The following is a 57,671-nucleotide window of genomic DNA, read 5'->3' on the forward strand; positions in this document are numbered from 1 at the left end:
AAGACGGCGGTTAAAATCGCCGGATTCGTAGAAGACTCGGCGGTTAGAAACCGCGTCTACACAGACAAAACCCGCCTCCGCGGGTTGAAGAAAAGACGGTTAAAATCGCCGGATCTGATTAATTCTCTTCATTCCGCGGAGGCGGAATTTGTTTGTGTAGACGCGGTTTCAACCGCCGTCTTTTTCTTATATTATAATTTGACTCAAAGTCCTGTAGGTGCGATCGGCTCAATGTCTGGATCGCATCCACCAACTTGATTTGTGCGAATTACCCACAAAAAAGCTCCTTGTTTTAAGAGGATTTTGGCGATCGCATCTTGGGTACGCCTCGGCAGCATTGTTCGGTAACTCATAGCAGCTTTGAACGAATTCACGATGCCAGCAAAAAAGCTTTTTTTCAGTTCAGAATCAATACCCGCCAATCTCGCATTTTTGCGCCAATCTGGACGGACAACACCGAGGGGAATTAATACTTTTTCTAAACTCTCTCCTAAGGCTATTAACTGGTTAAATCTTTCGGTTTGTGCGGCGGTGGGATGTGTTTTCAGCCAGTCTTGAATCTGAGGATTTGACTCAATTTCCGCAGTAATTTTTTTAATTGTCGCGTAAATTGCCTGACTGGAATCTTGGACGCAAGAAGTTGCTGGCGTGACTAAACTGGCGCCGGTGCCGTCTCCGCTGCGGTAGCGCGCCATCATGATATCTAGTTGCTGGTTGAATTCGGCTAAAGGCGACAAGGTGATGCCGTCAAAGTCGTAGTCGCAACACACGCAGTCTAATTTACAGATGATATCGCACACCGGGCGATCGCCCAACCAGCCGCGCTGCAAGTCTCCCATGTAACTTTGCCATTTGCTGGAACCTGCTACAATTCCGTCTGGATTGTGGGCATAAACTTGTTTGTATTCTATGTCAAAACGCAGTTCGCGGGTAAAGCGATCGCGCACAACTTTTGCTACTCCAAAAGCAAAATGTCCGGTGACAATTCTCAGCGGTGCCGGTTCGCCGCCTTTGCCGCCGATACCGCCGAAACAGTGAATCACTATACCGATATCTCCTTCTTGCCAAGGGGAGATTGAATCGTTTTCTGTAGCATCATTTGGCATCAACAATACTCTTTTGGCTTGTCCTTTTTGCGCCCTAGTATTTAACCAGTTTTGGTCTTTTAAATAAGCGAGAGATTTTTGTAACCCGAAATGTGTTTCATCTGGGATTAATTGGGCAATTTTCCGGGGTTCGATAGCCTGAACAACAAAAATATTATCTTCATCTCTTTCGCCGTAAATGTACCAGCCCTCTGAATTTAATGGCGATTGTTCGATTTGGTGATTGGTAGACCTCGCTATCCCATTTTTGTCTGGCTGTACTTGGGGAATCCGAATGATTTCGGCGGCGCCGTCAAATTGTTGGGATGTTTGGCCCAAATGCCGGACAATAAATTTGTCGCTGTCGGGTTCTGGGCGCTGTAAAATTGAGACTAAGGCACAGAAACGTCCGATAATTTGTACTGGTTCGCGATCGATAATTAATTCTTGCGGGTCGCTGTTGCTATGGTTGATGGCAATCACCGGTCTCCGTAACATCACAGTCACGCTGTCTTCGCGTCTGCTACCTGCTAGAGTTTCTAAAGGGCCGACATTGCGCCAGCCGTTCAATCTATCTGGATGGATGTTGCCTGATTTTTGACTTTTTTGAGTTTGTTTGGTGAAGCTGATATCTTGACTGACGGCGTGGACAAAAAATTGTACTTGGCGATCTGTACTCCACTTCAAAAATGCTATTTTGCCAATGAAATTTTGATGTTTTTTGGGTGCATTGATCACTTCAAAAAAAACTGATCCATAAATCTGGCGCTGTTCGTTTGATGGCAAAATCAAGCGCCCTTGCCAAAGTGCGATCGGGTTGTAGAGATGGGCAACTGCTGCTGCATCTTCGCAGACGATTTCTGGCTCCGGCTCTTCTAAAGTATCGCTTTCTGGTTCCTCAAAAAACGCCGGATAATTGGAATCTTCTTCGACAAATTGCGGTTCTAAAAAAACGTTTTTACCTGCGGCAATATTGGCAGTTGAATCTCGGTTTTTTAGGGGTGATTTCAATTTCAGAAAATGGCGTTTTTCCTCCAGCTTGTCCTGCAACCAATTGACAAAAACCCGAACAAAAATAAAAGCTGTGAGACCGAAAATCACAGCCAAAGCTGTCATCCCCAGAGTCAAAAGAAATTGCTCTAAAGATTGACCGGAAAGTAAAATAATTTTGGGCCAAATCAAAGAATATGCCGCCATAAATATATCTAGAAACGAGTTTTAGGTTCGATCCAGTCTGTGCTGGCTTGAGTGCCGAAAACTAGGGGTTTGTCTTGGGTGACAGATACGGTTTGGCCAGTCATATCGACGGCACAAAGAGGCCAAGATCGATCGCCCAAATGACCGGCGCGGAACAGAACTTGTCCCGGGCAAACTTGACTCCAACCCAACAATACAGCATGGGTGTAAAGACTGCGAGCCGGAGCAACGGTATAAGTATAATTATCATTTTTATCCCAAATGACCGCGTAGTCGGACATATCGGAAGAGTTGAACAACGCTTCAAATTCGCGGGCGAGAACGCGGGAACCCTCTTGATTCCAAGAAACAGGTACTAAAATTGCGATCGTCCCGGACATATCTGTGTCATCGCTAGCATACATTCCGCTTTCGGCCAGGGGCGAAGCAGCCGCCACTGTTTGCAGTTCCCCAGTTTTGAGATTTTCCACAAACATGACGCTGCTAACCCGACACCGCGACAATTCCGGCTGTACTTGCAATTCAATTCGACTGTAAGCCGCGTATTGGCCGTTAGTTGAAACTAGGGAAGGACTCCGATAGTAGCGGATACCTGTGCCAGCATTTGAACTCACCTTAGCGTGAGTCTCATTAATCCATTCCCAAGGCACGGGATAGGGGCTATTTAAAGGGTCAGACATCATTTTTTTGCCAAAAGTTCTACAGTATTATCTAACAGATTTAGGCTTACAGGCAGGGGAATAGCAATCGGGTTTTTGTCGGAAATGCTGTGCCGCCAAACCCCAGATTTGTAGAAACCGGGTGAATTTTTCAGATTTGAGATTTGTCCTCCAATCTAAAATCTAAAATCCAAAATCTAAAATTGGATATATAGGATAGTATCGAAATTAATCTGGTATGTGTACCGAGAGGGAGGAACCATGACGCGATATTCTACGGAAAAACCTTCAATCCCCCCGACTCGCGTCTCTAAGTCGCGGGGAAAAGGTTTATTTTTACTGTCGCTAATCTTTAGACTGCTGTTGCTGGGAGTAGGCAGCGGTTTTGCGTGGGTTTTGGGGATGGCGATCGCCCAAATTTATCCCTCACGCGCCACGTCTATGCCGATCGCCGAGAGATTGCTGCGCGTAACTCAAAATTTGACCTCCAGCCCGAAACGCGCCCCAGCAACGCCAATTCCAGCGCTTCCTGCACCAACCGCTACACCAACTCCCCAGTCGAAAGTCAATCCCGCCCAGAGAGAGAAATTGCAGGGAGATTTAAGAAAGTTGCAGGGCGAGCTCAACGCGCTAATTGGGCGCACAGCGGCTTTAGAAAGTCAGTTGGGTAGCAGCCGCCCGACGGAAACTTTGGAAAAGCGGTTGCAGTTGATGTCGCAGGAATTGGCTGCAACCCCAACGGAGGCCACTCCTCCTCTGGCTTTACCCGCGCCGAGCCCTCTCGATGGTAACGCGCAGCCACAGAATACGAGAAATCCAGTGTTTGCAGGGGATGCGCTGATGGTAACTTTGCCCAGCGATGTTTTGTTTAATACTGGCAGCATTTCTCTGCGGGCGGGTACCAGTGCGATTTTGGACAATTTGGTGGCGGAGTTGCGGAGTTACGAGGGGGCGACGGTGCGGGTTGCAGGCCACACTGACGACGCTCTTGAAGAGGCGGAAAATCGCAATGTGTCGTTTGCGCGGGCTCAGGCTGTGGTGCAGTATTTGTCTGGTGTGCTCGGGCAGAAGTATCATTGGGTGGCGATCGGCTACGGGGAAAGTCGCCCTTCGGTGGATAATAGTTCTGAGATCAATCGGCAGCGCAACCGTCGCATTGAAGTGGCAATTAGTCCTTAGTCAGTTGTCAGTTGTCAGTTGTCAGTTGTCATTGGGCTTATAGATACTAGACTTAGGATTGATAGAGCAACCGCAGATTTAAGGCAGATTAACACAGATGAACGCAGATAATTTCAAGATAGTTTTTGGCTGTGGCAATCTTGTCTCGTATTTTGAAATAACCGTGCTAAATCTTAGGAAAAATCATGCAACATTATTTGTAGGGTAGGGTGTGTCGCCGCCAACCATCTTTAAAATTGACAAATAGTCGATCGGGCGACGCACCAGATAATTGTAGGGTGTGTCACCCTCAACCATCTCTCAAATTGACGAATAAACTCAGGGCGACGCACCGGATAAAATATTTGAGCAAATCAGCCTTTGACGAGTTTGGTGTTTGTGGAAATAATTTTAATGAGTCGTATCACGTGCGTCGCCCTGAGATTCTCGGTATTGAGTTAGGAATTTATCGCAGGCGACACACCCTACAACTACAAGCTGTCAACTGTCAACTGTCAACTGTCAACTGTCAACTGTTGAAGCCGAAGGTGTCAAAGGCGGTAAGTCAGAATTATTTTTAGCTTGATTTATTGTCTCTCGATATTCGCTCCTCAGCTTCGGTTTTAAATACAAATTCTCAATCAAAGCAGCTACTCCCGCAAACCAAGGCGGCACAATTACCGCGCCAATAATTCCTAATACTTGCACGCCTCCCAAGACAGACAGCAATTGATACAATGGATGCACCCCAACCGAGGAACCAACCAGCAAAGGATCTAGTACGTAAGTTTCCAAGTTTTGGATAAATACAAATAACAGCAATACCCACAACAACACCCATCCACCCTTAGCTAAGGCGACGATTAAGGCGGGTACTGCACCCAAAACCGGGCCAATGAAGGGAATCAGATTTGTCACACCTGCGATCGCACCCAAGCCCAAAGCAAACTCCGGCATCCCCAAAAAGCTCAAACCTGCGGTGATAAATATCCCTAAAATCCCCGAAACTAACACCCGCCCGCGAATGTAACTCCCCATTCTTTGCCCGATGGGCGTGGCTTGGGCGGCGAGTTTTGTGTCCCAAGGTTTCGGGAAAAACTGCACCAAACTTTTAATTAATGTGTCGCTGTCGGCTACCATGTAGCCGGAAATAAATAATGCTAAAACTAGGCTGAAGAAGCCGCCGAGAATGCCTCTTGTTAAACTGTACGATCGCAAAACCAGTTGTTGGCTCGATCGAATCAGCCAATTTGTCAGCGATTGAGTGTCCAGCAACTGATTCACCAAAGCAGGTGCATCATCGGTGAGGCGACTGGCTAAGCTAGTCGCTACCACTTCCAGACTTTCGGCGTAAACTGGTAACTGTCGCACCAGTAACTGTATTTGATCGATGACTGTCGGCCCGATTAACACTACCGTCCCGCTGAATCCGCCAATCAGAGTTAAATAAACCAGAATCACCGCCAGCCAGCGGGGAACGCGCATGGTTTCGGCCCAATTGACGATCGGGACGATCGACGCGGCGAGCACGACTGATATCATCAGAATTACTAGCAGACTCCGCAATTGCCACAGCAGCACTAGCAGCAAGGACGATGCTACAATGAGCAGCAAGTTAGGTATAGAAATTGTAATCCGCTGTTCAGACATGATTAAATAATAAAGGTCTGTAGTTGCGCTTATCTCCTCGCACAGGGCGGGTTTATTTATCTTCTGAGTTACCCCATATATTTTGGGTAAAACCCAGCCCTACTCATTTTATAATAAAAAGTAACATCGGCACAAAAAAATAATATGCAACCACAATATTCAACTCAAGATTTATCAGCCATTTCGTCTATCAAATCACCAACGCTGTTTTACGAATGGCAAAAATATCGCTGCGCTTATGATGTTTATCAACCAACTACTGCGACAGAAGATAGCATACCTTTGTTATTAATTCATCCCATAGGAGTTGGTTTGTCAAGAGTCTTTTGGCATAGATTTTGCGAAAGTTGGTACAAATCAGGTAACACAAATCCGATTTACAATCCCGACCTTTTGGGCTGCGGTGATTGCGAAATGCCCGCTGTGGCTTGCTATCCTGAGGATTGGGCGGCACAGTTGCAGTTTTTCTTGGAGACTGTAGTAAAAAAACCTGCGATCGTCCTCGTGCAAGGTGCTTTACTGTGTGTAGCCTTGGAATTAGCCAAAATTCAGCAGGAAAGCGGTTCTAATTTAATCCATTCCTTAGTTCTCGCCGGGCCTCCAGCCTGGGCGGTGATGAACAAACATTCGACAGATAGAGAGCAAAGAATCGTCTGGAATTTGTTAGACTCTCCCTTGGGAAACGCTTTTTATCGATACGCCAGACGCGCTAAATTTTTGCGCTCTTTTTCTGCAAAACAACTGTTTGGCGATGCTGCTAAAGTTGACAGCGAATGGTTGGATGCTTTGCAAGCTGGGGCGGCAAATCCTGACAGCCGTCATGCAGTTTTCTCATTTTTAGCGGGTTTTTGGCGGCAAGATTATAGTACCACGATTCAACAGTTTATGAATCCGGCACTCGTTATTATGGGAGAAAAAGCCTCAAGCATCAGTCAATCAGGTAAGGAAGAAAAACCAGAGGAAAGAATAGCGCAATATTTGGCTAACTTTCCCAACGCAGAGGGTTTATTAATGCCGGGGCGCAATGTTTTACCCTACGAATCTACGGCAGAATTTGTGAGTGCTGTTGCGGAGTTTGTGAATGGAAGTTTGCAACCGCAGATATCAGCAGATGAACACAGATGAACGCGGATGGAATTTCGTCTGCGTTAATCCGCGTTCATCTGCGGTTAAAAAACTCTGAATTTCAACTGCGATGCCAAATTGTTGTGCCATCTTTTTGATCGATCAGAGTAATGCCCCGATCCTTGAGTTCGTTGCGAATGCGATCGCCCTCAGCGAAATTTCTAGCTATCCGGGCATCCTTCCGCTGCTGAATCATCGCCTCAATTTCCGCATCACTCAAACCGCCAACCACCGCATCGCTGTCAGCTTCCGGCTGCACTTCCAACCCCAAAACCCCCGCCAAACTCACCAAAGTCAGCCAATGAAGCTGCAACAATTCCGGCGAAGTTTCAGTTTTGCCTTGATGCACCAAAACATTGCTTTCCTTACCCAATTCCTTCGCCAATTCAAACAAAACAGCCAAAGCAGCCGGAGTATTGAAATCATTATCCATAGCTGCTTGGAATTGCTGCACAGCTTTGGTATCTTGTCCAGTTTTCTCAACATCCCAATTTAGTTTATCGGCATATCGGAGTCCAAAAAGCAAGCCTTCGTTGATAGTATTCCAGCCATTTCTAGCAGAGGCGATCGCATCTTCAGTAAAATCTATCTGACTGCGATACTGCGCCATAAACACAAACAGCCTCACCGCCATCGGTTCCACCGCTTTTGACTTATTACTTTGATTCTTACTCCCCCCCTTAGCAAGGGCAGATTCATTTTCACTCTTACTCCCCCCCTTAGCAAGGGGGGGCTGGGGGGGGTCAGATTCACTCTTACTCCCCCCCTTAGCAAGGGGGGGCTGGGGGGGGTCAGATTCAAGTTCTCCCGACCAATTCCCCTCCAACAAATCGCGAATTGTAATAAAATTGTGCAAAGACTTCGACATCTTTCTGCCATTAACAGTCACAAAAGCATTGTGCATCCAATAATTAGCCAAAGACTTGCCAGTCGCAGCTTCAGATTGAGCAATTTCGTTTTCGTGATGCGGAAAAGTTAAATCGGAACCGCCGCAGTGAATATCAATAGTTTCGCCCAAGCAATCGCGCACCATCGCCGAACATTCAATGTGCCATCCGGGGCGACCTTTTCCCCAAGATGATTCCCAAAAAGGTTCACCGGGTTTAGCACTTTTCCACAGGGCGAAATCTGAGGAATCTTGCTTTTTTTGAGCTTCTATTTCGGCAGTTTCCAATCTGCCGCTAGCCCCGGCTGCCATTTCTTCCAACTTGCGGCCCGAAAGTTTTCCGTAGTTGTCAAACTTGCGAACGCTGTAGTAAACGTCGCCGCTGTTCGCATAGGCAAAGCCTTTGTTTTCTAACTCGTGAATCAGCCGTTTGATGCCGTCTATTGAGTGGGTGGCGCGGGGATATTCATCGGCCCTGAGAATATTTAGTTTGTCCATGTCGGCAAAATATTCGTCGATGAAGCGTTCGGCTACGGCTTCCATTGTGGAATTTGTCTCGCGGGCGCGATCGAGAATCTTGTCATCAATATCGGTAAAATTCTGTACGTAGCGCACCGAGTATCCCCGCCACATCAGATATCGGCGCACCATATCCCAGACGATGTAAGCGCGGGCGTGGCCGACGTGGCAGTAATCGTATACCGTAACGCCGCAGCAATACATCCGCACCTTTGAGGGTTCGATGGGATCGAAAGGTGATTCGCGGCGGGTCAAGCTGTTGTAAAGCGTTAGGGACATGGGATTTGAGATTTGGGATTGATGTATTGCTCTAATTTATTATAGTACCGCGTTTGATTCCGCTATTTTTTTTGCTATCAAAATTTGATTGACGAACTCCGTCGGCATGGTGTAGCATTGAATTGAATGCTAATTTAATGTTATTATTATGATCAACCTTTCAAGAGACATACATTCTCTCACCGATTTCAAACGTAATACGACTGAGTTTGTGCAGCGACTGAAGCAAACAAAAAATCCTTTAGTTTTAACTGTCAACGGGAAAGCAGAGTTAGTTGTTCAGGATGCTGAATCTTATCAGAAGCTTTTAGATGCAGTTGAGTTATTGGAGAGTTTAAAGGGAATTAAACTGGGTTTGGCACAAATGGATCGAGGGGAAGGGAAAAAAGCGGAGGATTTTTTTAATCAACTGTTTGACAAGTTAGACAGTTCCCCATGAATCAGATGAGGAAGGTAATAGCTGATGAAAGAAAATATTTGGATTAACTTTTTAGAAAAAAATAAATTAATGCGATCGCCTGATGAAGTGACAGCTTTTGAAAATGCTTTAGCCTCAGTTGCCGATCGTCCTCACAATGAAGATTTGCCAGATTTACATCTGATTTTAGACGATCGCTGCGAACAGCCAGAAGTCATGTTCGGTTTGATTCATTTTTTAGAATCTTTTGATGTGTCAGCACAGATTCAAGCATTTGTTACAGTTATACCGCAATTAATGCTCGTTGCTTCGGAATGGACGAGAATTCTCCACAACCGCATTTTGAATGATGATGATGCTTGTCGTTTGTATCGAGATATTTTGCATTCATTGAACTCCGAAGAACCTAGTTTTGTTCGTCAATTGCTGGAAGAAAGCGCTAGTTACAATTTAAGCAAGCGGGAACCAAAATTAGAGTTGGCTAGGTAAGAATGTTTAGGCAACAGCAAAATCTGTCAAAGGGCGATCGATCGTCTGGATGGTGAAAAGCCAGCACTATATCGCTTTGATGAACTTCTTCTTTTAACAGTTCGTTGGCGATTCCTTGTCTTTACAAAAGTATTGGAAAACCTGATTTTTAGGACAATAATTAATTATGGTCAGTCGGTGGCGATCGCCATTTTTTGAGTATCGTGTGAGATATGAGTTAGAATTGGGGTTGAAAAGCTCCACATTGCGATCGCCCCTAATCGCAGTCAACTGTGGGTTCCATCTACAATCCATAATCTAAAATCCGATGACTTCACTCCCACCCAACCGCGCCAAAACACTCAAGGAAGCTTACCGCGCTTGCGATGTCAAGCCTCTAGCGGGTGATGATATTGCCCGATATTATGTAGATTTGTCCGCAGTACGCAACACAGTGGCGATCGAAAATGTTAGCACGGATTTGGATCTTCAAGAACCGGGAGAATTTAACACAATTTTGTTTACGGGACATCGGGGATGCGGCAAAAGTACAGAGTTAAAACGCATTCAGTCGCGATGGGAAAATGAATATCGGGTCATTTATATAGAATTCGATCAGGAACTAGATGTTCTTGATGCTGAATATACCGATTTATATTTGCTAGTTATCAAAAAAGTAGCTGATGAGTTAACTGAATTAGGATTGAAGTTTGATCCAAAACTATTACATAGTTTTGAATTGTGGTTTAAAGAAGTCACTAAAGAAACAGAAGAAACTGTTCAATCTTCTGTTAGCATTGAAACTGAAGCAAGTGCAGGGGCAGAAATTCCCTTTATTTCTAAGCTGATGGCAAAATTGATCGGTCAAATCCGAGGTTCTAGTCAACACAAACAAGTTATTCGCGAAACTCTTCAGCGCAATCTATCCCGCTTGCAAACAGATATGAATCTGTTGTTAAAAGATGCTTTTGACAAGCTGATACGCAAATATCCAGGCCGTTACCAAAAAGGATTTTTACTGATTGTTGATAACTTAGACCGCATTACTCCAAGAGTTGCCAATCATTTGTTTTTTGATTATGCTCCTCAACTGCAAGAACTAGACTGTACAATTATCTATACAGTGCCGATTTCGGTAATTTATTCATATAAAAATGTCAGCAATTTATTTGATAGCAATCCCAACATCGTGCCAATGGTGAATATTTATGAATTTAACCGCAGTGAGTGCGATTTAAATTGCAATCAGGAAAGATTAGATGGAGTTGCCAGTTTGATCGAGAAACGAGTTGATGTTAGTGCGGTATTTGACGATCGAAAACAGTTGCTAGATTTGGCAAAAGCCAGTGGCGGTCATGTGCGACAATTGATGCAGATAACTCGATCGGCTTGTCGCACGGCCATTACTCGCAAACACAATAAAGTTTTGGCTGAAGATGTAACTTACGCTTTAAATCAACAGCAATTTGATTTTGAAAGGTCTACTCCTACACCAGAATATTATACAATACTAGCGCGAGTTTGCATCGACAAAGATATTGCTAAAGAAGAAATCGGACAAAATTTATTATTCAATCTTTCCGTCTTGGAATACAACGGCAATAGTCGGTGGAATTATGTCAACCCACTCGTAAAACAAAGTTATGCTTTCCAACAAGCCCTTAGATCAATTCAAGGAAATCCCTGAAATACACCAGCAAAGGATAATTGAATTCAATCAAGAATCTTTTGACCAATTGCTGACGTTTGTCGATATTGTTCCCGATGATGCCTTTGATTTGGGATTTATTGACTGTAATTTTGCGAAGGATACAGATGCGATTATTCAGGCTTTAATTAATCATCCCGATTGTCAAGAGATGCAGTTTGAGATTTGGGATTTTCCCGATCCTGATATGCGCTTTTTGATGGATGAAATTCTGAAGGTTTTGCCAGCAGTCAAGGTTCAACCAGACAAAAAGTTGATTTTCATTGTGCGGGGAGTGGAAAATGCGATCGGGATGACGGGGGAATATCCGCCAATGTTGGTAGATTTTAATTGGGTGCGAGATGCTTATCCGGTTATGGTACGGCATCCAATGATTTTTTGTTTGCCAGATTATGCGATTACGCGAGTTGCTAATTATGCGCCGGATTTCTGGGCCTGGAATTCGGGAACTTTTGTGTTCAAAACTCCGGCAAATACTAGGGATGATGCGATTTCTCAAACTCTGAATGCTAGCAAAGGAATTAGCAATTGTGAGTTACCGGAAAAGCAGGAACGGATTAATTTATTGAAACGGTTATTGATTGAATATACTCCGTCGAATGGGCGCGAGGAAACTCCAGGGGATTTGAAAACTCGGATCAGGGTTTTGAATGAGTTGGGGATTGCTTATCGCAGTCGGAGTGAATATAAAACAGCAAAATATCATCTAGAACAAGCGTTAGGTTTGGCGAAGGATGATGAAAATTTAGGCGATGTTAAGGCAAATTCCTTGCATGAATTAGCAATTATTGAGTGCAATGTAGGGGAAATTGAAAAGGCAATTACTTTAGAACAGCAAGCTATGAAAATCTTTGAACGCATCGGCGATTTTAAGATGAAAGCTGCTACTTTGCACCAACTAGGAATAATCTATGCCGATCGAGGAGATGTAGAAAAGGCGATCGCATTTTATCAACAATCTCTCGAACTTACGGAAAAAATTGGCAATGTTCAAGGGAAAGCTGCTACTTTGCACTGTCTAGCAATAATCTATGCCAATCAAGGGGATGTAGAAAAGGCGATCGCACTTTATGAACAATCACTCGAACTTAAGGAAAAAGTTGGCGATGTTCAAGGGAAAGCTGCTACTTTGCACTGTCTAGCAATAATCTATGCAAATCAAGGAGAAGTAGAAAAGGCGATCGCATTTTATCAACAATCTCTCGAACTTAAGGAAAAAATTGGCGATGTTCAAGGGAAAACTGCTACTTTCGCAATGCTTGGACAGTTGTTAGCAGCGCAGGGAGATTTTGACCAAGCTTTGAATTATTTACAGCAATCTTTGAAGATTTTACAGCATTTGCGATCGCCCGATGCGGAGATAGTGAAGGAAATTATTGCTGAGGTTGAGCAGATGGATGGAGATCGTAAGTTTGCGCGCGGGATTTAGAAACCGGGTTTCTCACGAATATCTCGTGAGGATGCGTAAAATCTCGTAGAAACCCGGTTTCTGGCCGCCCTCACCCACCAAACCCTCCAAACCCATCACCAGCCCCGTCCCAGAATATGTCATCAAACCCTGATATTTGTCCGAACATCGATCCCCTGACGCTCTAAAATATCAATATTCCCTGACATATTGATCCCCGAATCCCCGAAAATGCGTATAAGTACCCATGATTAAGGCAAAAGACCCCTTGACCAGACCGGGAGTTGTCTGCAACATTAAGTCATGACAAAGCGATCCCAAAGAAATGCTTTGATTGAGCAACTTTGGGAGTCAGATAGCGCGTGTGCTGCCGGCACAGCGTTGCTAGCAGCACCGATCGCACTCGCACAATCGATCTTGTCAATCAAGAATCGATAGATAAAGCTTTATTTAGATCGGACGGTGCGCGCAGAAGCCAATAAGTCAGAAACCCCGATCGCAATTGGGGACAAGACAAGCTAAAAACCAGCAAGGCTTCAAAGGTTGGAGAGATTCAGAAGCTCGATCGTAATTGTATTTAAAAGAGTTTCTAACTCAAAAAATCAACACATTAGTGTTGAATCGAAAAATCTAACCCGCCATCCAAATTAGTGGAGAACAAACTCATGGCAAAAGAACGCCCACCATTAGAAGAGATGACTTTGCGACAACTCCGCAGAGTTGCTAGCGAATGTGGAGTCTCTCGCTACAGCCGGATGCGGAAATCGCAACTTCTGGCATCAATTCAAGAAATTCAGCGCAACAAGTTTTCATACAGTCCATCTCGCAAACTAGAGGCACAAGAAGCAGTGGAAGCAGCAAAGTTTGAACTAGGTCAAGAAGATAGAACAGGCGGTTCTTTGGCGTCTGTAGATGAAGGTTTAGCAGATTTGCCCAACGGTTACGGTGAAAGCCGGGTTGTTTTGATGCCCCGCGATCCAGAATGGGCTTACACCTACTGGGATATCCCGAACGATCGCAAACAAGAAATGCGCCGCCAAGGCGGACAGCAACTCGCCCTGCGGATCTACGACGTTACAGATGTTAACCTCGACATCCAAAGCCCCCACAGCATTCAAGAATATCCCTGCGACGAACTGGCGCGGGAATGGTACGTGCCAATCCCCGTAAGCGATCGCGATTATGCGATCGACATTGGCTACCGCTGTGCAGACGGCCGTTGGTTGGTGTTGGCGCGATCGGCAGAAGTCCGAGTCCCGCCAATCTATCCCAGCGACTGGATTGAAGACCAATTCATCACCCTCGACTGGGAAGAAGACTTGCGCGGCCAAACCTTCGCCGAACTGGTTCCCCCGGCCAAGAAAATCGCACAAGCAACCAACGGCATCGCTTACAGCACCGGCAACGCCATCTACGAACAAATCTTCGGCATGGCAGAATCGGCAGAATCGATGCGCGTAGCAGGTTCGATGTTCGGTTCCATGCAGCACGTTGCAGGTTCGATCCAGCAATCCGCAATCCACGAACAAGCTTTGAGTTCCTACGTATTCCCCTCCGGTGTTGGAATGTGGGCTGGGGCAGGAATGTCTGCCCTCACTGCGTCAGGTGTGGGTATGTCCGGCCTCACTGCGTCAGGTGTGGGTATGTCCGGCCTCACTGCGTCAGGTGTGGGTATGTCCGGCCTCACTGCGTCAGGTGTGGGTATGTCTGGCCTCACCATGTCCGGTTTCGGTATGTCCTCCGGTGTCGGTATGTCGGGAGTTGGCTTTGCCGCCCCGATGCGCCCCCGCCAGTTCTGGTTAGTTGCTGATGCCGAACTGATCGTCTACGGCGCCACCGAACCCGATGCTACCGTCTACGTAGGCGGACAGCCAATCAAACTGAATGCTGACGGCACTTTCCGCTTCCAGATGTCTTTCCAAGACGGCTTGATCGACTATCCGATTTTTGCAGTAGCAGCAGACGGCGAACAAAACCGCGCTGTCCACATGAAATTCGAGCGCGAAACCCCTGAACGTCGCACCAACACTAAGGAAGATTCTGTTGTGGAATGGTTGGGCTAATCGTAAATGTCGATCGCGATCCCGGTAGGTGTTTGGGTTTGTGCCAATTTTTTAACCATCACAAGGCCTACCCGGAGCAAATGGCGATTTGTTAGGGTTAGTTTCAGACAACAACCCATAACACCCCCTATACACCGTTCTCCTATTTTGAGGAGCGGTGTTTTTTGTATTTAGAAGGAAGAGTTGACAGTTGACAGTTGACAGTTGACAGTTGACAGTTGACAGAGGGAATAAGGAATAAGAATTATTTCTTGGTAGGGTGCGTGAGGGCGAGAAATCTTTACATCCACACTTCGAGACTATTACTCACGCACCGCCCCAACGATTGAATCATATCAATGCTAGCGTCAACGATATTAGACAAGACTCTCAACATCTGCCTGTAGATAGATGTTGACTTAACTTGCGATCGAACTCGTGACCTCAAAATTTGTAATTTTCACTCAACAATTATTAAGTAAGCTAAAGTTTACTTAAATTTTCATTGCACAAACTCGGTAAATCCCGCGAAACGAAAGAAAGCGAGTTATGAGATCAGTAAGGCGATCGCACAGTCATATCTCAAAAGCCAATGCCCAAAATAAATTCCCCGCCCCAGCGAAGGCAAAAGCGCCCCCGTCTTTTCGCCTTATTCGCTGTCACATTAGCAGCCGTCTTGCTGTTATTTATTCTGCCCGCACTGACTCAGCAGCCAGTTGTGCTGACGATGTTAATGCAAGGCCAAGACATTGCCAACTGGAAACCGTTTGTCAAAGAATTTGAACAGAAAAACCGCGATATTCGCATCAACCTCGTAGAAGGGCCCTTTGACACAAACCTCGTCGAAAATCTTTACACATCTGCCTTTCTTTTAGGCGAGTCGCCCTACGACATCATCAACATGGATATCGTTTGGGTTCCCAAATTTGCCGCCGCAGGTTGGGTAAGGGATTTAACCGACAGAATTCCCCCCGAACAACTTGCAAAATTCATCCCCGGTAACGTTGAAGGCGGAAGGTATCGGGGCAAACTTTACCGAATTCCCCACGCTTCGGATGCCGGAATGCTTTATTACCGCAAAGACATTTTAAAACAAGCCGGAATTCCAGCACCGAAAAATTTTGAAGAGATGGTAAAAATCTCTCAAAACTTACAGCAACAAGGAAAAGCAACTTGGGGTTATCTGTGGCAAGGTAAACAATATGAGGGAGTATCTGCGATGTTTGTCGAAGTGCTCTCGGGTTTCGGCGGCTTCTGGGCTAATCCTCAAACTTTTGAAGTTGGGTTAGATAAACCCGAGGCCATTAAAGCAGTGGAATTTCTCAAAAATACGATCGCCTCCGGCATCTCTCCAGCGGGTGTTACTACCTACGGCGAAGAAGAAACCAGGCTGTTGTTTCAAAACGGGAAAGCGCTGTTTTTGCGAAACTGGCCCTATGTTTGGAAGCTAGCAAATGCCGAGGGATCTAAAGTGAGAGGCAAAATTGCGATCGAGCCAATGCTCAGCAGTATCGGTAAAACAGGCGGTTCCTGCTTGGGCGGCTGGGGCTGGGGAATATCCAAAACCTCAAAACATCCAGAACAAGCCTGGAAAGCAATTAAATACCTCACCAGCGAGGCAACCCAGCGCAAATTCATTTTAGAAACAGGTTTAATTCCCAGTTACAAATCCCTATTTACCGACAAAGAAATAGTCGCCAAATATCCCCACTACCCGCAACTTTTAAAAGTAGTGGAACGCCCAGCCTTGCGCCCGCCCATTGCACAATACGCTCAAGCTTCTGATATTTTGCAGCGCTATTTGAGTTCAGCTTTTACTGGGAGAATGACTGCGGAACAAGCAATGAAAGCGGCGGCTAGCGAAACTCGCAATTTATTAGTAAGTTTGAAACAACCAAAATAATAGAACCCGCCGAAGGTCATTCGGGGCTACAAAAACAATGTCCGCCTCCGCGGACTGAAGAATAGAATAGAACCTTAAAATATGCAATTAGACCAAATGCGACAGCGCGAACAAAGAACCGGATGGATATTAGTAGCACCAGCATTGATAATTCTGCTGCTAGTATTTGCTTACCCAATCTTGCGCGCGTTTTGGCTGAGTTTATTCACCCAAAACCTCGGTACTGAATTGAAACTGGTTTTTTCCGGCTTTGCTAACTACAGTCGAATGTTAGGCGACGGGCGTTTCTGGCAAACTTTAAGCAACACCACAGTCTTTACTTTTGCCTCTGTTGTGCTGGAATTAATTCTCGGCATGGGCATTGCCTTAGTCTTAAATCAATCTTTCACGGGGCGCGGCATTGTGCGGACAATTTCCCTGCTGCCTTGGGCGCTGCCGACGGCGCTGATGGGTGTAGCTTGGGCGTGGATTTTTAACGATCAATACGGCGTAATTAACGACATTTTACTGCGCTTGGGATTGATTCAAAAGAGCATTAGCTGGTTGGGAGATCCGACTTTGGCAATGATGGCAGTGATTACAGCCGATGTTTGGAAAACTACGCCGTTTGTCAGCTTGCTTTTGTTAGCGGGATTGCAATCGATTTCCGGTGATTTGTATGAAGCCCACGCCATTGACGGCGCCAGTAGTTGGCAGAGTTTCCGTCAAATTACCTTGCCGCTGCTGATGCCCCAAATTGTGATTGCTTTGCTGTTTCGATTTGCCCAAGCTTTCGGCATTTTTGACTTGATTCAGGTGATGACGGGAGGGGGGCCGGCTGGGGCGACTGAGACGGTTTCTATCTACATTTACAGCACGGTGATGAGGTATTTAGACTTTGGGTACGGGGCGGCTTTGGTGGTGTGTACTTTTTTGCTGTTAGTGGCCGCAGTTGCGATCGCCAGTTACCTATTATCGAGAGCCCGCGCCACTCAATTTTAGATTTGGGATTGGGGATTTTAGGTTGGTGGAGGTTAACGAATCAGATACGTTGAGGGAGAAATTAAAAGAAGACTATTCATTGCTTCAATCTTCTTCCTTCCAGGTAGAGGTAGCTGTCAACTGTCAACTGTCAACTGTCAACTGAATGAAACGTTCCTTTCATTGGTATAAACTATGTCGATCGCCCGCGAACAACCTACCACAAAACCCTTTAACATCCGGCAATTAATCTTGCCCCTATCAGCGATATTAATTGTCGCATATTTCCTCGCACCCATCATCTGGCAAGTGCTGACTTCCTTCAAAGTAAACGCCGATATCTCAGCAATTCCCAACGTCTACATTCCCACCCGAATTACCTTCGATCATTACCTGTCCTTATTCCAGCGCCGTCCGTTTGCACTTTACATTTTAAATAGCGCTTTTGTTTCCATTACTTCCACACTGCTGTGTTTAGCAGTAGGTGCTCCCGCAGCTTACGCATTAGCCAGATTGCGGCTGTGGGGCGAGAGAATTATTCTGGCAAGTGTGACAATTGTGACGCTATTTCCGGCGGTGTTGTTATTTTTAGGACTGTTGGAAATAGTCAAAGCTTTGGATTTAGGAAATAATTATTTAGCCTTAATTATTCCATACACAGCTATCAATCTGCCGCTAACAATTTTGGTAATGCGGAGTTTCTTTCAACAACTGCCAAAAGATTTAGAAGATGCTGCTAAAGTTGACGGATACAACACCTTTCAAATGCTCTGGCAAATCGTGCTGCCGATGACATTTCCCGCCTTAGTCACAACCGGAATTCTGACATTTATTTCAGCTTGGAACGAGTTTATTTTCGCACTGACATTTATGACTCGCGAATCTCTGAAAACAATTCCCGTCGCCACGGCTCAACTCAGCGGTGCATCAGTCTTTGAGATTCCCTACGGCCCGATCGCAGCAGCAACAGTTTTGGGAACCTTACCCTTGGTTTTGCTAGTTTTGGTGTTCCAACGGCGCATCGTTCAGGGTTTAACAGCCGGGGCTGTCAAGGGATAGTAAGGAGAGTTTTGAGTGGTGAATTTGTCAATAAAACAGTCAAATAGTTAAGGATCGCGAATTAAATAATTTACACAAGTTTGTGGAATGGGCGTCCCGCCCGTCCAGAAAGAACGGGCGGGACGCCCATTCCACAAGAACAATAAAGATTGTAAGTTATTTAATTATCATTCCTAAGTTGATTCCTAGTGACGAATAACCAATAACCAATAACCAATAACCAATAACCAATAACCAATAAAAAATCATGGCAAAACTGCAACTAAAAAACCTCAATAAAACCTACAGCCCCAAAGTTGTACCAGTAAAAGACATTAGCTTAGATGTCAGCGAGGGCGAATTTCTGACCTTGCTGGGGCCCTCCGGGTGTGGCAAATCTACCACGCTGCGGTTGATTGCAGGGTTGGAACAGCCGACTAGAGGCGAGATTAGAATTGGCGATCGCGATGTGACATATCTCAGACCGGGCGATCGGGATATTGCAATGGTTTTTCAAAGTTACGCGCTGTATCCGCACATGACAGTGTACGACAATATGGCATCCAGCCTCAAACTCCGAAAAATATCCGACAGCGAAATCGATCGCTTAGTGACAGAAGTTGCAGCATCCCTCGGATTGACCGAATTAGTCGATCGCAAACCAGGTAAACTATCAGGCGGACAGCGGCAGCGAGTAGCCCTCGGACGCGCCTTAGTGCGCCAACCAGCAGTATTTTTGCTCGACGAACCTTTAAGCAATCTCGACGCATTATTGCGAGAAAAAGTTAGGGCCGAACTCAAACAATTGTTTTCATCCCAAAAAGCCCCTGTAGTGTACGTTACCCACGACCAAACCGAAGCAATGACACTTTCTACAAAAGTCGCAGTTCTCAACAGCGGCAGCATCCAGCAATTAGACCCGCCACACTTGATTTATAACCGTCCGGCAAATCAGTTTGTAGCGGGTTTTGTAGGCAGCCCGCAAATGAATTTGCTAGTGCTTAAATGCCAGGGAAATTTTGCGATGTTGGGCGATTCTGGAGTTCCGCTACCAAATCTGCCGACAGTCCCACCAGAGATTGTCTTGGGAATTCGCCCGGAACACCTCAGCTTTGCAGATGTAGAGGCCAGGAAGAAGCCAGATCCAGAGGCAATTAAAGGTGAGGTTTATTTAGTAGAAAACTTGGGAATGCAAAATTTAGTTAGCGTCCGAGTTAAAGGTTTGGAGTCAGTAACGGTGCGCGCTTTGCTCCCAAATGACCGTCAGTGGAGTTCCGAAATTGTCGAGCTGGTTTTTCCGTCTCAGTTGCTGCACTGGTTTGATGTCAAAACTGGCGATCGCTTGAAATGAAAATTTGGCCTGTATAACACGATCGATTGAAAATAGTCTAACCCTGTGCTGAAAAATACTATTTCTGCTTTTAACTAAGTTATGACTGTAGTAAGAGGTATAAGTATTTGGCTGCTGTTAAGGTGATATTTGTGCTTGAAAAAGCTAGTTGACTGGTATCATTTGCGATCGATCGCCATCACAAAAAAGGTTTGTAGTGCGGACTTAAGTCCGCAGTATAGAGGTTTTCAGAAAGATGAGGTATGACTGACAGCTTATATAATAATAAACAAAGAGGGCTGAAGCCCAACTACGTCCGCGAATCTTTTTAAGAAAGGCTATACAAACTAATCTGCACATTTTATGTTAAATTATATCGCGAACGGTAGCATCGGTATTGTGCGATCGCTCGGGCGGTGCCTCAGTACCAATAGTCTCATAGTCGGTAGTTAAAGAGCGATCGCACTGGCGCACCCTACTACTTGTTTATTTATAGAAAATAATGACATGAAGAACAAACATCTTAACAGTCTTTGCTTGGCAGGCCTGCTGTTGCTCGTGCCGATTTGTCCGGGGACAATTGCCCGCGCTCAAATTTCCGAAACTTCCGATACTAACGCCAGTCCAAAAACCTTCCTCAAAGATGAACTGTATTTTGGCTTAACTAAACCCGGAGGCGAGACAATTTCTGAGTCAGAATGGCAGGAGTTTGTCAAGGAAGTTATTACCCCTCGTTTTCGGGAAGGGCTAACTGTATTAGACGGTTCCGGGCAGTTTCTCAACCAGGGCGGAATATTGATTCGAGAAAACTCTAAAATAGTTATTTTGATTTATGAAACTAGCCAGGAAAAAAATCGAGCTATTCAGGAAATTATCGAAAATTACAAGCGCAGGTTTCAGCAGGAGTCAGTGCTGCGGACGACCAGCGCAGTTAAGGTTTCTTTCTGATTAGCTCATCCAATCAGCGTTTTTATGATATTATTCCTAGTAATCAAGGTCATACCCTCAGAGATAAGTAGGGTGCATTCAACAGTTGACAGTTGACAGTTGACAGTTGACAGTTGAATTTTGACTGCTGACTGCTGACAGTTTAGGAGCGACCTCTACCCTTAAGTCAGAGAATTGGAATAATGAATAGTCTGATTTTAATTTCTCCCTCAAAGGGAGAGGCTTTCAACCAATTTTTTCTCGTAAAAATTATAATTTGTGGGTATCGATCGCACATTGCAAAAAGTCGCCAGAAAAACCAGCCCGGGAGAAAACAAAAATATGACGAACGATGGCAACCCAAAAGCCCAAGCGCCGGATAACGACGATGTACAAAAAAATTTGGACGGTATTGGGAAAGCTTTGATTGTGAGCGTGGCTTGGTCTTACGCAGAGGCATTGGAGCGAACAAAACGAGATCGAAAAGAACAGAAAGCTACGCCGGAATCTCAACCAGAATCTCAACCAGAATCTCAACCAGAATCTTAGACATCCGCCGCTGCGAAAACAGCGCAATTGCTTTCATCTACAGAAAAGCGATCGATCGCGCACCGGCGAACCATCACAATCATCGCGCTCGAACACATTGGAATCGACTTTTTCGGCAGATTCCCGAAATTGCAGCGGTTTTTATGCCATTTTACCTCAATATATTTTATTTTACCCAAAAGGGATTTACATTAAACAAACTACGGTTTTATAGCTACAGTGTACAGAACAAACAACCAATTTTGAGATCGGTCTCATGTCTAATTTAAAAATGATTGGCAAAGCGATCGCAGGTGGCATTTGCTTCGGCATCCTCGCCAGCAGCTTCAACGGCGCGCAAGGCCCAGCATCCGCAGCAGCACCAACAATTGCCGAAGCAGCAGCCCCCGCCGCTAGCAATATCGACAAGCAACTTCTAGGTCAATGGCAAGGTACAATCCCCTCCGGTCAGTCTTTCACCTTCGTCTTTGCCCCAGAAGGCAAATTGTTCATGATGGGTAAATGCCCCGACGGAGCCCCCTGCGCCAAAGAAACGAGGTATAAAGTTAATCTCGCTGCAAAACCGATGCACCTGGATGTCAGCCTCAACAAGACCGAAACCGTTGAGACTGTTTTTGAGTTGACTCCCGAAGGTCAAATGCGCCTTCAGGTGGAAGGCACCAATCCCGGACTGCCAAGACCGAATTCCTTAAACGACCAGGCAACCGTGTTTAAAAAGGTCTCCGAGACCACTGCACTGCCTGCTGGCACTCAAGTCATCGGTTATTGAGGAAAATTCTTCCCCCGCATTCGGCAGTTAAGTAGTTCTGGGTTTTGAGTTTTGGGTGTTGTTATAGGCAGTTTTCAATTCTATGAAATATAGTAGGGAAACGGCATTGCACATTGGTGTCAACAACCAGCTCAAACCCAGTCACAGATGGCTGTTTGACCATTAAACTTAGATCCCCCCTTAGCTTGCCCCCTACTCCCCCTTAAGAAGGGGGGGACAAGAAGTTACTCAAAGTCCCCCTTCTTAAGGGGGATTTAGGGGGATCTAGACTTGGCATAAAACCCATATTTCTCAAGGGTTTCAGCCTTAAGTTGACACGCCTTGGGCGAAGCGTAGCGGAGGGAGTGCAGTGTCCCTACCGTAGCATCTGTATTTTTTTTACTAAGCGTGAAAATCACCATCAGTTAAAGAATTTAAAATTTAAAACTGAAAATTTAAGAGTTTCCCGCTGCCTTCTGTCTTTAACAGGCCCTGCTACAATCCACTTAATCTCCTTTTAACTTTTGCCATAGACTTCCATGAGTGAAACCGTCCTAGAAGTTCGCAACCTGCGGGTTGAATTTCAATCTGCGGACGCAGACAATGCGTCCGCAACAGTCAAAGCTGTTGACGGCATTTCCTTTGAGGTGAAGCGAGGGCAAACTCTGGGAATTGTCGGAGAGTCGGGTTCGGGAAAATCGGTAACATCCCTCGCTGTTATGGGTTTGCTGTCAAGTTCGTTAACGAAAATCCAGGGCGAAATATGGTTTTCTCCGACAGCAGATGGCGTTACCAAGCAGCCTGTGAATCTGCTGGAAATGCCGGATAGGGAAAAACAAACCTACCGGGGAAGCCAGATTGCGACGATTTTTCAAGAGCCGATGAGTTCGCTAAATCCCGTTTTTACGATCGGCTTTCAACTCACAGAAGCCATTTGTCTCCACCAAAAGATATCCCAGACAGCAGCGCGGCGCAAAGCTGCTTCGCTATTGCAAGAGGTGAAGCTGCTACCGGGGGACGAGGAACTGCGGCAGCGCTGTTTGGCTTTGCGGCAAGAAGCAGGTGCCCAGGACGATCGCGATTTCATGCCACAAGTCAACGGCCAAAAACAAGCTATGCTCGATCGCTATCCCCACGAACTCTCCGGCGGTCAAATCCAGCGCGTGATGATTGCGATGGCCATTTCTTGCAATCCCACTTTATTAATTGCTGACGAACCGACAACGGCCTTAGACGTAACCGTGCAAGCAACAATCTTAGCTTTGCTGCGCGAGTTGCGGGACTCTAGAGGCATGGCAATGATTTTTATTACCCACGATTTAGGCGTCATTGCTGAAATTGCCGATACGGTGGCGGTGATGTACCGAGGTAAAATTGTTGAATGCGGTGCGATCGAGCAAATTTTCAGCAATCCCCAACATCCTTACACAAAAGGTCTCTTAGCTTGCCGCCCAACTCTCGAACGCCAAATGCGCCGCTTACCGACAGTTTCCGATTTTATGGAAGTCACCACAAATGCTAGCGGCGAATTGGTAATTGTCGAGAAAAATGTCGATTTAGACGGCGACAGCAGCGGCGGACTTTCCACTTTTCCCACCGGAAAACCCCCTCGGCTGCCGAATATTTCCGAGCCTTTGCTAGCTGTTAATAACTTGCGAGTCGGTTTTCCGGTGCAAGGAATGTTTGGCGAAACTAAACGCTTGTTTATGGCGGTAAACGATATTTCTTTTGAGGTTTACCCGGGCGAAACTTTGGGTTTAGTCGGCGAATCTGGCTGCGGTAAATCAACTTTAGCGAGAGCATTGCTGCAATTAATTCCGATATCCAGCGGCAAAGTGTTTTTTGAAGGTCAAGAAATTACCCCTCCTACCAAAAGTAGTTCCCGAGGGCAGTGGATGGCTAATTATCGGCTCAAAAAAGAGTACGATCGCCAATTGCGCCGGCTGCGGCGCGATTTGCAAATTATCTTTCAAGACCCTTATAGTTCTCTCGATCCGCGCCTGAGTGTTGGGGAAGCGGTGATGGAACCGATGGTGATTCACAGCTTTGGCAAAAACCCGAAAGAAAAGCGCGATCGCGCCGCTTATTTGTTGGATAGAGTGGGTTTAAATCCCGATTTTATGCGGCGCTACCCCCACGAATTTTCCGGGGGACAGCGGCAGCGAATTTGTATTGCTAGAGCTTTGGCTTTGAATCCTAAGTTTATTATTTGCGATGAATCGGTTTCTGCATTGGATGTATCGGTGCAGGCGCAAGTTTTAAATTTGCTCAAGGAGTTGCAAACAGAGTTTGGACTGACTTATATTTTTATTTCTCACGATTTGAGCGTGGTCAAGTTTATGAGCGATCGCGCGATCGTCATGAACAAAGGTAAAATCGAGGAAATTGGCACAGCCGAGCGCATTTACCGCCAACCGCAGCAAGCTTACACGCGGCAACTGATAGCTGCTATTCCGGCGGGGAATTTGGAGCGCATTCGGCAACAGCAATTAGGTCGCCAATCTGCTTTGTCTGCTGCGAATGCGCCCCTATCGCCTGGGGATGAATCGCAATAAATGTGATATTATCTAGCTAGCTAAATTAACCCCGGGCCTTTGGCAGCATCGGACTAAATTCCTCATCAAACCAATTTGATTGTGGTGGTTTGATGGGATACAATTCTAACCAAATCCCAGAATTAAGCCTACACATGGATTGTACCAAGGTTTGTAGTGCGGACTTCAGTCCGCTTTATACTGCGGACTGAAGTCCGCACTACAAACCGTTTTTGTGATGGTAATCAACCGGACACGATATTAATACCAGATTGATAATTGTAGCAAGAGTTTTGTGAACTTGTATTAATACAGTTAAAAAAATCAAAATCCAAATTAAACACTTAACACTGGATTCTGCCTTCGGTATGGAGAATGTCCGGTTATAGCAATTTGCAACACTCGCGAAGTACAACGGATCCATTCCCAATTCCCAATTACCCGGGAACATAGGAGTTTAACTAACAACTCCTACCAACATCTTTTTATTTTTTTTTCATAAATCAACAGTCGATCTTCATTTTAACTTCACAATTAATAGGTAGTATGAAATTTGGTTGAATTTGACGGAGAGTCCGGGTTTTTCAACCAGCAGTCAGAGAGTTCCCCGCAGTATTTTAGTACATCAAACCGGGTCATAACTTACGCAAAAAGTGGTTTGACACGATACTCTTACGCGGTAATGTGCTTCAGGCGCACTCTAGATAATTAAATTTTGCGTGCTGGACTAGCTAGATTAGGCCAAATGTCCAATGACCAACAGCAATATCTAGTCCATTATTAAAGATAAACCCTTTATGCCCTTACAAAAAATGATAAAAGCCGCACCGCAGCTAAAAAAATATTACTCGCTAATTCCGTAAATACACTTAATTTTATGGTTGTGTTGCATAAAATAAGGAAAAAATGCCAATGCTTGATTTCGCCAGCTAGAAAAAATTTACCCGAAAGAATTGGTTGAAAGCCCCAAGCCTGCTCGGGAGAAATTAAAATCAGACTATTCATTACTCCAATCCTCGGACTTAAGGGTAGAGGTAGCTCTCAAATAGTCAACTGTCAACTGTCAACTGTCAACTGTCAACTGTTGAAAGTATTTTAACATCTTTAGAGTTGTTTTTAAGTCTTAACTCATCAAAAATTAAACTTATTCAAAAAAATGAAAGATCTAGTTCATATAGAAGAATCACAAAACACTAAATTGTTTAAATTCCTGCAACTATTATTGATAAAATTAACGGCAGCAGTCACCAGCAGACAGAAGGCAGAATGCAGTATGCAGTATGAACAAACAATCAGCCTTGCGACGATCGCCTCAGGCAGTGTATTCTCAGTTGCGAGTGTGGTACTGCTTGTATTAAACGGGTTGCTGGTAACAGGCGGAGGCGATGGTTTGTGCAAGAGCCAACTCGCCCTGGGATGTTTGGCTGTAGCCAATATTGTCATGTTGGTGGTGTCCGCGCGATCGCACGCCTCTGCTGTCTGGGCCTATAACGATCGCCAATCCAGCAAGTTCAACCAGGGCGATCGATTTTTTAGCCTGTCGCCAGATATGCTCTGCGTAGTTGCTTTTGACGGTTATATTAAGCACATCAACCCAGCAGCCGAAAAAATCCTCGGCTATTCCCCAGCCGAAATGGTGGGCAAACTCTTCATTGAATTCGTCCATCCAGGCGATCGCGAAACTACTCTAAAACAAGCTGAAAGGATTGCTGCGGGGAATAATATCGTTGGGTTTGAAAACCGCTGGCTGTGTCGCGAGGGGTCTTACAAGTGGATAGCCTGGACTGCTAGCCCTTTCTGCGAAGAAGAATTGATCTATGCTGTCGCCCGCGACGTTACCGATCGCAAACTCGCCCAAGAGTCGCTCCAGCACAGCAATTCAATCTTGCGTTCCGTGATTGAAAGCACGCCGGATGTCATTTTTGTCAAGGATATTCAAGGCCGCTACGCGATCGGAAATTCTGCCCTAGCTAATTTTTTTGAAAAACCTATTGAGGCAATTATAGGCAAAGACGATACAGAATTATTTCCCGCTGAAATAGCCAAAAGAATGATAGATTCAGACATCGAAATTCTAGCATCAAGAATACATTTCAATCAGGAAGAAAATCTCCATATAAATGGACAAATGCAAACATTTCTGACAGCAAAATGCCCTTGGTACGACTCGGAAGGAAATGCGATCGGCATCATTGGTATATCACGCGACATCAGCGATCGGAAAGCAATAGAAGCAGCACTACAAGAAAGTAACATCCTCTTTGAAAACGTCATCGAAAGTACAGGCGACAGCATTTTTGTCAAAGATATTCAGGGCCGCTACCTATTGGTCAATTCTACGGTTGCGGGCATGATTGGCAAGCCAAAATCAGAAATTTTTGGCAAAAATGATGCCGAATTATTTCCGCTGGAGATTGCGAATATGCTGGCGGAAAATGACCGCCGGATCTGGCAATCTGGGATTGAGGAAAGCATCGAAGAATTAGTAAAAGATAGTGAGGGCAACATCCTGACATTTCTTTCTACCAAAAGCCCTTTGCGCGATCGCTCTGGAAACATCACGGGCGTGGTGGGAGTTGCTCGCGATATTAGCGATCGCAAACAGGTAGAAGCCGCCCTGCGGCGCAGCGAAGAGCGGTTGCAGCTAGCTCTTTGGGGTTCCGACAGCGGAATGTGGGATTGGAATATAGTTACTGACGAAATGTATTGCAACCACGAGTACAGTGCTTTGTTGGGCTACGAACCAGACGAACTACAAGCAAATGCGATCGGTTTGTCACAGCTAGTTTATCCCGACGATTTACTGGTATTGAACCAGAAATTAAATGCCTATTTGGAAAATCCAGAAAATGGCTATGCTGTTGAGCATAGAATGTTAGCTAAATCCGGCGAATTTAAATGGATTTTGGCGCGGGGGAAAGTCGTAGAAAGAGATGAAAATAATGCTCCGGTGAGAATGATTGGCACTATTTCTGATATTGGCGATCGCAAACAAGCCGAAAAAGCTCTCCAAGAAAGCGAGCAAAAATATCGGTGTTTAACTGAAGCCACCTCCCAAATTATTTGGGATACTACCGCCGCAGGCGAAGTTGTCGCCGAACAAACAGGATGGAGTGCATTTACGGGAGCGACTTACGACGAAATTAAAGGATGGGGGTGGCTCAATAACATCCATCCCGACGACAGAGAATATACTGCCAGGATGTGGTCTGAGGCACTTGCCGATCGCACCTTATTCGCAATAGAACACCGCTTGCTGCGGCACGACGGCGAGTACAGGTATATGACCGTGCGCGGTATACCCGTATTGAATGCAGATGGCAGCGTTCGCGAGTGGGTTGGCATCCACTCCGACATTACCCCAGCCCGCCGCGCCGAGGCAGAAATGTGGCAGCAAAAAGAATTTCTGAGCAGCATCTACGACAGTGTGAACTACAGTATTTTCGTACTAGATGTCGGCGCAGACGAAGAATTTCGCTACGCCGGCTGGAATCGAGCAGCAGAGTTACTCAGTAACATCAGCAAGGAGGAAGGATGCGGCAAAACTCCAGAAGAACTTTTCCCAGCATCTACGGCAGCGTTTTTCCGGCAGAAATTAAGAGAATGCCTGCTAAAAAATAGCTCTCTTTCTTACGAAGAATCTGTTAGTCTTGAGACTCAAGAAGTCTGCTTTATCACAACTCTGACTCCGCTGCGAGACGAATTTGGGAAAATTTGTCGCATTGTGGGAAGTGCTACCGACATTACAAAACGCAAACAAGCCGAAGCACAATTGCGCGAACAAGAAGAATTTTTAAACAGCATCTATAACGGATCGAATCAAGTTATTTTCGTGGTAGATGTCGCCGCCGGAGAGTTCCGCTATGCAGGCTGGAATGCAGCTACAGAAGCATCTACAGGCATTTTGAGTGCTGATGTCAAAGGCAAAACTCCCGAAGAAGTGTTTCCCCCAGCAGTAGCAGCAAATTTTCGGCAAAGATACCTCGATTGTTTGGCCGCAGACAGCTCGATTTCTTACGAAAATAGCGCCGAATTGGCAGGTGTAGAAAATTGGTTTATCGTAACTCTGACGCCCCTGCACGATACCTCTGGCAGCATCTACCGAATTATTGGTAATTCCACCGACATTACGGCTCGAAAACTTGCAGAAGCAGCGCTGCAAGCTAGTCAGCACTTTGTTGAGCGCATTGCCAATACCAGTCCGAATATTCTCTATGTTTACGACGAAATCGAGCAGCGAAATGTGTATGCCAACCGCGAAATCACCGACCTCCTGGGCTATACAGTGGCAGAAGTTCAAGAAATGGGCAGCAATCTGTTGCCGACAATTATCCACCCTGAAGATTTAGCTAAATTTCCCAGATATATCCAGCAAATAGAAAATGCTCCCGACGGCGAGGTGGTTGAGTACGAATATCGGGTACTCGACAGACAAAATAGTTGGCGCTGGTTAGTCAGTCGCGATATTGTATTTAGCAGAACAGAGTCGGGCAAAATCCAGCAGCGTCTCGGTGTTGCTGCCGACGTTACAGATCGCAAATTCGCAGAACAAGCTTTAGCAGAACAATTGAAACTTTCTTCATTCACAGCAGATGTGGGAATTGCTCTGACTGAAAACCGCACTTTACCTGCAACTTTGCAAAAATGTACCGATGCAGTTGTGCGCCATCTGGATGCTGCGTTTGCTCGGATTTGGACGCTCAATGAAGAGGGAAATGTCTTGGAATTGCAAGCAAGTGCGGGGATTTATACTCACATTGACGGCGCTCACAGCCGCATTGCGGTCGGCGAGTTCAAGATTGGTTTAATCGCCCGAGAGCGACAACCTCACCTCACTAATTCTGTGCAAGAAGATGCCCGAGTCAGCGACAAAGAATGGGCGAAACGAGAAGGAATGGTGGCTTTTGCTGGATATCCGTTGATTGTTGACAATCAGTTGGTGGGAGTAATCGCCATGTTTGCTCGCCAGGAGTTGACGGAATCTACACTGATTTCTTTTGCGTCAATTGCCGATTCGATCGCCCTGGGAATCAAGCGCAAACAAACAGAACTTGCTCTCGCCGCCCAAAAGCAAACTTTGAGGGGAATTATTGACAATGCTCCCATCTGGGTGTGGATGGCAAATGCTAGCGGGCGGATGTTATTAGCCAACAAAACTTTCTGCGAAGATGTAGCTATTCCCGAAGAGAAGTTCTTAGCAGCCTCTCACTATTCCGAAGTTTTTGGATTAGAAGCATCTGCTAACTGCATGGTATCAGATGCACAAGCCTGGAGCCAAGATCCTCCCTGTTATTCTGAAGAATTGCTCCAGTTGGTTGACGGTGAATACCACCAGTTGGAGATAATTAAAACTCAGGTCAAAGATGATTGCGGTAATGCGATCGGCTTAATCGGTTTGGGTTTGGACGTAACGAAACAAAAAGAAGCTCAAAGACAGTTGCAAGAGTCGGAAGCGAGATTCCGCAAATTAGCAGAGCAGGAAGCGCTGCTTAACCAACTAGCTAGCAATATTCGTGCCTCTCTGGATTTAGATACTATTTTGGCCACAACTGTGCAACAGATTCGCGAGTTGCTGCAACTCGAACGCTGTCTATTTATTTGGTATATGCCTAACGAAGAACCAGCAGTATGGAATGTGGAATACGAGGCAAAAAATGCTAATTTACCTTCATTATTGGGTGTATTTCCGGCTAACTTGACTGGTTCTAAAGCCGAGCGAATTGCCAATATTGAAATAATTCGGGTGGATGATTTTAAAAATGTTACCGATCCAGTAGAGCGGAATTTTTTCATGTGTATAGGATTACAGTCTATGCTGGACATTCCCATTCAGACATCTTCAGGTAAAATAGGGGTAATTTGCTGTAGCGCTTCTAGCAGCATCCGGTGTTGGAGCGATGAGGAAGTGGAACTGTTAGTGGCTGTGGGCAATCAATTGGCGATCGCCATTAATCAAGCCGAACTTTACGAAACATCTCGCCTCGTCGCCGCCGAAGCTTCATCAGCAGCCATGAAGCAAAAATTGCTCAACCAGTTAGGCAGTCAAATCCGCGCTTCTCTCGATTTAGATACTATATTAGCAACAACTGTGCACCAAATTCGCGACTTGCTGCAACTCGATCGCTGCTTGTTTATTTGGTATGTCTCGGATGTCGAGATACCCGCTTGGGATGTCGTCCACGAAGCTAAAAATGATGACTTGGTCTCGCTTGTGGGTTATTATCCTGCTAACCTAACGGGGACTCTGGTACAAAAAATAGCCAAATCGGAAATCTGCCAGATAGATGATGTTTCAATTTGGAGCGATCCCGTAGAAAGAGAGTTCTTTTTGCAGCTGGGTTACAAATCTATGTTGGATTTGCCAGTCAATAGTGCAGGGGGTTTAATTGGTGTTGTAGACTGCGTGGCTTGCCGCGAGACGCGCAGGTGGACACAAGACGAAGTGGATTTGCTATCGGCAATTGGCGATCAATTGTCGATCGCCATCAGCCAATCCGAACTCTACACCCAAAGCGTCGATTCAGCCCGAATGGCGCGAGAACAAACTGCCCAACTAGAAGCAACTCTGTGCGAACTTAAGCTTGCTCAAACCCAGCTCGTGCAAGCAGAAAAAATGTCGAGTCTCGGTCAGATGGTAGCAGGAATTGCCCACGAAATCAATAACCCAGTCAGCTTTATTTTTGGCAATCTTACCTACACAGAAGAATACACCACAAACCTGATGAAACTGCTGCAAATGTATCGAGATGAATACCCGGAACCGACCGCAGCTATTCAGGAGGAAGTAGAGGCATTAGAGCTAGATTTCTTGTTAGACGACTTGCCAAAAATGCTGTCTTCGATGCAGGTGGGAGCAACTCGCATCCGAGATATCGTGCGGAGTTTGCGAAATTTCTCTCGCCTTGATGAATCTGAAATGAAAAAAGTTAACATTCACGAAGGCATCGACAGCACGTTGATGATTTTAGAACACCGTCTGAAAGTTCAGCCCGTTAGCGCAGCGGGTACGGAGTACCATCGCCCAGCAATTCAAGTCGTTAAAGAATACGGACAATTGCCGCTGGTAGAGTGTTACGCCGGACAATTGAATCAGGTGTTTATGAATATTATAGCGAATGCAATTGACGCTTTACAAGAACCGCTTCCAAATTCAGCAATTATCCGCATTTCTACAGAGGTAGAAGGTAATTTTGCTGCGATTAGAATTGCTGATAACGGTGCAGGTATCACCGATCAAGTCAAGCAGCGGATATTTGATCCGTTCTATACTACAAAACCGATCGGTTCGGGGACGGGAATGGGTTTGGCGATTTCTCATTCTATTATTGTCGAAAAACACAAAGGTGAAATCAAGTGTTTCTCTGTGGTGGGGAAAGGCACTGAATTTACGATCAAGATTCCGATTCAAAGAAGAGAAAATTAAATAGGTTCTATAGGGTTAACTCTTAGGTACGTAGTTGCGCTTCAGCGCTCTTTCGGGTGCATCTGGCGCAAGGCGAATATATCCGTATGGGCTATAGCATGACCTCGGTGAATATGAGATGATAACTAATAACTTATATGCGGTCATGCTTCGCCCTCTTCCTTGCGCCAGATGCACCCGCTCTTTCATATGTATAAAAGCGCTGAAGCGCAACAACGTACCTTTATACAGTTGCGTAAATTCAGTTAATATGATATGAACAATCTAAAATCTGAAATCTGAAATCTGAAATGACATTACCTCCAGGCAATTTGGGTTTACCGCTAATTGGCGATACCCTCAACTTTTTACAAGATGCTCAATTCGCCAAAAAACGCCACCAACAGTACGGGCCAATTTTCAAAACCAGCATCTTCGGACAGCCTACCGTGTTTGTGTCCGGCTCAGAGGCGAATTTGTTTGTTTTAAGCCATGAAAATCAATATTTTGTTATGAGTTGGCCTCCGAGCATGAAAGCGCTTTTAGGGCCGCTTTCCTTGGCGCTGCAAACGGGTTCGGAACATCAAAATCGGCGCAAGCTGCTGTACCAAGCGTTTCAACCGCGAGCTCTGGCGGGCTACATCGGCGGGATGGAAGATATCACTGGGCGCTACTTGGAAAGATGGACGCAGATGAGCGAGTTTGCGTGGTATCCCGAACTGAGAAATTATACTTTTGATGTTGCTAGTAAGTTGTTAGTTGGGATTGATGCTGGTTCGGAGACGGCGCTGGGACATTATTTTGAAACTTGGTGCGAGGGTTTATTTTCGATTGCTTTAGATGTGCCGTGGACTAAGTTTGGAAAGGCGAAAAAGTGCCGAAAGTTACTGTTATCAGAACTTGAAAAGATTATTCGCGATCGCCAACAAGATATGGGAGAAGGGAATGATGCTTTGAGTTTGCTGATTTCGGCTCGCGACGATGACGGAAACAATTTGAGTTTGGAGGAGTTGAAAGATCAAGTGCTGCTGCTGTTGTTTGCGGGACACGAGACTTTGACTTCGGCGATCGCCTCTTTTTGCCTTCTCCTAGCTCAAAACCCCGATGTGATGGCAAAAGTTCGCGCGGAACAACAGCAGTTTTCGGCAACTGAACCGCTAGACTTGGAACAGCTCAAACAAATGACTTATTTGGAGCAGGTGATGCGAGAAGTGCTGCGGTTGGTTCCGCCGGTGGCAGGCGGTTTTCGTCAGGTAATTCAGGCTTGCGAGTTCGGCGGCTACGAAATTCCCCAGGGTTGGAGCGTGCTTTACGAAATCAATCAGACCCATCAGGATAGCTCAGTTTATCCCGAACCCGATCGCTTTGACCCCGATCGATTTAGTTTGGAGCGATCGACAAATGCTAAACCTTTCAGTTACGTGCCCTTCGGCGGCGGTTTGCGGGAATGTTTGGGGAAAGAATTCGCGCGGTTAGAGATGAAACTGTTTGCGGCGAGGATGGTTCGAGAGTGCGAATGGGATTTGTTACCGGATCAAGATTTGAATTTAATCCGAGTACCGACTCCACACCCGCGTAAGGAACCCCACGCTTAAAAGCGGGGGCTTTTGGAAAGTCCGGCTCGTTTCGAGCGGTTCGAGAAGAAAGCCCGAACCTTACCAGAGACAGGATTAGACCTACGTTTTTAGAGTCATGATACCGGAAAATCCGTCGCTAGTTTTCCGCTCTATCGCTAAAAGTTAAACAGGCTTAACGGGGTTAAACCAGTGCTTTTGGCATAACAAGCTCATAAAACATTCTCGAAGCGAACTTTACCCAGCAATGGAGGACTTTATGTCTAATTTTGTTTTTGTACTTGATAGTCACAAGCAACCGCTCAATCCAATCCGCCCAGGAATGGCTCGTAAATTGCTAACCACTGGCAAAGCTGCTGTTTTCAAAAGATATCCATTCACGATAATACTCAAGGTAGAGATAACAGCACCCCAGGAACCAATCACTCTTAAATTAGACCCTGGCTCCAAAACCACGGGAATTGCATTAGTCCAAGGAAAAAATGTAATCTTTGGTGCAGAACTAACTCACCGAGGTCAATCAATTAAAGCCAGTTTGGAGTCTCGCCGTTCACTGCGTAGAGGCAGGAGAAGTCGCCATACTCGTTATCGAAAAGCAAGATTTCTAAATAGAACTCGTTCTAAAGGATGGCTGGCTCCAAGCCTACAACATCGTGTTGAAACAACCCTGACATGGGTAACTAGATTAATGAAGGTCGCCCCCATTAGTTTCATTGTTCAAGAACTTGTGCGATTCGACTTACAACAACTAGAAAATCCAGAGATTAGTGGATTAGAATACCAGCAAGGCATTTTATGTGGTTACGAAATCCGCGAATATTTGCTGAATAAATGGGACAGAAAATGCGCGTATTGTGGAGTTGCTGATACACCATTACAAATCGAGCATATTCATCCCAAAGCAAAAGGCGGTTCTGATCGTATTTCTAATCTTTGCCTTGCTTGCGAGAATTGTAATACTCGGAAGGGAACTCAAGACATTGAGCAATTCCTCTCCAAGAAGCCAGATGTTTTGAAGAAGATTCTATCTCAAGCAAAACGTCCTTTAAAAGACGCAACAGTAGTTAATTCAACTCGCTGGGCGTTATTTAACCGACTCCGCATGACTGGCTTACCAGTTTCTACTGGCAGTGGTGGCTTGACAAAATTCAATCGCACTCGTTTGCAGCTACCTAAATCCCACTGGTTAGATGCTGCTTGTGTAGGCAAAGTCGAAGAATTGAAAGTGCTAACTTTTCAACCGCTGCTAATCAAGGCAACAGGACACGGTACGCGACAGATGTGCGGCACAAATAAGTTTGGCTTCCCAATTCGTCACAAGTCGAGAAAGCAAATTCATTTCGGTTTTCAAACTGGCGATATTATCAACGCGACAGTCACCGCAGGCAAAAAAGTCGGATCTTATGTAGGACGAATCCTTTGCCGTGCATCCGGTTCGTTCGATATCGCCACAATGAAGGGAAGAGTAGCAGGAATTAGTCACAAATATTGCCAATCTATTCACAAAAAAGATGGCTATTCCTATGGAGTTTAATTCAAGGCGACTGAAGTCGCAGCCGCTTTCCTCCCCATGTCTAAAGCCAGGGGCTTCTCGCTCGTTTTTTGGTGACGGTTTGCGAGTGAAGTTGCGGCGAAAAATTGCAGGTTCGTAGTGAGGACTTCAGTCCGCATTCAGGCTCGTAGTGAGGACTTCAGTCCGCATTCAGGCTCGTAGTGAGGACTTTAGTCCGCATTCAGGTTCGTAGTGAGGGGAGCATCTCAGTTTTGCATTTATAGTGCGAGCGTCCCCGCTCGCGTATGCTACAAATCGCGAGCGGGGACGCTCGCACTATAATAAAAAAAATGCTTTTTGCAAAATTGAGATGCTCCCAAGCGTGAGGACTTTAGTCCGCATCTATCCGAGGACTAAAGTCATCACGCTCCGGTGCATTTGGTTTTTGAAGAGGGCGAAGCATGACCGCAGATAAGTTATTAGTTATAATCTCATATTGACCGCGGTCATGCTTCGCCCCTACAAATATATTTGACAAACCCAGATGCACCTGCGATCGCCTACAATATTACAACTCCATCGGCCCCAAATACTTAGTCAAATAAGGCGAAAACACCTCATAAATCAGCGTCAGCGGCTTCCCGTGATGCCAAAACAAATAGTGTCGCCCCCAAAAAGGCCCCGACTCTTGAAAAGCAGCCTCCAAAGCCACCGACTCACCGCAATAAATACCTTGCACATCGCGATACAATTCTGTCCGCAGGCGCGCTAAACTTGCCCAAATTGGCAAAGATTTATTTTCCAAATATTCATCTACGTGACTCGCTTCCCACCAAGAAGTCGCGTAGGCGAGGCGCTGTCCCGAAGCAGTCCGCAGCCACACTTGGCGGCGCAGGCGCGGCCCGGGAACCGCGACAATTTGTGGCGGCGCGCCGTCTGCATCCTCACCCACTAAGGACATATCGATCACATCTACTTCTGTGGGTTCCCCTGTCAGCAGTTGCAGGTGACGGGTGGGGGAACCGTCGCCGAGGAGCAGTATTTGCCATGCCGGTGCTAGCTTGGTGTGGGGTAAACCCTTCTGTACTGCGTCTTCTGCTCCTTCCCACAGGGGGTTGAGAGCGTGCCAGGTTTGGCTGTTTTTTGGTGTAAATGTTGCAGTCAAGGGTCTTTACAAAACTTAATTTTTTGTTTATTATAACGCTTCTGCAATCTACAGTTTAAATCTGTTTAGAAACGGGTTCTCCGGCCCGTTCCACAATAAAATTGAGTTTTTGTGGAACAGGCATCTTGCCTGTTTTGAGAATGTTACGGGCTCTCCGGTCCGTTCCACAATAAAATTGAGTTTTTGTGGAACAGGCATCTTGCCTGTTTTTGAGAATGTTACAACATCTCAGTTAAATCCATTACCCAATCCGTTGCCGAACTTCTTTGCCCTATATGTTACGAATAACCGAAATAAAACTTCCCCTCGATCATCCTGAAGATGCGATCGCCAGCGCCCTTCTCAAAAAGCTGCAAATTCCCCCCGCAGAATTGCTCAGCTATACCATCTTCAAACGCAGCTACGACGCTCGCAAAAAAGCCGAAATTGTTCTTGTCTATATTGTGGATGTCGAGACAACACAGGAAAACGAACTTCTGCAACGCTTCAAAAAAGACCCTCATGTCATGGTGACGCCAGACACGAGTTATCGCTATGTAGCCCAAGCCCCCAGCAATTTGACGACAGTTCGGCCCATTGTGATCGGTACGGGGCCGTGCGGTATGTTTGCAGGGCTGATGCTGGCACAAATGGGGTTTCGCCCGATCCTTTTGGAACGTGGCAAAGCTGTGCGCGATCGCACGGCTGACACCTTTGGATTTTGGAAGAAAAAAATAGAATTCAACCCAGAATCTAACGCCCAGTTTGGGGAAGGCGGTGCGGGAACTTTTTCGGATGGCAAGCTCTACAGCCAAGTTAAAGACCCTCAGCATTACGGGCGCAAGGTGCTGACAGAACTTGTGAATGCGGGTGCTTCACCGGAAATTTTATATATTAATAAGCCGCATATTGGTACGTTTAAATTGGTGGGAATTGTCCAAAGTATTCGCGCCCAAATTGAATCCTTAGGCGGTGAGATTCGGTTTCAAACTCGTGTCGAAGATATTCATATCGAAAATGGCAAAGTGCAGGGAATTACTACAGCCAGCGGAGAATATATTGCTAGTAATTATGTAGTTCTGGCGGTGGGACACAGCGCCCGCGATACTTTTGAGATGTTATTCTCGCGCGGTGTTTACATTGAGGCTAAGCCTTTTTCGATTGGTTTTCGGGTGGAACATCCCCAAAGTGCGATCGATCGCTGTCGTTTTGGCGATCGGGCGGGCCACAAGCTTTTAGGTGCCGCCGATTACAAACTGGTTCACCACTGTGCAAATGGTCGTTCTGTCTACAGTTTCTGTATGTGTCCCGGCGGTTTGGTAGTGGCGGCGGCGTCGGAACCGGGGCGACTTGTGACGAATGGGATGAGTCAATATTCTCGCAACGAACGCAATGCTAACAGCGGGATTGTGGTGGGTATCACGCCGGAAGATTATCCGGGTCATCCGTTGGCGGGAATTGAGTTTCAGCGTCGCCTAGAAGAACGGGCATTTGAGTTAGGAGGTGGCACTTACAACGCCCCTGGGCAGCTTGTGGGAGATTTTTTGGCGAATCGCCCTTCGATCGCCCTAGGCGCTGTGCAGCCTTCTTATACGCCCGGAGTTGTGATGACTGATTTGAGCGCAAGTTTGCCGGATTTTGCGATCGCAGCCATCCGCGAAGCACTTCCGGCTTTTGACAAACAAATTAAAGGATTTGCGATGGATGATGCGGTTTTGACTGGAGTGGAAACGCGCACTTCTTCACCAATTCGGATCAAGCGCAAAGACGATTATCAGAGTTTGAATACTGAAGGGCTTTATCCTGCGGGGGAAGGTGCGGGATATGCGGGTGGAATTCTGTCGGCGGGGATTGATGGGATTAAGGTGGCGGAGGCGGTTGCTTTGAGTATTTTACAATCTTTAAAGCACAAAGTTTGAGGTAGGATTAACTAAGATTTTGCACAATGTCAATTAGCCTTTTATGAACAGGCAAGATGCCTGTTCCACAAAGATTAAATTTCTTGTGGAACAGGCATCTTCCCTGTTGCTGTTGATGTAACATCTCAGATCAACCAACTGCAAATTCGGTGTATTGTCGGACATGAGGTGCATGATAGGCTAGCACAATTTCCTGGGATGGGACGCCTCGTGCTATTAATTGATTGGCGATCGCCTCTTCAGTTCCGTCATGCTGTACCCAAATTTTCCCATCTTTAATGTCTACATGAATTATGCAGCCATAAATTCGAGTGTTACTATCTTTCCAACCCACATGAACCAGTTGATAGCGATCGCTGACTAAATCGAAAATTGTCTCGCTGGAAACTGGATCGTGAGGCGATCGCCTCTGAGATCGTTCAGTTAGCAATTCCTGAATATATTGACGATACAAACTTACTTTATCCATTCAGAAATCTCCTGTTTTTCGGTGTCGTAAACTAAAAGTGGAATTTGATTGCGTTCAATTACCGTTTGAATAAATGAGTATTTGAAAAATTTTCTGTGAATACCTAATGGAATTGCCAGGTAAAGAGTTCTCTCTGGATCGTCAAATTCTAATGCAATCCGATAGTTGATAAATTGTCCCACTGCGGTATGAAACTCTGAAATCGTCGATGGTGCCAAAAACGTTTTGATTTCAATCGCAATTTTTTCATTATCCTTTGTAGCTGCTAATAACTGTTCTGCACCCAGATCGATATAAAAATCAACAAATCCGAGATCGATATGATAAGGGTCATCGGTAATTGTCCAACCCTGATTTTCGAGGGCAGTTTTGACGAGTTCGTGAAACTTATCTTTAGCTGGCATATTTAAACAGTAGCTAATTGCGATCGAATTTGAGTATCCGTATATTCCGGTGTCCAACCGACCGTGGTGGTAAAATAGCGCACAGCTTTAACTTTCCGGGCTGCTGTCAAATAAAACCAGTGTTCCGTATTCGCTGGTACGTTGATAAATTCTTCGGGCTGTACAGTCACTTCTACTTGACTACCGTCGGGACGCACAAAACCGAAAATTCCTTCTCCTGCTACAATGTAGCGGACTTCATCGTCAGCGTGAATGTGACACTTGTCGAATTTGGAGAGCAGAGTGTCGAGGCTTGGAATGTCTGGGTGTAGTACAATTAAGTCGCGGGATTGATAGCCTGCGCTTTCCTTGAGTTGCTGAAAGTAGCCGTCGAGGGCTTGTAGCACTTGCTCTTTTTGATTGTCGTCGATCGCATCGAGAGCCAGCAATTCCCGAATTTCTGGGTTGTCACCCACCGGCCAACTATTGAGTTGAATGTTCAAAGGAGCAAGTTCGCGGGTAATATCGCTCAGTTGAGTATAGGTTCTACCGTTTTCGAGTCGCAGGATAGCCATTTTTGCACGTTCCTATTTTTGATTAACAGACACAGCGAAAGACGCTTGTCGATCGCGCCTGTAGCAGAAAAACCATTTTAACTTAATTTGAATAGGCTCTCCGGCCTGTTCCACAAGAGTTCAATATTTGTCACAATAGGATGGATAAGTCAGCCGCCAGCTAGCAGTCGCAGCGATCGGCAACACTGAGATATTTTAGATGTAACTTTTGCAACAACTATGCCTACTTATACAGGAATTTCTAGCGAAGCTTTTCAGCATCCCCTCGATCGCCAGGCCGAGGCCGCATTACGCAGCGTACCTGGATTTGACTTAATTGCCAGCAAATTTGTAGAGTTTGTCTACGAACGACCGCAGTTCGTTTACCTAATGGGAAATAGCATACAAGTCGGCCCGCGCCAATATGCCAGCATTTATCATATATTTCGGGAGTGCGTGCAGGATTTAGATATTTTTCCAGAACCGGGTTTGTTTGTGTCTCAGAATCCCGCTGTTAACAGCTATGCCCTCGGGAAAAATCAACCCTATATAGTTTTAAACACAGGTCTTTTAGATTTGCTGGATGAGTCAGAAATCAAAGTAGTCCTGGCTCACGAGTTGGGACACATCAAATGCGGTCATCCAACTTTAAATCAAATGGCGATGTGGGCGATGAGCATCGCATCAACAATTGGCGAGATGACTTTTGGGCTGGGAAACATTGTCGGTAGTGGTTTAATTTTTGCTTTTTATGAGTGGCGGCGGAAGGCTGAATTATCGGCAGATAGAGCAGCTTTGTTGGTGACGGATGATTTGAACAATGTGATGAAGACGATGATGAAACTTGCGGGAGTTAGCAGTAAATATGCAGATCAATGCAGTTTGCAAGAATTTATCCGCCAGTCTGACAACTATCAAGAACTCGATCGCGACAATCTCAACCAAGTGTATAAATTTTTACTTTACAACGGTGGCCAAGGCGTGATGCTGAGTCACCCTTTCCCGGTGGAAAGGCTGCGGTATTTGCGAGATTGGGCGGCTTCCGAGGAATACCGGCAAATTAAGCTGGGTAACTACAAGCGGGCTGTAGCTGAGGGTGCGGTTGATGTGAAGTCCCAAACATCTAACAGCGAGACGGAGGCTTTGCGCCGTCAGATTGAGGAGTTGCAGCGGGAGATCGATCGACAAAAATCTAAGCAAAAATAAGTTGAGGATGTGCCGCAAGTACCTTGCGGCTGTCATTAGCGCCTTCAACCACTGTTTGCGTAAGTCTTTGAAAATTTACCGGATTTGGGGGAGGGAGGAAAGTAAAAGGAAGACAGGCTGCGGATCTCCCATCCCGCTACCTCGGAATTATATTAGAGTGCGATCGTCCCCAAAAGCCATAGCCTGCATTTGCAACTTCCCTCCAATCTACAAACTGTCCTCTTTTTTCTGAAATCTGTTTCTCAGAAGGTGTAGTTTAAATCTAGATAAGCTTATAACTGAATCGGGGCAAGAAAAAAATGATTATTGATAAAGCAATGAATACTCACAAACCAACTTCTAATTTTTTCGGGAATATCGGAAAAATTGCGATCGCCCTCAGCGTGCTAGTCGCCGGAATGGCCTTTACAAATCCTCCGAGAGATAAATACCTAACTTATGCTTCCGGCGTGCTCGAAACCGAGTTTAAAAACACCGTGCGTAATGATTCCCGCGTACCCAAAGCTTTGAGTGGCGTTGCAGAGACTTTCCTGACTTCCCAGCGCGGCTCGATCGAACACTTGCTCGACAATACAACGGAACGTCAGAACTTTGGCGTTGTCAGCATTTACACAACTCAACTAGGTAAAAAAAGCTATCAAACGGTTGGAGCTTTTGGCAATTTCGTTACCCTCCCACCTAGTTCGGCAAATGCTGAAAAGTAATGTCAAATTAAGTTAAATTATAGAAACCGGGCTTGCGATCGAACCCGGTTTTTACTTACTAGAAATAATTGGTTTAAGGCCGGAACCTTTGTAGGGAGAAATTAAAATTAGACTATTAGACCTATTGCAAAAAACAATCTATTCTATAATTAATAGTTAGCATTTTATTATGCTAGTTTTAGCAGCAGGTACGTAGTTGCGCTTCAGCGCTCTTTCCGAGATCCAAAAAGAGCGCTTTCATCGCAACTACGTACCTAAATTTAATAGACATCTTGCCAAAAAGATATCTGCGATCATTAAAGATTTATAGCAATCCTAAATGATTGATGAAGATTGGTAGCGGTAGTGGATGGTGCGTGCCTACCACCTATCTATCGGGGCAACCTGGATCTTTAAGAGCAACTACAAAAAATATCCAAATGATGGGAAGACTACTATATTATAAAAATATTAAGTTTTATTAAACACGAAAAGTTCTCGTCCCACTTACTATTAAAATAAATAAGATAAATTTTTATGTTTGACAAATAAGCAGATGGCTATGCAATTAAGTAAGGGTGAGAGATTTAATCTCTCTCAAGAAGCACCGGATTTAAAAAAAATGGCGATCGCCCTCGGTTGGCAGGTAACGGAGGCAGGACAAAGCTATGACATTGATGTCTCTGCATTTATGCTAGGTTCGGACGGCAAATTACCTGACGATAATTTTTTTATCTTTTACAATAATCTGCAATCCTCTGACGGTTCGGTACTGCAATCGATTCCTGAAAACAACCCAGCTAAAGAAAATAAGACTATTTACGGCATTATCTTAGAAAAAGTTAATCCTGAAATTGTGGAAATAACTTTTGTTGTGACTATTCACGAAGCAGATAAAATCAATGCAAGTTTTAGGAATATCAGAAATAGTTTCATCAAAATTGTCAATTTGGATACCGGAATCGAACTTGTCCGGTATGAATTAACAGAGAGTTTTACACTAGAAACGGCTCTAGAATTTGGTCGTTTGTATAGAAAGAATGGAGAGTGGAGATTTCAGGCGGTAGGAGCAGGATATCAAGCTGGATTAAAGAGTTTTGTTGACAAGTATTGTAGGTGAAATAGCAATAACATTACTGCAAAGCAGCGATGAAAAAATATCGCCGACAGATTCTGATAGCAGCACAAAAACTCGCCGCCGGAGAAGAAGTAAAAGGTAAATTTTAGTCGGATTCGTTAATAGATGACAAAATGTGCTGGTAAGCTTCGATGGTTTTTCGGGCGATCGCCTCCCAGTTATAATATTTTTTAGCATAAGCTTGCCCGTTAAAGCCCCTGCGCTGCCTTTCCTGTGGTGCGAGGAGGGCTGATTCGATCGCACGGGCGATCGCCCCTACCTCCAGAGGCACCACCCACCCAGCCTCCGCTTGCTGAATGTCATCCCAGATATAAACGCGATCGGAAATAACCACAGGTACACCCGCAGCCATCGCTTCTGCTACGGCAATACCAAAGTTTTCGTAATAAGAAGGCAACACAAATAAGTCAGCTTTTCTCAACATCTCAGCTTTTGAATCACCGCTAACAAAACCCGTTATTGTAGTAAATTTTTCTAAAATTGATTTTTTTATTTTGACTTTAATTTTGGCTTCGTAATCGGCATCTTGGGGATTAGAACCTGCTAAAATAAAGTTAAATTTTAGACCATCTTCTAAAATACTTTCCAGTGCCGGAATTAGCAATTCTAATCCTTTTTTAGGTTCGATTCGCGACATAAATAAGATGATTGGTATTTCCGAATCAGGCAATATTTCAGGGTAAGCATCTGCCGTCACCCCCAATGGAATTATCAAATCTTTTGGAACAGACATCTTGCCTGTGCTATCTAATAGTAAACAATCTTGTGGCACAGGCATCTTGCCTGTGCTATCCAAACCAAACCTTTCTGAAATTTTAGCTTCTTGCTTGCTAGTGAAATGAATTGCTGCCGCACCTGCTAAATTAGGTCGTTCTAAAAGTGTAGCATAAACCTGTTTTAAAAGCTTTTTCTTCTGCAAATCTGCGGGGTCAAGCATACCGCAGGGCCGGATAATATACGGTAACTTGTGCCCTCTGGCAATTGTCGCAGCGAAAGAAGTTACTGGCGAGAACAAAGCGTGAATGTGAGCGAGGTCAAATTGCCGCGCATTTTGATTTAACCACTGCAATAAACTCAGAGAAAACTTATATCTGCGAAACGGAGAACAGCGGAAATAAATAATCTCATAGCCGTTTTGTTTGATTGGTAGATTTAACGGCACATCTAAAGGATCTTGACCGATATCTCCGTTAGAATCTGTAGTGATAATTGTGACATCAATGCCTTGGGAAGCGAGGGCGGCAGAAAGTCCTAGTACCATTTGACTCGGGCCACCGTAGACGAGGGAAATTGAGGGGATAATTTGAAGGATTCGCATGATTAGCCCTTGGTCTTAATTGCGGTAGCTGGTTGTGTTATTATATAAAAAATTGCAAGATTTGCACTTTATACTAATTTAGGCGATCGGAGGCAAGTTATGCTGATTGGATTCAGCGTCGGCAACTACAAATCTTTTAAAGAAACTGTCACACTCAGCATGGTAGCTTCGTCAATTACGGAGGACGATCGAGAGCTTGACGAAAATAATGTATTTGAAATCAATCATAGATTAAAATTGCTAAAAAGTGCTGCTATTTATGGAGCAAATGCCAGCGGCAAAAGCAATCTTGTTGCTGCTGTTAACTTTATGAAGTGGTTTGTCCTTAACTCATCCAAAGAAACGCAAGTTTCAGAGGCGATCGATATTGAAGCATTCAGGCTAAGCACAGAGACAGAAAAAGAGCCATCATTCTTTGAAATAGTTTTCTTGCTAGAAGGCAAAAATTTTAGATATGGTTTTGAGATTAATTCTGAACAGGTTGTTGCTGAGTGGTTGTTTCAAAGTGATGAAGATTCAGAAACAATGCTTTTTGAACGGGATTTTGACAGCTTTATATTAGATGATTTCCCGGAAGGGCAAGGTATTAGCGATAAAACTAGAAATAATGCTTTATTTCTTTCTGTTGTTGCACAATTTAATGGTAAACTTTCTGGCAAAATCCTGCTGTGGTTCAGTAAAACTTTGCAATTGATATCAGGCTTGCAAGATAGGCAATACCGCAAGGAAACTTTAGAGTCTTTTGAGAACGATCGCCACAGGCATGATATTATTGAATTCATTAAAAAATTAGACTTGGGTATTGCTGATATCCAAATCACAAATCAACCTGTATTTATTATTTCCAATAATACAGCATTATATGGTAATTCCTACGGTAGTTTATATCCTATTTCTGAAAGCAAACCAGCCGTGAAAACAGTTCATCGGAAATATGATGCTGACGGTAAGCAGACTGCTATAGAAATATTCGATATTGAAAAGCATGAGTCTGAGGGAACAAACAAATTGTTTGCATTAGCAGGGCTGCTTCTCGATACTTTGAGGACAGGAAAGATTTTATTCATAGATGAACTTGATGCCCGACTACATCCGTTGATTACTCGTGAATTAATCTGCTTATTCAATTCTAACGAGACTAATCCCCACAACGCACAGCTTATATTCACGACACATGACACAAATCTGCTTAGCAGCAAGACTTTTCGCCGAGATCAAATATGGTTTACCGAGAAAGACAATAAGGGCGCTACTGATTTGTACTCTTTAGTAGAGTATAAAGTAGGAAAAAATGCCTCATTTGAACACGATTACATCATCGGAAAGTATGGTGCTATCCCTTTTGTTGGTAATTTCAAAGAACTTCTAGGTGAACTCTATGCCTAAAAAAAGTTCGTCCAGAAGAACTATTGATTACTCTAAAAGAAAAGTTAAAAATAGAAGATGGTTTTTAATCGTGTGCGAAGGTGAAAAAACAGAACCCAACTATTTTAGAAGTTTCGCGGTAGACACAAAGGTAATCAAGCTTGATATCAAGGGAGAAGGGAAAAACACGAGGAGTTTAGTAGAAAAAGCTATTGAGTTAAAAAATGACTCAGAATACGACGAAAGCGATCGATTTTGGTGTGTCTTCGATCGCGATATTAACGGTAAAAATTCTAACGACGCGCAAAATTTTAATGCAGCTATGACTCTTGCAAAAAATAACGGCATTAAAGTAGCGTACTCCAATGATGCTTTTGAACTTTGGTATTTACTACACTTCCATTTTTATAATACTGGAATTTCTCGCAAGGATTATCAAAATATGTTGACGAAGTTGCTCGGATACGAGTATCAGAAAAACAGTGAAACGATTTATGAGGAACTGAAAAACAAACAACAGGATGCGATCAAACACGCAAAACGGCTTTTAATGGAATACGATCGCCCTAATCCTGAAAGTGATAATCCTTCAACAACAGTGCATCTGCTAGTGGAAGAACTTAATAGTTTTATTCCTAAGAGTTGATGAATTTTGACACGATATACCTTAAATATACTTGGTATTAGCACAATTTGACTTCTTCCCATGAGTCTGTGTATCCCATACGCGAGATAAAATTTATCTGATCGGGCTAACCCAATGGTGTTGTGATACGATCGAGCAAGATTAATCATGCAGAATACCAAAAATGACTGTTCATTTTTAAGTAACTTTAGGAGTTGAATCAAAAATGGCTAAACAATCTCTCTCATTTATGCCGATCGCAATTTCGATGTTAGCCGCCATTAGTTATCCGACAACCAATGCAGCCGCTACCGCCGAAGTATCGCCATTACAGCCAACAGCATCAGCCATAACCGTCGCACAGAAGCCCACTCCCAGCGACACGAATAAAAAGCTTCCTGACGTGCCGGCAAAGCTACAAGTGCCTGCTGGTAATGCTTTAATCTCCGAAGTGTCAGCCAAAGGCGTGCAAATTTACGTGTGTCAACCCAAAACTGGCGATCGCACTCAATTTGAATGGACATTAAAAGCACCGGAAGCTGATTTATTTAATGCAAGTGGCGCATTAGTTGGCAAACATTACGGTGGCCCAACTTGGGAGTATACTAAAGACAAGAGTAAAGTCGTTGGCGAAGTAAAAGAACGTGTAGATTCGCCCGATCGCACTACGATTCCTTGGGTGCTACTAAGTGCCAAAAGCAATGAAGGTAACGGTTTATTTAGCAAAGTTACCTATATCCAGCGCGTCAATACTAAAGGTGGCAAAGCCCCAGCTACCGGATGCGATTCTTCAAAACAAAATAGCACTACCCGCGTGGATTACACAGCAGATTACTACTTCTTTGCTGCCAATAAGTAATACGCTTGTTAAAAGGTTTTGCGGCAAAAGAAGCGTTTGGTTTATTTGCACGAATCCTTGAATAACCCAGGTGCGTCGCTATGAGATTGTTGATATGTAGTTAGGAATTTTTCATGGCGACACACCCTACGACTTCTATCTTCTGCTACAAAAGTTGTTTGTAAAAATCTAATAACTGCTCAGCTAAGGCTTGATTTGTATAACTTGTCATAACTTTATGATAACCCCGATCGCCCAAATCAACAGCAAAATCCCGCGCTTCCATCAATTGCTGCAAACAATCGCGCAAAATCCCTGCATTTCCCTCTGGGAAGACTAACCCCGCATCGCCGATAACGTGGGGAATTTCGCCGCAATCGGAACCGATAACCGGGATTTTACAAGCCATCGCTTCAATTAAAACATGACCGAATTGTTCTTTCCAGCCCACGGTAGTCAAAGTTTTGAATTTATAGCTGGTTTGCGAGGGCAATACCAAACAGTTCATTAAGTTAATGTAAGGTGGAATTTCTTCATGGGAAACGCTTTCTACCCAGATTATTCGATCGCTGATGCCCCATTCTCTACATTTTTCTTCCAAGTGCGATCGCAATTTTCCTTGTCCTACTAACAACCACTTCCAAGAAAGTTGTTTCAATCCTGCTAATGCTTCAGCTAAAGTTAGCAGTCCTTTTTCTTCGACAAATCGCCCTACAAATCCTACCACAAAATCTGTTGGTTTAATGCCAAATTTTCTAGATAACTCAATATCTTTAGCAGCAGGCACAAACAATTTTTCATCTACTCCAAGTTGGGGCATTACTGCCATTGCACCTGTGTAGCCCCGCTGGTGCAAAATTTTAGAGCCATCTAAATTGCCGGCAATAATTCCGTCGGTATTCTGAAGATTGCAATTTTCTAATAGGGAAATAGGCCATTTCAATTCATAGGATAGATTCCACCAGGTAAATAATATATTTTTGGCTTGGAGTTTGAGTAATTTATTGAGTATAATTAATTGGCTGTAGGCTAGGGATTTTGAACCTTGTTCGACTTGGATAATCTGCGGTTTGAATTCGTGTAAAAGTCTAATTATATCTGTACCAAATGTTAGCAAGCCTTGATTGTTTTGACTAAAATTGGAGATGGGAACTATTTTAAATGAGTCTTCTTGATAAAATTCGGTTTCGATGATTTTATTTTGTACGCCTCCGGGTTTCCAGCGTCGTGGCACTACAATTGTTACTTCAATATCGGGTTCTAGGTTGGCTAATATTTTGAATTTTTCCCGATTTATGTCAACTATATAGGTGTGGCTGGCAACGAGGATTCTCATTTATTGGGAATGGGGAATGGGGCATTGGGAATGGGGCATTGGGAATGGGGCATTGGGCATCGGGCATCGGGCATTGCGAATTAATTCATAAATTATTTAGGGTTGATTTTGTCTTGATTTGTGTAAATTTGTCCGTCATTCCAGAGCGATTTGATGAGTGTTATGAGGGCACTGATAAAACCGAGGATATAAAAAGCAAATCTAGTGATAATTTTTAGGGGCGATCGGCTTTTATGACAAGGTGGATGCCCCAAAACGTGGCAGTCAAAGAGTTTGGCAAAAAATCGCAGGCATTGAAAGACGGTTAAATTTTTCAATCCCATCAGGAAGTGGTTGTGATAAAATGTGGTTTGATATTCGATCGATCGCGTGCTGACATCGTGACATCCGCCGCTTTCTTCCCCCAAGTGAACTAAACAAGCACTGGGATCGTACCAAATTTTCATGCCAGTCGATCGCAATCTCAAACAAAAATCCGACTCCTCCCGCACCGCACTCCCTACAAACCGCTCGTCAAACGTCAAATCCCACTCGGCAAAAACCTGACGGCGAAACGACATATTGCAGCCTCTAGCCGAGAGTACCTGCTGCGGTTTGACTGTATGCACCAAATCGATAAAATACCAAGCAATGCCCGGATCCATGGCTTCTGGGGGCAAAAAGTCGATCGCCAAATCGCCTCCAGAATTACCCAGTTTCATTCTGTCAAAAACCCTGCCCGCCACACATCCCACATCCGGTTTTGCTAAATAATTATCAGCATGAGCGGCTAAAAAACCATCCGGCAATTGTACATCATCATCAATAAATAAAATAATCTCTCCCACAGCGCGCCGCACAGCATAATTTCGAGCTCCCGGTAAACTCGCCCAATCTACCGGAAACCACCGAATTTTCCCCGCAGTTGCCAATTCCTCTAAATAAACTTGAGTTTCCGATTCGTGAGTGCGAGTTTGATCGATTACCAGCACTTCAAAATTCGGGTAATTTTGCCGAATCGCGTCAGCCAATGTCTCTCGCAGGGGTTGCTCGCGGTTGTAGGTAGGTATCACAACAGAAATCATCATTCGCAGTTGCCACTTTAATTATTTCTCTAAACGCCAAAGCCACACATCGCCCGGTGGGTAAATTGGTGTAATTTTATATTTTTGCACTTGTTCTAATTCAAATCGCAATAGCTCGGTGCTTCTGTAGAGAAATACATCGCTAAAACCATCAGGAATTTTAACTTGCTCGGGTTTCACTGCTAGCAAAAGCTCTACTTGCGGCTTCAGCAAATAGCTGACAGACAGTATTTTTCCGGTGAGGTTGTTGCCTCCGTGACAAATCACTAAAGGTTTTTGGGCTTGATTGACAATCGCCGCTACTGCGGGATTGTATTTAGTGCTAGAAGGATACTTGTTCCACCAAAGTTGTGACTGTGAGCTGACGGCACAAGAAACTATTTCACTCGATATTAGGGCTATTAAACCGAGCTGCCAGAGTTTTTGTCGTGGATTGTTGGCGGTGGTAATTTTAGCGCTAAAGAGGTAGGCAACAGCTAGCTGGATTCCTAAAAGATAGGGAACTAGATAGCGATCGGCAATGCCTCCCACTGCTATCAATACTATCGCTGTAATTCCGATCGCTGTCAAGACCAACAGCCAAACTCGTTTGGGAGTTGAGTAGCAAAGTAAATAGATTGAATGTGCGATCGCTAATATTAATATAACTGCTACAATCAGTCTGATTGAATCAGTAGTATTGCTCGAACCTAATTTGATGATTCCACCCGCCCAATGGGTGTCAATAAAAGTTCTACAGGTGATAATAATCAAAGGTTTAAGTGAAGATAGGGCCGAAAGAGAAAGATGGGGCAAACCTACTGTTGCAGCGATTCTGGGCGAGTTATCAACTAATACGAAAATCCAAGGAGCGAAAATGAGTGTTGCTGCCGCTGAAGCTAGTAAATAAGCAATTAATGTTTGGCGAACACGCCAATTTTCAGTTATAATTACGTAGATACCGTGGGCTAATATTACTATAAAAAATAATAAACTACAATACAGTCCTACAGTTAGGGCGATCGCATAAATCAACCAAACGCCTTTGCTCAATTTCGATGTAGATTTAAATGTAGATTTAAATGTAGATTTAAATGTGGCGGTAGATTTTTGTAGGGCGATCCTCTTCGTTGGCGCAGCCCCCGTAGGGGCGGGCTTCGCTAACGCCCGCAGCAGAATGGCATTCGACAGCAAGACGAGGACAGCAAACATCATATACGGCCTCGCCTCTTGCGCGTACAAGACGTGAAAAGGCGACACAGCCATGATTGTCACAGCCATCCATCCCGCACGCGCCGAGCGAAATAATTCCCAGCACAGCCAATAAACGCTCGGAAAAATCAACAAACTCATCCAAGCTGAAAGACTTCTGACAGTTGCCACTTCCGGGCCGAACCACTGCACCCAAAATCGGGCTAAAATAAAATATAGCGGCGGTAGTTGAGGTTCTTCTGTAGCTAAACCTTTAACTGTATCCAACCAACTTTTTTCAGGATTTATCTGCTGGTATTTCCGCTGCAAATCTTGAACGCTAATTGTTTTTCCTTGAAAATCTTGCTGTACCATTTCCGTCCAGGTGTAGCCAGAAATTCGCAGCGAGGTGATAGATTCGTCGAAGGAGTAGACTTTGCGATCGAGGTTTGTAAATCTAAAAAATATCCCCGTTATTAATATGACGACAATTAAAATTTTTAACCAAGTTTGGTGTAACCGCCCATTTTTAATTGATTTGCTGTTCATAAAATCAGAAATGGGGAATTGAAGAAAGAAGAAGTTAGTTGTTTAGTCTATAAGTAATAAGGATGAGGGAATAAGCATGAGAAAGTGGTTTCAATATCCCCTATATTTTACTAGAGGATTCTTGCCATTGGTGTCAACTCAATCTCAAGCTTAGTCTTAGCCTAATGTCGATCGCCGAGAGCTAGATCCCCCCTCACCCTCCGTAGGTACGTTGTTGGGCTTTAGCCCTCTTTAGATATACGCCTAAAGAGGGCTAAAGCCCAACAACGTACCTAGAGAGATACACAGGATTTCAGACTTAAGTTGACACTTCCCTCTTCCTTCTTCCTTCTTCCAACTGTCAACTGTCAACTGTCAACTGTCAACTGTTAGATAGCGATGTGTTGCTGAACGGCTAAGACTAAATTTTCAGTCCAGAAGTTAGCTAAGTCGGCGCTGGCAGCTTCTACCATAACTCTGATTAGCGGTTCAGTGCCAGAAGCGCGAACCAAAATCCGTCCCTGTTCTCCCATTGCAGTTTTAGCGCGATCGATCGCCTTTTGCATGGGTTCGCACTCGTGCCATCTTAAGCGTTTTTCGCGATCGTCCACCCGTACATTTACCAACAACTGCGGATATGTTTGGAAACTGTCACTTACCAATTGTGACAAAGATTCCCCTGACTCACGCACCAGCGAAGCTATATGCAAAGCTGTCAACAAACCATCGCCACTAATACCGAAATGCGGACAAAGAATGTGCCCCGACTGTTCGCCGCCCAACATCGCACCCGTGCGCTGCATTTCAGCGTGAACGTGCTGATCTCCGACGTTTGTTCTAGTTAGTTTGCCCCCCAATTCTTCCCAAGCTCGCTCGAAGCCCAGGTTAGCCATTACAGTAGAAATAATTAAATTATCCGGTAACTGTTCGGAGGCGCGCAATTGCTGGCCCCACAGATAAAGAATGTAATCGCCGTCAATCGATCGCCCTTTGTTGTCAACACCCAAAACTCGATCGGCATCACCGTCAAAAGCAAATCCCAAATCGGCATTGTGTTCCAAAACCGCCGCTTGCAAACTGTCGAGATGAGTAGAACCGCAGTTAACATTAATGCGAGATCCATCAGGAGAATTGTGCAAACAGATCACATCCGCCCCCATTTGCTCAAACACCGCCGGCGCCAAACCAGCAGCAGCCCCCCAAGCCAAATCCAAAACCACCCGCATTCCCCGCAAATTCATCTGTTGCAGCGAATCTGAGAGAGAATCAGCATAATCTTTAATCAACTCCGGGCGGTGGTAGTGATGCCCCAAAGCCAAGCTAGCAACCGCAACCTTAGCCCCTCGGATTCCCGCTTCGATTTGTTCCTGCAAATGCTGAGACAGCTTTGACCCGTTGGGGCCGAAAAACTTAATCCCATTGTCTTCTGGGGGATTGTGGCTAGCCGAAATCATCACTCCGCCCACAGACTGCGAAATGCTTGCCAGATAAGCAACGCAGGGAGTGGGACACAAGCCCAAATTCCACACTTCCAAACCGGCGGCTGTCAAACCAGCCGACAGTGACATTGCCAGCATATCGCTGGAATTTCTGCTGTCTTGTCCCAAAATCACAGGGCCCTGGTTGGGGGCATTTTGGCGTAGAACTTGCCCAGCCCAGAATCCAACTTGCAGCGCTAGGGGTGCAGTCAGCAATTCTCCAACTTTCCCGCGAATTCCGTCGGTGCCGAAAAGTTTTGTATTTGGTAGGGAGAGGGTATTTCCCAGCAAAATCGTATCGCGTTTGACTGGTTGTACCGAGTTAGTAGCCGAAAACTCGCTGCCGCGATGGCGCGAAGGTGTCTGAACCATATTCACTCCTTTAGGAATATTCACACTCACACTTTGCAGTTCATGTTACAACTGAAAGATCTTTTTTTCAGCGTAAAGTTAATTTATTTCGAGGATTTCTCAGGAAACTTGCTTTGACAGGCTACGGAGCAAGTTTAACTTCTTCAGAAAAATTTGTATGGTATCTAAGGGAAAAACTTTTATGGGGCGCGCCAAGAGGATCGTGGCGATCGCTCTTGGGGACGCTTCCACACGGATTTGAGACGATCCTGATGCCCTTTGAGTCTGTCAATCGATTTTAGATTTTAGATTTTAGATTTTAGATTTTAGAGGCGACCCCACGGATAAATTCGGGGGAAGAGAGGATTTTCGATTTTCGATTTGGGAATGCTGTGTTGCCATATACTTTTTGGCGGCAAATTTCTAGGCCGGGTATCGGTTGGGTCGATCGCTCCGGGCTGTGTTCGATCGCGATTTCGCCATCAGGTGCTAGCATTTCTTGGCTGGCGATCGCGTTCAACACAGGTTCGTACAAGTCGCTGGCGTAGGGCGGATCGAAATAAATGCGATCGAATTGCTGTGGTGATAGTGAGGCTAATTTGGCGATCGCATTTCCCCGCAGAATTTGGAACGTTTGCGAAGAGTCTGCTACTTGCTCCCAATTTTCGCGGATAATCGCACAAGCATTTGCCGACTGTTCGATGCCGGTGACACTCAAAGCCCCGCGACACAAGGCTTCTGCACCCATCGAACCGCTGCCGGTACAGATATCGAGCCATTTGCAATCTGCGATCGACCCTTGCCAAATATTAAATAAAGCCTCTCTCACTCGCGCCAGAGTCGGGCGAGTTGCCAGTCCCGGCAGAGTTTTTATTTGGCGGTTTCCGTAGATTCTGATACTCATAAGAAGAAGGAAGAAGGAAGAAGGAAGAAGGAAGAAGGAAGAAGGAAGAAGGAATAAAGTATTTGTAGGGTGCGTAGCCATTAAAACTCCCTAAATTCAATGAACAATCTCATAGCGACGCACCTTACACTTCGGGCTAGTGGAAACAAACTACCAACTCGGTTAGTACCACTAATTTTTATAAATTATATTATAATTTGACCAAAAATGGAATTTGGAGCCGACAAAGCAGCTCCATTCTTTTGGAAAAATCGTATCATTTAAAACCCAGACTTAACAGTATTTTCTGCTTGATTAGATTCAGGTACTGGTGTCTGGGCTTGTTTGACACATAATACAGCATTGCTGACTACCAGTGATACTAACACCACTTTAACAGGAAACGAAACAGGAGGAGTATTCATAAATTTATAATTGGTAATTGGTAATTAGTAATTAGTAATTGGGAATTGGGAATTGGGAATTGGGAATTGGGAATTAGTAATTAGTAATTGGGAATTGGGAATTGGGAATTGGGAATTGGGAATTGGTAATTGGTAATTGGGAATTGGGAATTGGGAATTGGGAATTGGGAATTGGGAATTGGGAATTGGGAATTGGGAATTGGGAATTAGTAATTAGTAAACCACCGAGGATTGCCCTAGGGAATAACAACTATCAAAAGTTGTTGATAATCATCGGTTGGGTTTGCCGCGCCGGAGGAGATGCCGGTACAGGAGCAGGATAAGGTTGTGGATAAACCGGATAACCTGGTTGCGGATATCCAGGTGCAGGTGGATATGTTGGTTGTTGATAAATTGGCTGTTGATTGGGTTGTCCGGGATATTGAGGTACAACATTAGGTTGTCCGGGATATTGAGGTGCAGCATTTCCGGGAAAACTTTCAGGAGAACCAGCAGTTCCTTGGGGAAATTGCTGTTGATTTTCTGGGAGATTTTGAGGATAAGATGGAATTCCCAAGATGCCTTCAACAGCGCGGCGGAGAATTGGTCTCAGGGGAATTGCTAAACTCATTTCGGCGCTTGAGCCGATCGCCATTACAGACAGCGTTCCGACAATAGCTAGTTTTCCGAATCCTTTTTGCAGTTGGTGTTGAAAAATCATGGTTTGTCTTCCTTGTCAAGTGATTTTAGATTTTGGATTTTAGATTTTAGATTGAATTCATAGATGAGTATGGGTATTCAACTAAAATCTAAAAGTTAAAGTGTTGGTGAATAGATAGATGCAGCCGAGAACTAAGGCATGGGGCGAGAATTGGGTGCGTTGCCGTATTGATTCCGGTTTTTTTGTTTGTGGTTGTTTGTGGCTGCTTGCTTAACTGTTGATACTTTCCCACAAGCCAAAAGCAAGGGCTACGGAAGAATCGGGAGTTAAGCAAGGAGTTAAGAATCTCGATAAATACCGAAACTTAGGATTTATTTCATCGCACCCAAAACGAGACATCGCGGCGGCCGTTAACAGAAGTTCCAAACTGGGTAACGTTGACATTGTTGCAGTTGAATTCCCCGAACAAACCGCGATTTCCTTGGTTGCTACCTCGAACGGCGATTGTCCCGTTACCGTTAACTCTTTCAACTACTCCAATGTGTCCGTGAGTGCGATCGGCACCGGGGAATGAAGACTGCATAACAACGACTGCACCGGGTTGAGGCCCAACTTGACGGAAGCCGTTACGTTGCAACACTGAACCGTAATCTTTGGCACTCCAAACATAGGGAGGACGCAGTTGAAAACGATTGTTTGCGTAGTGTACGCACTGGCAAAATTGCGCGGCTGCGGCTGGTTTGATGTTGGAGAAACTCGCAGTTACGACTGTGCTAGCGGCGGCGAAAGCAGTTAACAAAGCTAGGGAGATTTTGGAGGAAGAAGTAAATAATTTCATGGTTGATTCCTTGTTTGTTTGCGGTTGTTTGCTTAACTGTTGATACTTTCGCAGAAGCGCCAAAGGATTTCTCGCCAGAAACGGGACTTAAACAAGGAGTTAAGGATGGGTCGAAATATTTTTGTCAAGCCTTTGCTCGGAAAGGGTTTCAGGCGTTATAAAATTTAAGGAGGGCGAGAAAGTTAACTCCGGCTTCTCCTGAGTCGATCGCAAATTCCGATTAATTCCGGCGTACACCCCATCTCTCGCGAGGTTTTCCCTCGCCAACCGCCGTCTCAAGCGGAGTGCGCGTGCTAACAGAGAGCCCGATTTAAAATCTAAAATCTAAAATCTAAAATCTAAAATCCAAATGAATGTACCCAAAGCAAGGCGCGATCGCGGCAGAATACTTACAGACAAAGGATGGAAGAAAATCTGGGACGCGATTTATCTCAAATTTACCGATCGCCCCAGCTTGCAAACCATCTCTGAACAAACCGATCCTGGACTTAATCGAAATTCTCCGTCTTTCGTCTCGACGGATACGGTGTCTAATATATTGAACCGGCGAGCCCCCGCTGACACAGCCAAAATGGAGAGTTTGTTTGCAGCTTTTGGACTGCGACTCGAATCTGACGATCGCACTTCCGGGGATATTTCCGGCAATCTCGCGCCCGCGCCCACTCCTCAAACCCGGCAAAATTGCAGCGAATTGCCGGATATTTCGGGGTTTTTCGGTCGCCGGGAAGAACTGGGTTTCTTGAAAAACTGGATTTCGGGCGATCGCTGTCGGTTAGTTGCGATCTTCGGGATGGGCGGAATTGGTAAAACTGCACTTTGCGCGCAATTAGCCAAGCAAATTCAAAACGAGTTTGATTTTGTCATCTGGCGGAGTTTGTCGAATCAGCCGAGTTGTCAAGATTTGGCGATCGGCTTAATTCAATTTATCTGCGACTGTCAGGGCAAAAAATTGCCAGAAAACCTCAGTGACGGCATTTCCGTTCTGATTGAATATTTGCAAGCGCACCGCTGTTTAATCGTGCTTGACGGCGTGGAAACGATCTTAGATACGGGCGGTTTTGCTGGCAAATATCGATCGGGCTACGAAGATTACGAAAGGCTGTTCAGACAAATAGGAGAATCCAACCATCAAAGCTGTTTATTGCTTACCAGTTCGGAAAAATCTAGAGACATAGCTATGTTGGAAGGTCAAACTCGTCCCGTTCGATCTTATAAACTCACAGGTTTAGACAATATGGCCGCGCGGGAAATCCTGCAAGAAAGAGGTTTGACTCAAGAAAAACAATGGGATGAATTGATTGACTGTTATGCCGCTCATCCTTTAGCCCTGAGGATTGTTTCAGCAATGATTTTAGAGTTATTTAATGGTAAAAGTTCAGAGTTTATCAGAGAAAATACCGTATTTTTAGGTCAAATTAACCATATTTTATCGCAGCAATTTCAGCGACTTTCGGTATTAGAAAAAGATGTAATCAAGCAGTTGGCTACGGCGGGAGCACCAATGGATCTAGCTCAATTGCGCGGCGGACTTTCTGAACCGGTTAAAACATCGAATTTGATGGAAGCGCTGGAATCTCTGGGATGGCGATCGCTAATTGAGAAAATCACAGTCAGCGGCAATGTCGCTTTCACGTTACAGCCGGTGGTGAGGAAATATGCGATCGAGCGATAGGTATTAGCTGGTACGATATGCTGCGAGATCGTAATTTTAGGATTGGGATAGCGATCGCAAATCATTAAGGATTGCTATACACCTTTTGAAAAAAAAGCAGGTACGTAGTTGCGCTTAAGCGCTCTTTCGGCAAATATTAAAATTAATTGAGGTATGAGGTATGTAGTTGCGCTTCAGCGCTCTTCCGGCAAATATTAAAATTAATTGAGGTATGAGGTATGTAGTTGCGCTCTTTCCGCAAATCTTAAAATTAATTGAGGTATGAGGTATGAGGTATGTAGTTGCGCTTCAGCGCTCTTTCCGACGTTTGATAGTCAACATATTTTTGACTGTGTTAAGAAGTCCGTAATTTGGGATTTAGCGCTCTTTCCGATATCCCCAAAAGAGCGCTAAAGCGCAACTACGTACCTGGATTTAATAGACATTTTGCAAGATATCTATTACCTAAGCAGCAACTTTTGTTCTCACCAGACTGACAAAATTTGACAGCATATGCAATCCCGTACTCGAAGACTTTTCCGGGTGAAACTGCACCGCCATCAGATTATCTTTAGCGATCGCCGCCGTCACATTTTGACTTCCGTG

Annotated in this window: 49 protein-coding genes (1 of these 49 cut by a window edge); 28 read left to right on the forward strand and 21 right to left on the reverse strand. The window is 44.9% G+C overall.

Annotation, left to right across the window (positions count from 1 at the left end; translation table 11 throughout):
* Window positions 1–203: 203 nt before the first annotated feature.
* Window positions 204–2,282: an abortive infection protein gene (locus JGK20_RS02790; RefSeq protein WP_293196743.1), complete on the reverse strand. Its 2,079-nt coding sequence runs from the start codon at window positions 2,280–2,282 to the stop codon at window positions 204–206.
* 8 nt (window positions 2,283–2,290) lie between these two features.
* Window positions 2,291–2,965, reverse strand: coding sequence for a hypothetical protein (locus tag JGK20_RS02795; RefSeq protein WP_293203024.1), 675 nt, complete (start codon window positions 2,963–2,965; stop codon window positions 2,291–2,293).
* 237 nt (window positions 2,966–3,202) lie between these two features.
* Here JGK20_RS02795 and JGK20_RS02800 point away from each other — a divergent pair, with 237 nt between their 5' ends.
* Window positions 3,203–4,120, forward strand: coding sequence for an OmpA family protein (locus JGK20_RS02800; protein ID WP_293185216.1), 918 nt, complete (start codon window positions 3,203–3,205; stop codon window positions 4,118–4,120).
* Window positions 4,121–4,621: 501 nt separating this feature from the next.
* Here JGK20_RS02800 and JGK20_RS02805 read toward each other — a convergent pair.
* Window positions 4,622–5,749 (reverse strand): AI-2E family transporter, encoded by a 1,128-nt coding sequence (locus JGK20_RS02805; RefSeq protein ID WP_293224269.1) that lies wholly within the window; start codon window positions 5,747–5,749, stop codon window positions 4,622–4,624.
* A gap of 144 nt (window positions 5,750–5,893) precedes the next feature.
* On the opposite strand from JGK20_RS02805, the gene JGK20_RS02810 reads away from it, so the two are divergent.
* On the forward strand, window positions 5,894–6,874 hold the full coding sequence (locus JGK20_RS02810) for an alpha/beta fold hydrolase (RefSeq protein ID WP_293185218.1): 981 nt from the start codon (window positions 5,894–5,896) through the stop codon (window positions 6,872–6,874).
* Between the two features lie 61 nt (window positions 6,875–6,935).
* Here the strand turns inward: JGK20_RS02810 and cysS are convergent, their stop codons facing one another.
* Window positions 6,936–8,558 (reverse strand): cysteine--tRNA ligase, encoded by a 1,623-nt coding sequence (gene cysS / locus JGK20_RS02815; protein WP_293196740.1) that lies wholly within the window; start codon window positions 8,556–8,558, stop codon window positions 6,936–6,938.
* Between the two features lie 148 nt (window positions 8,559–8,706).
* Between cysS and JGK20_RS02820 the strand changes: the two genes are divergently transcribed.
* Together JGK20_RS02820 and JGK20_RS02825 are read left to right on the forward strand one after the other, a co-directional pair.
* On the forward strand, window positions 8,707–8,997 hold the full coding sequence (locus JGK20_RS02820; protein WP_293185221.1) for a type II toxin-antitoxin system Phd/YefM family antitoxin: 291 nt from the start codon (window positions 8,707–8,709) through the stop codon (window positions 8,995–8,997).
* Window positions 8,998–9,021: 24 nt separating this feature from the next.
* Complete coding sequence (locus JGK20_RS02825; RefSeq protein ID WP_293190429.1) at window positions 9,022–9,465, forward strand: Imm30 family immunity protein; 444 nt, start codon at window positions 9,022–9,024, stop codon at window positions 9,463–9,465.
* On the opposite strand, the gene JGK20_RS02830 is transcribed toward JGK20_RS02825, so the two are convergent.
* The gene (locus tag JGK20_RS02830; RefSeq protein WP_325315896.1) at window positions 9,458–9,577 is read right to left on the reverse strand and encodes a hypothetical protein; all 120 of its coding nucleotides are present in this window, start codon (window positions 9,575–9,577) and stop codon (window positions 9,458–9,460) included. The genes JGK20_RS02825 and JGK20_RS02830 overlap by 8 nt on opposite strands.
* 195 nt (window positions 9,578–9,772) lie before the next feature.
* Here JGK20_RS02830 and JGK20_RS02835 point away from each other — a divergent pair, with 195 nt between their 5' ends.
* From JGK20_RS02835 to JGK20_RS02880, 10 genes are all read left to right on the forward strand, one after another.
* Window positions 9,773–11,131, forward strand: a complete 1,359-nt coding sequence (locus JGK20_RS02835) for a P-loop NTPase fold protein (protein ID WP_293217253.1) — start codon at window positions 9,773–9,775, stop codon at window positions 11,129–11,131.
* The gene (locus JGK20_RS02840; protein WP_293229309.1) at window positions 11,088–12,581 is read left to right on the forward strand and encodes a tetratricopeptide repeat protein; all 1,494 of its coding nucleotides are present in this window, start codon (window positions 11,088–11,090) and stop codon (window positions 12,579–12,581) included. Before JGK20_RS02835 ends, JGK20_RS02840 begins: the two co-directional genes overlap by 44 nt.
* A gap of 282 nt (window positions 12,582–12,863) precedes the next feature.
* Window positions 12,864–12,998, forward strand: a complete 135-nt coding sequence (locus JGK20_RS02845; protein ID WP_293185226.1) for a hypothetical protein — start codon at window positions 12,864–12,866, stop codon at window positions 12,996–12,998.
* A gap of 227 nt (window positions 12,999–13,225) precedes the next feature.
* Entirely contained in the window at window positions 13,226–14,623 is a 1,398-nt protein-coding gene (locus JGK20_RS02850; protein ID WP_293185227.1) for a DUF4912 domain-containing protein, read from the forward strand.
* Window positions 14,624–15,194: 571 nt separating this feature from the next.
* The gene (locus JGK20_RS02855; RefSeq protein ID WP_293229312.1) at window positions 15,195–16,505 is read left to right on the forward strand and encodes an ABC transporter substrate-binding protein; all 1,311 of its coding nucleotides are present in this window, start codon (window positions 15,195–15,197) and stop codon (window positions 16,503–16,505) included.
* A gap of 81 nt (window positions 16,506–16,586) precedes the next feature.
* Window positions 16,587–17,486 carry a sugar ABC transporter permease gene (locus tag JGK20_RS02860; protein WP_293229314.1) on the forward strand — a complete coding sequence of 300 codons (900 nt, stop codon included), beginning with the start codon at window positions 16,587–16,589 and terminating at the stop codon, window positions 17,484–17,486.
* A 174-nt stretch (window positions 17,487–17,660) separates the two neighbouring features.
* Window positions 17,661–18,524, forward strand: coding sequence for a carbohydrate ABC transporter permease (locus JGK20_RS02865; RefSeq protein WP_293229316.1), 864 nt, complete (start codon window positions 17,661–17,663; stop codon window positions 18,522–18,524).
* A 247-nt stretch (window positions 18,525–18,771) separates the two neighbouring features.
* Window positions 18,772–19,854, forward strand: a complete 1,083-nt coding sequence (locus JGK20_RS02870; RefSeq protein WP_293182583.1) for an ABC transporter ATP-binding protein — start codon at window positions 18,772–18,774, stop codon at window positions 19,852–19,854.
* Window positions 19,855–20,340: 486 nt separating this feature from the next.
* Window positions 20,341–20,781: a DUF3574 domain-containing protein gene (locus tag JGK20_RS02875; RefSeq protein ID WP_293190425.1), complete on the forward strand. Its 441-nt coding sequence runs from the start codon at window positions 20,341–20,343 to the stop codon at window positions 20,779–20,781.
* Between the two features lie 321 nt (window positions 20,782–21,102).
* Entirely contained in the window at window positions 21,103–21,309 is a 207-nt protein-coding gene (locus JGK20_RS02880) for a hypothetical protein (RefSeq protein WP_293196734.1), read from the forward strand.
* Here the strand turns inward: JGK20_RS02880 and JGK20_RS02885 are convergent.
* A complete protein-coding gene (locus JGK20_RS02885) occupies window positions 21,306–21,488 on the reverse strand; it encodes a hypothetical protein (RefSeq protein WP_293182589.1) in 183 nt (60 codons plus the stop codon). The two genes, JGK20_RS02880 and JGK20_RS02885, sit on opposite strands and share 4 nt — an antisense overlap.
* A gap of 77 nt (window positions 21,489–21,565) precedes the next feature.
* Here JGK20_RS02885 and JGK20_RS02890 point away from each other — a divergent pair, with 77 nt between their 5' ends.
* Both JGK20_RS02890 and JGK20_RS02895 read left to right on the forward strand, forming a co-directional pair.
* The gene (locus JGK20_RS02890) at window positions 21,566–22,078 is read left to right on the forward strand and encodes a hypothetical protein (protein WP_293182591.1); all 513 of its coding nucleotides are present in this window, start codon (window positions 21,566–21,568) and stop codon (window positions 22,076–22,078) included.
* A 518-nt stretch (window positions 22,079–22,596) separates the two neighbouring features.
* Complete coding sequence (locus JGK20_RS02895) at window positions 22,597–24,612, forward strand: ABC transporter ATP-binding protein (protein WP_293229317.1); 2,016 nt, start codon at window positions 22,597–22,599, stop codon at window positions 24,610–24,612.
* 774 nt (window positions 24,613–25,386) lie between these two features.
* Here JGK20_RS02895 and JGK20_RS02900 read toward each other — a convergent pair.
* The gene (locus JGK20_RS02900; RefSeq protein WP_293182595.1) at window positions 25,387–25,596 is read right to left on the reverse strand and encodes a hypothetical protein; all 210 of its coding nucleotides are present in this window, start codon (window positions 25,594–25,596) and stop codon (window positions 25,387–25,389) included.
* Between the two features lie 151 nt (window positions 25,597–25,747).
* On the opposite strand from JGK20_RS02900, the gene JGK20_RS02905 reads away from it, so the two are divergent.
* The 3 genes from JGK20_RS02905 to iscB all read left to right on the forward strand — a co-directional run bounded on the left by JGK20_RS02905 (window position 25,748) and on the right by iscB (window position 35,101).
* Window positions 25,748–32,014, forward strand: a complete 6,267-nt coding sequence (locus tag JGK20_RS02905) for a PAS domain S-box protein (protein ID WP_293229318.1) — start codon at window positions 25,748–25,750, stop codon at window positions 32,012–32,014.
* Between the two features lie 290 nt (window positions 32,015–32,304).
* Entirely contained in the window at window positions 32,305–33,588 is a 1,284-nt protein-coding gene (locus JGK20_RS02910) for a cytochrome P450 (protein WP_293229319.1), read from the forward strand.
* Between the two features lie 238 nt (window positions 33,589–33,826).
* Complete coding sequence (gene iscB / locus JGK20_RS02915) at window positions 33,827–35,101, forward strand: RNA-guided endonuclease IscB (RefSeq protein ID WP_293194027.1); 1,275 nt, start codon at window positions 33,827–33,829, stop codon at window positions 35,099–35,101.
* A gap of 526 nt (window positions 35,102–35,627) precedes the next feature.
* Here the strand turns inward: iscB and JGK20_RS02920 are convergent.
* Complete coding sequence (locus JGK20_RS02920) at window positions 35,628–36,224, reverse strand: chorismate lyase (RefSeq protein ID WP_293190420.1); 597 nt, start codon at window positions 36,222–36,224, stop codon at window positions 35,628–35,630.
* Window positions 36,225–36,499: 275 nt separating this feature from the next.
* On the opposite strand from JGK20_RS02920, the gene JGK20_RS02925 reads away from it, so the two are divergent.
* The gene (locus tag JGK20_RS02925) at window positions 36,500–38,122 is read left to right on the forward strand and encodes an NAD(P)/FAD-dependent oxidoreductase (RefSeq protein WP_293224259.1); all 1,623 of its coding nucleotides are present in this window, start codon (window positions 36,500–36,502) and stop codon (window positions 38,120–38,122) included.
* 130 nt (window positions 38,123–38,252) lie between these two features.
* Here the strand turns inward: JGK20_RS02925 and JGK20_RS02930 are convergent, their stop codons facing one another.
* Genes JGK20_RS02930 through JGK20_RS02940 form a run of 3 tightly spaced genes read right to left on the reverse strand, consistent with a single transcriptional unit; the run spans window position 38,253 to window position 39,549 of the window.
* A complete protein-coding gene (locus JGK20_RS02930) occupies window positions 38,253–38,591 on the reverse strand; it encodes a XisI protein (protein WP_293182604.1) in 339 nt (112 codons plus the stop codon).
* Entirely contained in the window at window positions 38,579–38,995 is a 417-nt protein-coding gene (locus tag JGK20_RS02935; RefSeq protein WP_293182606.1) for a XisH family protein, read from the reverse strand. Before JGK20_RS02935 ends, JGK20_RS02930 begins: the two co-directional genes overlap by 13 nt.
* 2 nt (window positions 38,996–38,997) lie before the next feature.
* Window positions 38,998–39,549 (reverse strand): cupin domain-containing protein, encoded by a 552-nt coding sequence (locus JGK20_RS02940; RefSeq protein WP_293182608.1) that lies wholly within the window; start codon window positions 39,547–39,549, stop codon window positions 38,998–39,000.
* Between the two features lie 219 nt (window positions 39,550–39,768).
* Between JGK20_RS02940 and JGK20_RS02945 the strand changes: the two genes are divergently transcribed.
* The 3 genes from JGK20_RS02945 (at window position 39,769) to JGK20_RS02955 (ending at window position 42,537) form a co-directional block, all read left to right on the forward strand.
* Complete coding sequence (locus tag JGK20_RS02945; RefSeq protein ID WP_293229320.1) at window positions 39,769–40,734, forward strand: M48 family metallopeptidase; 966 nt, start codon at window positions 39,769–39,771, stop codon at window positions 40,732–40,734.
* A gap of 299 nt (window positions 40,735–41,033) precedes the next feature.
* Window positions 41,034–41,438 carry a DUF4359 domain-containing protein gene (locus JGK20_RS02950; RefSeq protein WP_293190418.1) on the forward strand — a complete coding sequence of 135 codons (405 nt, stop codon included), beginning with the start codon at window positions 41,034–41,036 and terminating at the stop codon, window positions 41,436–41,438.
* Between the two features lie 541 nt (window positions 41,439–41,979).
* A complete protein-coding gene (locus tag JGK20_RS02955; protein WP_293182612.1) occupies window positions 41,980–42,537 on the forward strand; it encodes a TerD family protein in 558 nt (185 codons plus the stop codon).
* 103 nt (window positions 42,538–42,640) lie between these two features.
* Here JGK20_RS02955 and hpsP read toward each other — a convergent pair whose 3' ends face one another.
* Window positions 42,641–43,873: a hormogonium polysaccharide biosynthesis glycosyltransferase HpsP gene (hpsP, locus tag JGK20_RS02960; RefSeq protein ID WP_293229321.1), complete on the reverse strand. Its 1,233-nt coding sequence runs from the start codon at window positions 43,871–43,873 to the stop codon at window positions 42,641–42,643.
* 99 nt (window positions 43,874–43,972) lie between these two features.
* On the opposite strand from hpsP, the gene JGK20_RS02965 reads away from it, so the two are divergent.
* The 3 genes from JGK20_RS02965 (at window position 43,973) to JGK20_RS02975 (ending at window position 46,722) form a co-directional block, all read left to right on the forward strand.
* Window positions 43,973–45,259 carry an ATP-binding protein gene (locus JGK20_RS02965; RefSeq protein WP_293182616.1) on the forward strand — a complete coding sequence of 429 codons (1,287 nt, stop codon included), beginning with the start codon at window positions 43,973–43,975 and terminating at the stop codon, window positions 45,257–45,259.
* Entirely contained in the window at window positions 45,252–45,884 is a 633-nt protein-coding gene (locus JGK20_RS02970; protein ID WP_293182618.1) for an RloB family protein, read from the forward strand. Before JGK20_RS02965 ends, JGK20_RS02970 begins: the two co-directional genes overlap by 8 nt.
* Before the next feature lie 205 nt (window positions 45,885–46,089).
* Window positions 46,090–46,722 (forward strand): DUF3455 domain-containing protein, encoded by a 633-nt coding sequence (locus JGK20_RS02975; protein WP_293182620.1) that lies wholly within the window; start codon window positions 46,090–46,092, stop codon window positions 46,720–46,722.
* A gap of 145 nt (window positions 46,723–46,867) precedes the next feature.
* On the opposite strand, the gene hpsO is transcribed toward JGK20_RS02975, so the two are convergent.
* From hpsO to JGK20_RS03005, 6 genes are all read right to left on the reverse strand, one after another.
* Window positions 46,868–48,037, reverse strand: coding sequence for a hormogonium polysaccharide biosynthesis glycosyltransferase HpsO (hpsO, locus tag JGK20_RS02980; protein ID WP_293205030.1), 1,170 nt, complete (start codon window positions 48,035–48,037; stop codon window positions 46,868–46,870).
* A gap of 92 nt (window positions 48,038–48,129) precedes the next feature.
* Complete coding sequence (hpsN, locus tag JGK20_RS02985) at window positions 48,130–49,104, reverse strand: hormogonium polysaccharide biosynthesis glycosyltransferase HpsN (RefSeq protein ID WP_293229322.1); 975 nt, start codon at window positions 49,102–49,104, stop codon at window positions 48,130–48,132.
* Between the two features lie 18 nt (window positions 49,105–49,122).
* A complete protein-coding gene (locus tag JGK20_RS02990; RefSeq protein ID WP_293217233.1) occupies window positions 49,123–50,820 on the reverse strand; it encodes a glycosyltransferase family 39 protein in 1,698 nt (565 codons plus the stop codon).
* Window positions 50,821–51,188: 368 nt separating this feature from the next.
* Window positions 51,189–52,649 carry a phosphoglucosamine mutase gene (gene glmM / locus JGK20_RS02995; protein WP_293217279.1) on the reverse strand — a complete coding sequence of 487 codons (1,461 nt, stop codon included), beginning with the start codon at window positions 52,647–52,649 and terminating at the stop codon, window positions 51,189–51,191.
* A gap of 298 nt (window positions 52,650–52,947) precedes the next feature.
* On the reverse strand, window positions 52,948–53,532 hold the full coding sequence (gene rsmD, locus JGK20_RS03000; RefSeq protein ID WP_293229323.1) for a 16S rRNA (guanine(966)-N(2))-methyltransferase RsmD: 585 nt from the start codon (window positions 53,530–53,532) through the stop codon (window positions 52,948–52,950).
* 260 nt (window positions 53,533–53,792) lie between these two features.
* Window positions 53,793–53,936: a hypothetical protein gene (locus JGK20_RS03005; protein WP_293182630.1), complete on the reverse strand. Its 144-nt coding sequence runs from the start codon at window positions 53,934–53,936 to the stop codon at window positions 53,793–53,795.
* A gap of 101 nt (window positions 53,937–54,037) precedes the next feature.
* On the opposite strand from JGK20_RS03005, the gene JGK20_RS03010 reads away from it, so the two are divergent.
* Window positions 54,038–54,259 carry a hypothetical protein gene (locus tag JGK20_RS03010; protein ID WP_293229324.1) on the forward strand — a complete coding sequence of 74 codons (222 nt, stop codon included), beginning with the start codon at window positions 54,038–54,040 and terminating at the stop codon, window positions 54,257–54,259.
* On the opposite strand, the gene JGK20_RS03015 is transcribed toward JGK20_RS03010, so the two are convergent.
* Together JGK20_RS03015 and JGK20_RS03020 are read right to left on the reverse strand one after the other, a co-directional pair.
* Window positions 54,190–54,636: a hypothetical protein gene (locus JGK20_RS03015; protein WP_293182634.1), complete on the reverse strand. Its 447-nt coding sequence runs from the start codon at window positions 54,634–54,636 to the stop codon at window positions 54,190–54,192. The genes JGK20_RS03010 and JGK20_RS03015 overlap by 70 nt on opposite strands.
* Window positions 54,637–54,952: 316 nt before the next feature.
* Window positions 54,953–55,414: a CHAP domain-containing protein gene (locus JGK20_RS03020; RefSeq protein WP_293229325.1), complete on the reverse strand. Its 462-nt coding sequence runs from the start codon at window positions 55,412–55,414 to the stop codon at window positions 54,953–54,955.
* A 349-nt stretch (window positions 55,415–55,763) separates the two neighbouring features.
* Between JGK20_RS03020 and JGK20_RS03025 the strand changes: the two genes are divergently transcribed.
* Window positions 55,764–57,086: an NB-ARC domain-containing protein gene (locus JGK20_RS03025; RefSeq protein WP_293229326.1), complete on the forward strand. Its 1,323-nt coding sequence runs from the start codon at window positions 55,764–55,766 to the stop codon at window positions 57,084–57,086.
* A 444-nt stretch (window positions 57,087–57,530) separates the two neighbouring features.
* Here JGK20_RS03025 and hisH read toward each other — a convergent pair whose 3' ends face one another.
* On the reverse strand, window positions 57,531–57,671 hold the 3' end of the coding sequence (gene hisH / locus JGK20_RS03030) for an imidazole glycerol phosphate synthase subunit HisH (RefSeq protein ID WP_293185028.1). 495 nt of this gene lie beyond the right edge of the window; only the last 141 of its 636 coding nucleotides appear in the window; its start codon lies off the right edge, out of view — the gene reads right to left on this strand; the stop codon is at window positions 57,531–57,533.

The organism is Microcoleus sp. PH2017_05_CCC_O_A (assembly GCF_020738785.1).
Classification (GTDB): domain Bacteria; phylum Cyanobacteriota; class Cyanobacteriia; order Cyanobacteriales; family Microcoleaceae; genus Microcoleus.

Excerpts from the sequence above, each read along its gene's own strand:
- JGK20_RS02850 (WP_293185227.1), top strand. The coding sequence starts at position 13,226 with ATGGCAAAAGAACGCCCACCATTAGAAGAGATGACTTTGCGACAACTC.
- JGK20_RS03005 (WP_293182630.1), bottom strand. The coding sequence starts at position 53,936 with ATGAATACTCCTCCTGTTTCGTTTCCTGTTAAAGTGGTGTTAGTATCA.
- JGK20_RS02905 (WP_293229318.1), top strand. The coding sequence starts at position 25,748 with ATGAAAGATCTAGTTCATATAGAAGAATCACAAAACACTAAATTGTTT.
- JGK20_RS02940 (WP_293182608.1), bottom strand. The coding sequence starts at position 39,549 with ATGGCTATCCTGCGACTCGAAAACGGTAGAACCTATACTCAACTGAGC.
- glmM (WP_293217279.1), bottom strand. The coding sequence starts at position 52,649 with ATGGTTCAGACACCTTCGCGCCATCGCGGCAGCGAGTTTTCGGCTACT.
- JGK20_RS02870 (WP_293182583.1), top strand. The coding sequence starts at position 18,772 with ATGGCAAAACTGCAACTAAAAAACCTCAATAAAACCTACAGCCCCAAA.
- JGK20_RS03015 (WP_293182634.1), bottom strand. The coding sequence starts at position 54,636 with ATGATTTTTCAACACCAACTGCAAAAAGGATTCGGAAAACTAGCTATT.
- JGK20_RS02800 (WP_293185216.1), top strand. The coding sequence starts at position 3,203 with ATGACGCGATATTCTACGGAAAAACCTTCAATCCCCCCGACTCGCGTC.
- JGK20_RS02875 (WP_293190425.1), top strand. The coding sequence starts at position 20,341 with ATGAAGAACAAACATCTTAACAGTCTTTGCTTGGCAGGCCTGCTGTTG.
- JGK20_RS02930 (WP_293182604.1), bottom strand. The coding sequence starts at position 38,591 with ATGGATAAAGTAAGTTTGTATCGTCAATATATTCAGGAATTGCTAACT.
- JGK20_RS02900 (WP_293182595.1), bottom strand. The coding sequence starts at position 25,596 with ATGAATAGTCTGATTTTAATTTCTCCCGAGCAGGCTTGGGGCTTTCAA.
- hpsP (WP_293229321.1), bottom strand. The coding sequence starts at position 43,873 with ATGCGAATCCTTCAAATTATCCCCTCAATTTCCCTCGTCTACGGTGGC.
- JGK20_RS02990 (WP_293217233.1), bottom strand. The coding sequence starts at position 50,820 with ATGAACAGCAAATCAATTAAAAATGGGCGGTTACACCAAACTTGGTTA.
- cysS (WP_293196740.1), bottom strand. The coding sequence starts at position 8,558 with ATGTCCCTAACGCTTTACAACAGCTTGACCCGCCGCGAATCACCTTTC.
- hpsO (WP_293205030.1), bottom strand. The coding sequence starts at position 48,037 with ATGAGAATCCTCGTTGCCAGCCACACCTATATAGTTGACATAAATCGG.
- JGK20_RS02950 (WP_293190418.1), top strand. The coding sequence starts at position 41,034 with ATGATTATTGATAAAGCAATGAATACTCACAAACCAACTTCTAATTTT.
- JGK20_RS02840 (WP_293229309.1), top strand. The coding sequence starts at position 11,088 with ATGCTTTCCAACAAGCCCTTAGATCAATTCAAGGAAATCCCTGAAATA.
- JGK20_RS02880 (WP_293196734.1), top strand. The coding sequence starts at position 21,103 with ATGACGAACGATGGCAACCCAAAAGCCCAAGCGCCGGATAACGACGAT.
- JGK20_RS02895 (WP_293229317.1), top strand. The coding sequence starts at position 22,597 with ATGAGTGAAACCGTCCTAGAAGTTCGCAACCTGCGGGTTGAATTTCAA.
- JGK20_RS02955 (WP_293182612.1), top strand. The coding sequence starts at position 41,980 with ATGCAATTAAGTAAGGGTGAGAGATTTAATCTCTCTCAAGAAGCACCG.
- rsmD (WP_293229323.1), bottom strand. The coding sequence starts at position 53,532 with ATGAGTATCAGAATCTACGGAAACCGCCAAATAAAAACTCTGCCGGGA.
- JGK20_RS02935 (WP_293182606.1), bottom strand. The coding sequence starts at position 38,995 with ATGCCAGCTAAAGATAAGTTTCACGAACTCGTCAAAACTGCCCTCGAA.
- JGK20_RS02970 (WP_293182618.1), top strand. The coding sequence starts at position 45,252 with ATGCCTAAAAAAAGTTCGTCCAGAAGAACTATTGATTACTCTAAAAGA.
- JGK20_RS02925 (WP_293224259.1), top strand. The coding sequence starts at position 36,500 with ATGTTACGAATAACCGAAATAAAACTTCCCCTCGATCATCCTGAAGAT.
- JGK20_RS03020 (WP_293229325.1), bottom strand. The coding sequence starts at position 55,414 with ATGAAATTATTTACTTCTTCCTCCAAAATCTCCCTAGCTTTGTTAACT.
- JGK20_RS02825 (WP_293190429.1), top strand. The coding sequence starts at position 9,022 with ATGAAAGAAAATATTTGGATTAACTTTTTAGAAAAAAATAAATTAATG.
- JGK20_RS02975 (WP_293182620.1), top strand. The coding sequence starts at position 46,090 with ATGGCTAAACAATCTCTCTCATTTATGCCGATCGCAATTTCGATGTTA.
- JGK20_RS02910 (WP_293229319.1), top strand. The coding sequence starts at position 32,305 with ATGACATTACCTCCAGGCAATTTGGGTTTACCGCTAATTGGCGATACC.
- JGK20_RS02805 (WP_293224269.1), bottom strand. The coding sequence starts at position 5,749 with ATGTCTGAACAGCGGATTACAATTTCTATACCTAACTTGCTGCTCATT.
- JGK20_RS02890 (WP_293182591.1), top strand. The coding sequence starts at position 21,566 with ATGTCTAATTTAAAAATGATTGGCAAAGCGATCGCAGGTGGCATTTGC.
- JGK20_RS02790 (WP_293196743.1), bottom strand. The coding sequence starts at position 2,282 with ATGGCGGCATATTCTTTGATTTGGCCCAAAATTATTTTACTTTCCGGT.
- JGK20_RS02860 (WP_293229314.1), top strand. The coding sequence starts at position 16,587 with ATGCAATTAGACCAAATGCGACAGCGCGAACAAAGAACCGGATGGATA.
- JGK20_RS02810 (WP_293185218.1), top strand. The coding sequence starts at position 5,894 with ATGCAACCACAATATTCAACTCAAGATTTATCAGCCATTTCGTCTATC.
- JGK20_RS02835 (WP_293217253.1), top strand. The coding sequence starts at position 9,773 with ATGACTTCACTCCCACCCAACCGCGCCAAAACACTCAAGGAAGCTTAC.
- JGK20_RS02855 (WP_293229312.1), top strand. The coding sequence starts at position 15,195 with ATGCCCAAAATAAATTCCCCGCCCCAGCGAAGGCAAAAGCGCCCCCGT.
- JGK20_RS03025 (WP_293229326.1), top strand. The coding sequence starts at position 55,764 with ATGAATGTACCCAAAGCAAGGCGCGATCGCGGCAGAATACTTACAGAC.
- JGK20_RS02845 (WP_293185226.1), top strand. The coding sequence starts at position 12,864 with ATGACAAAGCGATCCCAAAGAAATGCTTTGATTGAGCAACTTTGGGAG.
- JGK20_RS02945 (WP_293229320.1), top strand. The coding sequence starts at position 39,769 with ATGCCTACTTATACAGGAATTTCTAGCGAAGCTTTTCAGCATCCCCTC.
- JGK20_RS02795 (WP_293203024.1), bottom strand. The coding sequence starts at position 2,965 with ATGATGTCTGACCCTTTAAATAGCCCCTATCCCGTGCCTTGGGAATGG.
- JGK20_RS02965 (WP_293182616.1), top strand. The coding sequence starts at position 43,973 with ATGCTGATTGGATTCAGCGTCGGCAACTACAAATCTTTTAAAGAAACT.
- iscB (WP_293194027.1), top strand. The coding sequence starts at position 33,827 with ATGTCTAATTTTGTTTTTGTACTTGATAGTCACAAGCAACCGCTCAAT.
- hpsN (WP_293229322.1), bottom strand. The coding sequence starts at position 49,104 with ATGATGATTTCTGTTGTGATACCTACCTACAACCGCGAGCAACCCCTG.
- JGK20_RS02865 (WP_293229316.1), top strand. The coding sequence starts at position 17,661 with ATGTCGATCGCCCGCGAACAACCTACCACAAAACCCTTTAACATCCGG.
- JGK20_RS02820 (WP_293185221.1), top strand. The coding sequence starts at position 8,707 with ATGATCAACCTTTCAAGAGACATACATTCTCTCACCGATTTCAAACGT.